This window comes from Pantoea sp. X-Soil-ISGK-355 (genome assembly GCF_059730805.1).
On the sequence record NZ_AP035971.1, the window covers coordinates 1 to 56,909 of the forward strand.

Sequence of the window (56,909 nt, forward strand, 5' to 3'; positions counted from 1 at the left end):
CCGGTAGTTATCCAAAGAATAACCGTAGAAAGATTTTTGAGCTGTGGATAACGTGCCATTTTGATCCCAGCTTATACGGATCAGGATCACCGATCACTCACAGCTAGTGATCCTCGTCATCCTGTTGTTTCTGTTCTGCTTCTGGCACATATCCACAGACAGGCGGGATCCTAATAAGAGATCTAACAGAAAGATCATATACAGATCTAAGATCCTTTCTTTTAAAACCGGACGATCCCGCGACTTTCACCCCAGACGGAATTTGAGTAGAATCCACGCCCCAGGACGACGATCCTGCAAGTTCATCAACCGAGGTACCACTTCATGTTTTATCAGGATCCTTTTGACGTCATCGTAATTGGTGGTGGTCATGCGGGCACCGAAGCCGCAATGGCGGCAGCCCGAATGGGTCAGCAAACCCTGTTACTCACCCATAACATTGATACGCTTGGACAAATGTCCTGTAACCCGGCGATTGGTGGGATTGGCAAAGGACATTTGGTGAAGGAAGTGGATGCCCTGGGTGGTCTGATGGCCAGTGCGATTGACCAGGCGGGTATCCAGTTCAGGATACTAAACGCCAGCAAAGGTCCGGCAGTACGGGCCACCCGTGCTCAGGCAGATCGCGTGCTTTATCGGCAGGCGGTGCGTACGGCACTGGAGAATCAGCCTAATCTGATGATCTTCCAGCAGGCGGTCGACGATCTTATCGTGGAAAACGATCGTGTGGTGGGTGCCGTCACCCAGATGGGACTGAAGTTCCGCGCGAAAACCGTCGTGCTTACCGTCGGCACTTTCCTTGACGGCAAAATTCATATCGGTCTGGATAATTACAGTGGCGGTCGCGCTGGCGATCCCCCGTCCATTCCGCTGGCAAAACGACTGCGTGCGCTGCCGCTGCGGGTAAACCGCCTCAAGACCGGTACGCCACCGCGTATCGATGCGCGCACCATCGATTTTTCAGTGCTTAGCCCGCAGCACGGTGATCACCCGATGCCGGTTTTCTCGTTTATGGGTAATGCGTCCCAGCATCCGCAGCAGGTACCGTGCTGGATCACGCATACCAACGAGAAAACCCATGAGGTGATCCGTAATAACCTGGATCGCAGCCCGATGTATGCCGGGATCATCGAGGGGATCGGTCCACGCTACTGCCCGTCGATCGAAGACAAAGTGATGCGCTTTGCCGATCGTAACTCGCATCAGATCTTCCTGGAGCCGGAAGGGCTGACCAGTAATGAGATCTACCCGAACGGTATCTCGACCAGTCTGCCATTTGACGTACAGATTCAGATCGTCCGTTCCATGCAGGGCATGGAGAATGCGAAGATCGTGCGTCCGGGCTATGCCATCGAGTATGATTTCTTCGATCCACGCGATCTCAAACCGACGCTGGAGAGCAAATTTATTCACGGCCTGTTCTTTGCCGGCCAGATCAACGGCACAACCGGCTACGAAGAAGCGGCTGCGCAGGGGATGCTGGCAGGGCTGAACGCCGCCCGTCAGTCTGCCGATAAAGAGGGCTGGGCACCGCGTCGTGACCAGGCTTATCTGGGCGTGCTGGTGGATGATCTCTGCACACTCGGTACCAAAGAGCCGTACCGGATGTTTACCTCCCGTGCTGAATACCGCCTGATGCTGCGCGAAGACAATGCCGACCTGCGTCTGACCGAAACTGGTCGTGAACTGGGTCTGGTGGATGATGCGCGCTGGGCGCGTTTCAATCAGAAGCTGGAAGCGATTGAACAGGAGCGTCAGCGCCTGCGCGATATCTGGGTTCATCCGAAGTCAGAGCATGTGACGGAAGTGAACACGGTACTCAGCGCACCGCTGACGAAAGAAGCGAGCGGCGAAGATTTGCTGCGCCGTCCTGAGCTGACCTATCTGAAGCTGATGACGCTGGATGCCTTTGGTCCGGCACTGGCTGATGAGCAGGCCGCTGAGCAGGTTGAGATTCAGGTTAAATATGAAGGTTATATCGCGCGTCAGCAGGAAGAGATCGATCGCCAGCTGCGTAACGAGAACACACTGTTACCGGTGGAGCTTGATTATCGCCAGGTGAACGGCCTCTCAAATGAGGTGATCGCCAAGCTGAACGATCACAAACCGAGTTCGATTGGTCAGGCGACGCGTATCTCCGGCATCACCCCGGCGGCCATCTCAATTCTGCTTATCTATCTGAAAAAACAGGGTCTGCTGCGTAAAAGCGCCTGATCTGAAATGGGGCGAGGTGACTTGCCCCCGCTGAATGGACTTATGCTGTGATTAACTCACTCACGTCGCTGCTAAAGGCAGCCGGTATTTCCCTCTCCGATCAACAAAAACAGCAGCTGGTTGCCTATGTCGGCCTGCTGGATAAGTGGAACAAAGCCTACAATCTGACATCCGTGCGCGATCCGCAGCAGATGCTGGTTCGCCATATCCTCGACAGCATCGTGGTGGCGCCGCATCTGAAAGGCTCGCGTTTCATTGATGTGGGAACCGGGCCAGGACTGCCTGGCATTCCGCTGGCTATCGTGATGCCCGACGCGCACTTTACGCTGCTCGACAGCCTGGGCAAGCGGGTACGTTTCCTGCGTCAGGTTCAGCATGAGTTAGGACTCACTAACATTGCTCCGGTCCAGAGCCGGGTTGAGGCGTTTCCGGCTGAGCCGCCGTTTGATGGTATCGTCAGCCGTGCATTTGCCTCGCTGACCGACATGGTGAACTGGTGTCACCATCTGCCTGGCGGGGAAGGGCGCTTTTATGCGCTCAAAGGTGTCCGCCCGGACGATGAAATAGCTGAGTTACCGGCCGGCTATGTCTCCGATGCAGTGATAAAGCTGCAGGTGCCTCAGCTGGAAGGTGACCGTCATCTGGTCATTATTCGTCATCAGTAGCCCTCTGGTTTGCAGGGATTTAACGTTTCTCTGCCAGGGTTTTAATCAGGGTGTAGATGAAAAAAGTGCAGATGATGCGTTATCAATAAAAGATTTTGATTAAGCCCAGGCTGAGCGAAGGTTAAAAACGGAGACGGAAATTATCCGAAAAGCTCTGTTACATTTAACGTTTAATTCACATTCGGTTATCAGAAATATCACTTGTATAGGCGGGTCGTGGAATAAAAGTAGTCACGCCGGAAAATATATCGTGGTAATAACTTTGCGTACGTAATATCAATTTCACGATTCTCATGCACAGTTCGATGTCAATAGCGTGTTTTCTGTGAAAATAGTCCTGCCTGCCCATTTTTGTAATTTTAATTTTATGATTTTAAAGGTTTAATTTGTTTTGCAGATTGTTCTTAAATAGGCCACAGATAAAACTCAATGTCGTGTGAGTGCTTATTATGTGATCTAAAGCACGCTTTAAAAGCAAGATGCGAGTGAATTTTCAGTCAGATTCGGGTGAATCTCTGCAGGGTAATCTTTGGAAAAATAGCCCTTCGGAAAGAAATTTAAATAATTGTTCACCTTTTCGCTACTTACCGATTGAAATCGCAGGTGCGGCCCGTATAATTTGCACGGCTTTTGCTGCTTGACTCAACTGCGCAAAGGCAGTCTTATACGACACGCGACATACCCCTAACGGGGCAGGAGAGTATCAGCGTCATGTCAGTGTCTCTTTACAGTGTAAAATTCGCCCGAACGGTGCTGATGATTCAGCTGGTGACGATAGTCATCATCGGCGGACTCTTTGCTGTTAAAGATGTCACCTGGGGTGTCTCTGCTCTTGCTGGCGGAGCGGCAGCCTGGCTGCCAAACGTATTGTTTTTGTTTTTAGCCTGGCGCCTGCAGGGGCAACCCCCCGCTTCGGGACGAGTCGCGTGGAGCTTCGCTTTAGGTGAAATTGCTAAAGTGTTTGCGACCATCATTTTGCTCATTGTGGCGTTGGGTCTGTTCGGGGCGGTCTTCTGGCCGGTCGGAATAACCTGGTTATCGGTGCTGGTGGTTCAAATGCTGGCACCGGCGGTAATTAACAACAAAGGGTAAGAGGCATCATGGCTGCAGGAGAAATCTCTACTCCGCAAGAGTACATTGGTCACCACCTGACTCATCTTCAGTTGGACCTTCGTACCTTCGAGTTAGTGAATCCGCACGACGTTCCCGCGACGTTCTGGGTATTAAATATCGATTCCATGTTTTTCTCTATGGTGCTGGGAATCATCTTCCTGGTGTTGTTCCGTAGCGTGGCGAAGTCTGCTACCAGCGGTGTACCAGGGAAAATGCAGGCGGCTATCGAACTGGTTGTCGGTTTCGTTGATAGTAACGTGCGCGACATGTATCACGGTAAGAGCAAACTTATCGCCCCGCTGGCTCTGACAATTTTTGTCTGGGTCTTCCTGATGAACTTCATGGATCTGCTGCCAATCGACCTGCTGCCATATATTGGTGAGCACGTATTGGGGTTACCGGCGCTGCGCGTCGTACCATCTGCAGACGTGAACATCACGCTATCTATGGCGTTGGGCGTATTTATTTTGATTCTGTTCTACAGCATCAAAATGAAAGGCATTGGCGGCTTCACGAAAGAGCTGACGCTGCAGCCTTTTAACCACCCGATCTTCATCCCGATCAACCTGATTCTGGAAGGTGTAAGCCTTCTGTCTAAGCCTGTGTCACTGGGTTTACGACTGTTCGGTAACATGTATGCGGGTGAACTGATCTTTATCCTTATTGCCGGTCTGTTGCCGTGGTGGTCGCAGTGGGTGCTGAATGTGCCGTGGGCCATTTTCCACATCCTGATCATTTCGCTACAGGCTTTCATTTTCATGGTCCTCACGATTGTCTATCTGTCGATGGCATCTGAAGAGCATTGATTTTTTTCTCAACACTACTTTCCCTCTTGATTCCGGGTTGCAGCGTACTCCGCTGAAGCCTGGAAGATGAAGGGAGCATTTAACTGAAACAAACTGGAGACTGTCATGGAAAACCTGAATATGGATCTGCTGTACATGGCTGCCGCTGTGATGATGGGCCTGGCGGCAATCGGTGCTGCGATCGGTATCGGCATCCTCGGAGGAAAATTCCTGGAAGGCGCTGCTCGTCAGCCTGACCTGATTCCTCTGCTGCGTACGCAGTTCTTTGTTGTAATGGGTCTGGTGGATGCAATCCCGATGATCGCTGTTGGTCTGGGTCTGTACGTGATGTTTGCTGTCGCCTAAAGCCCTGTGTTCACTCAGCGCACAATGTGCAGGGGTGAACGGATTCTGCCGCTTATCACAACGATAACGGCAGAAAAGTTAAATACTCAATCTAGAGGCATTGTGCTGTGAACATTAATGCAACAATCCTCGGCCAGGCTATCGCGTTCATCCTGTTTGTCGCGTTCTGCATGAAGTACGTATGGCCGCCGCTCATGGCTGCTATCGAAAAGCGCCAGAAAGAAATTGCTGAAGGCCTTGCTTCTGCTGAACGTGCAAAGAAAGATTTGGATCTCGCGCAGGCTAATGCGACCGACCAGCTGAAAAAAGCCAAAGAAGACGCTCAGGTCATTATCGAGCAAGCGAACAAGCGTCGCGCGCAGATTCTGGACGAAGCGAAAACCGAAGCTGAAAACGAACGTAATCGCATCGTGACACAAGCGCAGGCTGAAATTGACGCCGAACGCAAACGTGCGCGTGAAGAACTGCGTAAGCAGGTTGCGTTGCTGGCTATGGCTGGCGCCGAGAAGATCATCGAACGCTCCGTGGATGAAGCTGCTAACAGCGACATCGTTGATAAACTGGTCGCTGAACTGTAAGGAGGGAGGGGCTGATGTCTGATCTGATTACTGTAGCTCGCCCCTACGCCAAAGCAGCTTTTGACTTTGCTGTTGAGCATCAAAGTATAGAACGCTGGCAACAGATGCTGGCGTTTGCCGCAGAAGTGGCTCGCAATGAACAGATGGCTGATCTTCTCTCCGGTGCATTAGCACCTGAAGCGCTGGCAGCGTCGTTTAACGCAGTCTGTGGTGATCAACTGGATGAACCCGCGCAGAACCTGATTAAGGTGATGGCGGAAAACGGACGTTTGACAGCGCTTCCGGCTGTACTGGCCCAATACATCGAACTGCGTGACGCTCATGAAGCCACCGCTGAAGTTGATGTTATCTCCGCCAGTACGCTGAGTGACGACCAGCTGAATAAAATCAGCGCCGCGATGGAAAAACGTCTGTCACGCAAAGTTAAGCTGAATTGCAAAATTGATAAGTCTGTGATGGCAGGCGTGATCATCCGTTCGGGTGATCTGGTTATTGATGGCAGCGTACGCGGCCGTCTTGACCGTCTGGCTGACGTCTTGCAGTCTTAAGGGGACTGGAGCATATGCAACTGAATTCCACCGAAATCAGCGAACTGATCAAGCAGCGCATTGCTCAGTTCAATGTCGTGAGTGAAGCTCACAACGAAGGTACGATTGTTTCTGTAAGTGACGGTATCATCCGCGTACACGGCCTGGCCGATGTCATGCAGGGTGAGATGATTGCCCTGCCGGGTAACCGTTACGCTATCGCCCTGAACCTCGAGCGTGACTCGGTTGGTGCAGTGGTGATGGGTCCTTACGCTGACCTCGCCGAAGGCATGAAGGTTAAGTGTACTGGCCGCATTCTTGAAGTACCGGTAGGCCGCGGCCTGCTGGGCCGCGTTGTGAACACCCTGGGTGCGCCAATCGACGGTAAAGGCGCAATCGACAACGACGGTTTCTCACCAGTCGAAGTGATTGCACCTGGCGTTATCGATCGTCAGTCAGTCGACCAGCCGGTTCAGACCGGTTATAAGTCGGTCGATGCGATGATTCCAATCGGCCGTGGCCAGCGTGAGCTGATCATCGGTGACCGTCAGACCGGTAAAACCGCGATGGCGATCGATGCGATCATCAACCAGCGCGATTCAGGCATCAAGTGTGTCTACGTTGCGATTGGTCAGAAAGCCTCAACCATCTCTAACGTGGTTCGTAAGCTGGAAGAGCATGGCGCACTGCAGAACACCATCGTTGTTGTGGCGTCTGCTTCTGAATCAGCTGCACTGCAGTATCTCTCTCCGTACGCAGGTTGTGCGATGGGCGAATACTTCCGTGACCGTGGTGAAGATGCGCTGATCGTATACGATGACCTCTCCAAACAGGCTATCGCTTACCGTCAAATCTCTCTGCTGCTGCGCCGTCCACCAGGCCGTGAAGCGTTCCCTGGCGACGTGTTCTATCTCCACTCCCGTCTGCTGGAACGTGCATCACGCGTAAGCGCTGATTATGTAGAACGTTTCACTAATGGCGCAGTGACAGGTAAAACCGGTTCACTGACCGCGCTGCCGATCATCGAAACTCAGGCGGGCGACGTTTCTGCGTTCGTTCCGACCAACGTAATCTCGATTACTGATGGTCAGATCTTCCTGGAATCGAACCTGTTTAACTCCGGTATTCGTCCGGCCGTTAACCCAGGTATTTCGGTATCCCGCGTAGGTGGTGCTGCACAGACCAAGATCATCAAGAAACTGTCCGGTGGTATCCGTACCGCGCTGGCACAGTATCGTGAACTGGCGGCGTTCTCGCAGTTCGCCTCTGATCTGGATGATGCTACCCGCAAACAGCTGAGCCACGGTCAGAAAGTGACCGAGCTGCTGAAGCAGAAACAGTATGCGCCGATGTCTGTCGCGCAGCAGGGTCTGGTTCTGTTCGCTGCAGAGCGTGGCTACCTGAACGACGTTGAACTGGCAAAAATTGGCAGCTTCGAAGCTGCACTGCTGGCCTTCGCCGATCGCGACCACGCTGAGCTGATGGCTGAAATCAACCAGTCGGGTAACTTTAACAACGATATCGAAGCGAAGCTGAAAGGCCTGATCGATACGTTTAAAGCAACCCAGTCCTGGTAATGTCTGGCGGCTTGTCTGAAAAGGCAGGCCGCAAGGCTTTGAGGAGAAGCTAATGGCCGGCGCAAAAGAGATACGAAGCAAGATTGGAAGCGTGAAAAACACGCAGAAGATCACCAAAGCGATGGAAATGGTCGCCGCCTCCAAGATGCGTAAAACGCAGGAACGCATGGCGGCCAGCCGTCCGTATGCAGACACCATGCGCAAAGTGATTGGTCACCTTGCGTTGGGTAATCTGGAATACAAGCACCCTTACCTGGAACAGCGCGACGTCAAGCGCGTCGGCTACCTGGTCGTTTCTACAGACCGCGGGCTTTGTGGTGGTTTGAACATTAACCTGTTCAAAAAATTACTGGCGGATATGAAGTCCTGGTCCGATAAAGGCGTGCAGAGCGATCTGTCGATTATCGGTTCAAAAGGGGCGTCATTCTTCAGTGCTGTGGGTGGCAACATTGTGGCGCAAGTCAGCGGCATGGGCGATAAACCTGCCCTGTCTGATCTGATTGGCCCGGTAAAAGTGATGTTGCAGGCTTATGATGAAGGCCGCATCGACAAACTGATGATCGTCAGTAACAAATTCAATAACACCATGTCTCAGACTCCGACCATCACCCAACTGCTGCCGTTAGCGCCAGCGGAAGGTGAAGAAGAGATGAAGGCGAAGACCTGGGATTACCTGTACGAACCCGATCCGAAAGCGCTGCTGGATACTCTGCTGCGCCGTTATGTCGAATCGCAGGTTTATCAGGGTGTGGTGGAAAATCTGGCCAGTGAGCAGGCTGCACGTATGGTGGCGATGAAAGCCGCAACCGACAACGGCGGAAATCTGATCAAAGAGCTGCAGTTGGTATACAACAAAGCTCGTCAGGCCAGCATCACCCAGGAACTTACCGAGATCGTCTCGGGGGCCTCCGCGGTTTAACCAGGTTTGGAATTAGGTAGAGGATTCAAGATGGCAACTGGAAAGATTGTCCAGATTATCGGCGCCGTTGTTGACGTCGAATTCCCTCAGGACGCGGTACCGCAAGTGTACAGCGCCCTCGAGGTAATGAATGGTGATGCGCGTCTGGTGCTGGAAGTACAGCAGCAGCTCGGCGGCGGCGTAGTGCGTACCATCGCAATGGGTACGTCTGACGGCCTGAAGCGTGGTCTGAATGTCAACGACCTGCAGAAACCGATTCAGGTTCCGGTCGGTAAAGCGACCCTGGGCCGTATCATGAACGTTCTCGGCGAGCCTATCGACATGAAAGGCGAGCTGAAAGAAGAAGATGGCAGCGCAGTAGAGATCGCCTCTATTCACCGCGCAGCGCCTTCTTATGAAGATCAGTCTAACTCGCAGGAACTGCTGGAAACCGGTATCAAGGTTATCGACCTGATGTGTCCGTTTGCCAAAGGCGGTAAAGTGGGTCTGTTCGGTGGTGCGGGTGTCGGTAAAACCGTCAACATGATGGAACTGATCCGTAACATCGCAGCTGAACACTCAGGTTACTCTGTGTTTGCTGGTGTGGGTGAGCGTACTCGTGAGGGTAACGACTTCTACCACGAAATGACTGACTCAAACGTTATCGATAAAGTTGCTCTGGTCTATGGCCAGATGAACGAGCCGCCGGGTAACCGTCTGCGCGTCGCACTGACCGGTCTGACCATGGCGGAAAAATTCCGTGATGAAGGCCGCGACGTTCTGCTGTTCATCGATAACATCTACCGTTACACCCTGGCCGGTACAGAAGTTTCTGCACTGCTGGGTCGTATGCCATCTGCGGTAGGTTACCAGCCAACGCTGGCAGAAGAGATGGGTGTGTTGCAGGAGCGTATTACCTCCACCAAGACCGGTTCAATCACTTCCGTACAGGCCGTTTACGTCCCTGCGGATGACCTGACTGACCCGTCACCAGCAACCACCTTTGCGCACTTAGACTCAACGGTAACGCTGAGCCGTCAGATCGCCTCTCTGGGTATCTACCCGGCCGTTGACCCGCTGGACTCTACCAGCCGTCAGCTGGATCCGCTGGTTGTCGGTCAGGAGCACTATGATGTTGCACGTGGCGTTCAGTCACTGCTGCAGCGTTATCAGGAACTGAAAGACATCATCGCCATCCTCGGTATGGATGAGCTGTCTGAAGAAGACAAACTGCTGGTGGCACGTGCGCGTAAGATTCAGCGCTTCCTGTCTCAGCCGTTCTTCGTTGCGGAAGTATTCACCGGTTCACCGGGTAAATACGTTACGCTGAAAGACACTATCCGTGGCTTTAAAGGCATCATGGAAGGTGAGTTTGACCACCTGCCAGAGCAGGCCTTCTACATGGTTGGTGCCATCGAAGAAGCCGTGGAAAAAGCGAAGAAACTGTAATAACGGTTTCCCGGGAGGAAGATTATGGCTATGACTTATCACCTGGATGTGGTCAGCGCAGAGGAGCAGTTGTTCTCTGGTCTGGTACAGAAAATTCAGGTGTCAGGTAGCGAAGGTGAACTGGGGATTTTCCCTGGCCATGCGCCGCTGCTGACTGCCATTAAGCCTGGAATGATCCGTATCGTGAAACAGCACGGCGAAGAGGAGTATATCTACCTCTCTGGCGGCGTGCTGGAAGTGCAACCGGGCAGCAGCACCGTTCTGGCCGATACCGCGATTCGCGGTACCGATCTGGACGAAGCGCGTGCTCTGGAAGCAAAACGCAAAGCAGAAGAGCACATGAACAGCAGCCACGGCGACGTGGACTACGCTCAGGCCTCTGCCGAGCTGGCGAAAGCCATTGCTAAACTGCGCGTGATCGAACTGACCAAAAAAGCGATGTAATCCAGCTTTATGCGTCACGAAATGCCAGCCCTCGGGCTGGCATTTTTTTTGCCTGTGGCGGCCAATCTGTCCGTCCGCCTAATTTCGGCCTGAGAAAAATGTAGTAATCTCAACCCCAAACCGTTTTACTTTCACCCGTAAAAATTCACTCAGGATAGTTATGTCTAACAGTGCGATGAGTGTGGTGATTCTTGCTGCTGGCAAGGGCACCCGTATGTATTCCGATCTGCCTAAAGTTCTGCATACGCTGGCAGGCAAACCGATGGTTCAGCACGTCATTGATGCCGCCAAAGGGCTGGGCGCACAGCAGGTACATCTGGTTTATGGTCACGGTGGCGACCGCCTGAAAGCGACCCTTACCGACAGCACGCTTAACTGGGTGCTGCAGGCTGAGCAGCTCGGCACCGGCCATGCGATGCAGCAGGCCGCGCCTGCCTTCGCCGATGATGAAGATATCATGATGCTCTATGGCGACGTGCCGCTAATCACTCAGGCGACATTACAGCGTCTGCGTGAAGCAAAACCGCAGGGCGGCATTGGCTTACTCACCGTGGTACTGGATGACCCGACCGGCTATGGCCGCATTGTGCGCGAGAACGACACCATCACCGGCATTATCGAACAGAAAGATGCCACCCCGGCGCAGCTCACCATTAAAGAGATCAACACTGGTATTCTGATCGCCAACGGCGGCGATTTAAAACGCTGGCTGTCACAGCTCACCAACAACAATGCACAGGGTGAGTATTACATCACCGATATTATCGCGCTGGCGCATCAGGAAGGTCGGGTAATCAACGCAGTCCATCCGGCACGCATCAGCGAAACCGATGGCGTAAATAACCGTCTGCAGCTGGCGACATTAGAACGCACTTACCAGGCTGAACAGGCGGAAAAACTGCTGCTGGCCGGCGTGATGCTGCGCGATCCGGCACGGTTTGATTTACGCGGGACGCTGACGCATGGACGGGATGTCGAAATCGACACCAACGTCATTATTGAAGGCCAGGTCACGCTAGGCTCGCGCGTCAAAATCGGCGCGGGCTGCATTATCAGAAACAGCGTGATTGGCGATGACTGTGAAATCAGCCCCTATACGGTGATCGAGGATGCTCATCTCTCCACCGCCTGCACCGTCGGGCCCTTTGCCCGTCTGCGTCCTGGCAGCGAGCTGGCGCACGCCGCTCACGTGGGAAACTTCGTCGAAATGAAGAAAGCGCGTCTCGGCAAGGGATCGAAAGCGGGTCACCTCTCTTATCTGGGTGATGCGGAGATTGGCGACAACGTGAACATTGGTGCAGGCACGATTACCTGCAACTATGATGGCGCGAATAAATTCAAAACCGTGATTGGCGATGACGTATTTGTCGGCTCAGATACGCAGCTGGTGGCCCCGGTCAGCGTCGCGGCAGGCGCTACCATTGCGGCAGGCACCACCCTCATGAAAGATGTGACCGAAGCCGGTCTGGTCTATAACCGTAAAGAACAGAATCACAAAGCGGACTGGCAGCGTCCGGTGAAGAAAAAATAAATTTTTAACGGCCCGCTTTATGCGGGCCGATGCAGTGCAATGCCAAAACTATAATCCCCACTCTCTACAAGGCTCGGGGAACCGGCAAAGCCGGATATCAGGTCGCATGACAACAGAAGTGGCGAAAAGCCATGTAGTCAGGAAAACATCATTATGTGTGGAATTGTTGGTGCAGTAGCACAACGCGATATCGCAGAGATTCTGCTGGAAGGTCTGCGTCGTCTTGAATATCGCGGATATGATTCGGCCGGTCTGGCCGTGGTCGATCGTCAGGGGCACGTCACGCGCCTGCGGCGGTTAGGGAAAGTGCAGAAACTGGCGGAAGCTGCTGAACAGCAGCCGCTGATTGGTGGCACCGGTATCGCGCACACGCGCTGGGCAACCCATGGCGAGCCGTCGGAAGCGAATGCGCATCCGCACGTCTCAGAGCACATCATCATCGTGCACAACGGCATCATTGAAAACCATGAGCCGCTGCGCGCTGAGATGATTGAACGCGGCTACGTCTTTGTCTCTGAAACCGACACCGAAGTGGTGGCGCATCTGGTTCACTGGGAGCAGAAGCAGGGCGGTTCGCTGCGCGAAGTCGTATTGCGCGTAATCCCACAGCTGCGCGGTGCCTATGGCATGGTCATCATGGACAGCCGCGATCCGTCACTGCTGGTGGCCGCCCGTTCCGGCAGCCCGCTGGTGATTGGCCGTGGCATGGGTGAAAACTTTATCGCCTCAGATCAGCTGGCTCTGCTGCCGGTGACCCGCCGGTTCATCTATCTGGAAGAGGGTGATATCGCCGAGATCAGCCGTCGTGATGTCACGGTAATCGACCGTGAAGGCAACACCGTGACGCGTGCTGAAATCGAGTCGAACCTGCAATATGATGCCGGTGACAAAGGCATTTACCGTCATTACATGCAGAAAGAGATCTACGAACAGCCGATGGCGCTGAAAAGCACTCTGAGCGGTCGGTTCAGCCAGGGTCAGGTTGACCTCAGCGAGCTGGGCGCGGGCGCTGAAGCGATGCTGAGTCAGGTGGAGCATATCCAGATTATCGCCTGCGGCACCTCTTATAATTCCGGCATGGTGTCACGCTACTGGTTTGAGTCGCTGGCAAATATCCCCTGTGACGTGGAGATCGCCTCTGAGTTCCGCTATCGCAAGTCAGCGGTGCGCAAAAACAGCCTGCTGATCACCCTGTCGCAGTCGGGTGAAACGGCGGATACCCTGGCAGCACTGCGTCTCTCGAAAGAGCTGGGCTACCTGGGGTCGCTGGCCGTCTGTAACGTGGCGGGTTCGTCACTGGTGCGGGAATCTGACCTGGCACTGATGACCAAAGCGGGCACCGAAATCGGCGTCGCCTCTACCAAAGCGTTTACCACCCAGTTAGCGGTGCTGCTGATGCTGGTGGCGAAACTGGGTCGTCTGAAAGGGATGTCTGCGGAGACTGAGCATGAGATCGTTCATGCCCTGCAGGCGTTGCCGAACCGGATTGAGCAGATGCTGGCGCAGGATAAGCTGATTGAGAATCTGGCAGAAGGCTTCTCTGACAAGCATCACGCGCTGTTCCTGGGTCGTGGCGATCAATACCCGATTGCCATGGAAGGGGCGCTGAAGCTCAAGGAGATCTCCTACATTCATGCGGAGGCTTACGCCGCAGGCGAGCTGAAACATGGCCCGCTGGCGCTGATTGATGCGGACATGCCGGTGATCGTAGTGGCACCTAACAACGAACTGCTGGAGAAGCTCAAATCCAACATCGAAGAGGTGCGTGCACGCGGCGGTCTGCTCTATGTGTTCGCCGATCAGGATGCAGGCTTTAGCGACAGTGACGGGATGAAGATTATCCCGTTGCCGCATGTTGAAGAGGTGATTGCGCCGATCTTCTACACCGTGCCGTTGCAGTTACTCTCCTATCACGTTGCCCTAATTAAAGGCACCGACGTCGATCAGCCACGCAACCTGGCAAAATCGGTTACCGTGGAATAACCTGGTGGGCCCCGTCGCGGGCCCACTTCATTCTGGCCCTCTGTCATATAACTGTCACATTTCGTACATTTCACTGTCATCAAACTGTCCTATTTTCCCTCCTGCAGCAATCACAGACTCTTACTAAAACGGCCCCTAGCCTGACTTTTCTCCCCTGGAGGGAATATGACACTGATGCGTAGCACCGTAGCCCGAATCCTCGCCACCACCTTCGCTGTAAGCGCGGTATCTGCTTTTGCGGCCACCGATCTCACTGGTGCAGGCGGGACGTTCCCGGCGCCGGTTTATGCCAAGTGGGCAGCAGAATATCAGCAAGCCACCGGTAGCAAAATTAACTACCAGGGCATCGGTTCATCTGGCGGCGTAAAACAGATCATCGCCAAAACCGTTGATTTCGGTGCGTCCGATGCGCCAATGAAAGATGAAGATCTGCAGAAAAATGGCCTTTTCCAGTTCCCTACCGTGATCGGTGGTGTGGTGCTGGCGGTTAACCTGCCAGGCATCAAGTCAGGCCAGCTGACGCTGGATGGTAAAACCGTCGGTGATATCTACCTCGGCACCATCAAAAAGTGGAACGACCCGGCGATCGCCAGACTCAACCCGGGCGTAAAACTGCCAGAGACCAACATCAACGTGGTGCGTCGTGCTGATGGTTCAGGCACCTCATTCGTCTTCACCAGTTACCTGGCGAAAGTGAACCCGGACTGGAACAGCAAAATTGGTAAAGGTAATACCGTTAACTGGCCGGTGGGTCTGGGCGGTAAAGGCAACGACGGCGTCGCCGCGTTTGTTCAGCGTCTGCCGGGTTCTATCGGCTACGTGGAATATGCCTACGCCAAACAGAACAACCTGACCTACACCAAACTGATCGATGCCGATGGTAAAGCGGTTGCACCAAGCGAGACCAGCTTCAGTAATGCCGCGAAAGGCGCTGACTGGAGCAAGTCTTTTGCGCAGGATCTGACCTTCCAGAAGGGCGCGGATGCCTGGCCAATCTCCTCAACCACCTTCATTCTGATCTATAAAGATCAGGCGAATGCGGCTAAGGGCGCTGAAGTGCTGAAGTTCTTCGACTGGGCTTACAAAAGCGGCAGCAAAACCGCCACAGCGCTGGATTATGCTGCGCTGCCAGAGAGCGTGACCGAGCAGATTCGCGCCGCCTGGAAAGCCAATATCAAAGACAGTTCTGGTAAAGCGCTTTATCAGTAATTGACCGACCCTGGCCGGACAGCGGTCCGGTCAGACCCAGCGGGCGGCTCATGCCGCCCTGATAACTTCTGAAGACTGAGACTTCTATGGCTGCAACGAAGCCGGCATTCAAAGCCCCAGGCAAACAAGGTGACAGAATTTTTGGCGCGCTGGTCAGGCTGGCTGCGCTGATTGTGCTGTTACTGATGGGCGGCATTATTGTCTCCCTGATCATCTCCTCGTGGCCCAGCATCCAGAAGTTTGGTTTCGCCTTTTTGTGGACCAAAACCTGGGATGCGCCCAACGAACAATTTGGCGCACTGGTTCCGATTTACGGCACCCTTGTGACCTCCATCATCGCCCTGATTATCGCCGTGCCAGTGAGTTTTGGTATTGCGCTGTTCCTGACTGAACTCGCGCCAGGCTGGCTGCGTCGCCCGCTGGGCACCGCCATTGAGCTACTGGCAGCTATCCCGAGTATCGTTTACGGCATGTGGGGCCTGTTTGTCTTCGCGCCACTGTTTGCCGAATATTTCCAGACGCCGGTTAACGACGTGATGTCGGGTATTCCGATTGTTGGCGAACTCTTCTCCGGCCCCGCTTTCGGTATCGGTATCCTCGCGGCGGGAGTGATTCTGGCGATCATGATCATCCCGTACATTGCCTCGGTGATGCGCGACGTCTTTGAGCAGACCCCGGTGATGATGAAAGAGTCAGCCTACGGCATCGGCTGCACCACCTGGGAAGTGATCTGGCGCATCGTCCTGCCATTTACCAAAAATGGTGTGATTGGTGGCGTGATGCTGGGGCTGGGTCGTGCGCTGGGTGAGACCATGGCAGTGACCTTTATTATCGGCAACACCTATCAGCTCGACAGCCCATCGCTGTTTATGCCGGGTAACAGCATCACCTCGGCGCTGGCCAACGAGTTTGCGGAAGCGGAGTCGGGCGTGCATGTCGCCGCGCTGATGGAGCTGGGCCTGATCCTGTTTGTGATTACCTTTATCGTGCTGGCGATTTCAAAGCTGATGATTATGCGACTGCAGAAAAGTGAAGGAACGCGCTCATGACCACGATTGAAATTCAGGCGCGCGCCGAACTGGACGCATCACGTCGTAAAATGCAGTCCTGGCGCAGCACGAAAAATAAAATTGCGCTGACGCTGTCGCTGCTGACCATGGCGTTTGGTCTGTTCTGGCTGGTGTGGATACTGTTCACCACCGTCACGCGCGGTGTGGATGGACTCTCCTGGTCCCTGTTCACCGAATCAACGCCACCGCCAAATACCGCAGGCGGCGGTCTGGCGAACGCCCTGGCCGGCAGTGGATTGCTGATTTTCTGGTCGACCTTTTTCGGCACACCGCTGGGCATCATGGCTGGGATCTATCTGGCGGAATATGGGCGCAAGTCTGCCCTGTCAGAAGTGATCCGCTTTATTAACGACATTCTGCTTTCAGCCCCCTCCATTGTGGTCGGCCTGTTCGTCTACACCCTGGTGGTGTCGCAGATGCAGCACTTCTCCGGCTGGGCCGGGGTGATTGCGCTGGCACTGCTGCAGGTGCCGATTGTGATTCGTACCACCGAAAATATGCTGCGGCTGGTGCCAGATAGCATGCGTGAAGCGGCTTATGCGCTTGGCACACCGAAGTGGAAGATGATCTCGGCCATCACCCTGAAAGCCTCGGTCTCCGGCATCATCACCGGCGTGCTGCTGGCGATTGCCCGCATCGCAGGGGAAACGGCGCCGCTGCTGTTTACGGCGCTGTCGAACCAGTTCTGGAGCACCGACATGATGCAGCCGCTGGCAAACCTGCCGGTCACCATCTTTAAGTTTGCCATGAGCCCGTTCGCCGAATGGCAGAGCCTGGCCTGGGCAGGTGTGCTGATCATTACCCTCTGCGTGCTGCTGCTGAACATTGTGGCGCGGGTGATTTTCGCCAAAGGTAAACACGGTTAACTTCCGGCGCGGCCCTGAGCGGCGCCGTATAAGAGAGATGAATGATGAGTAACGCGACAGCAACAGCCGATAAAATTCAGGTTCGTAATCTGAACTTCTATTACGGTAAGTTTCATGCGCTAAAGAACATTAACCTGGATATCGCTAAGAATCAGGTCACCGCGTTTATCGGCCCGTCGGGCTGTGGTAAGTCGACCCTGCTGCGTACCTTCAATAAGATGTACTCGCTCTATCCAGAGCAGCGGGCCGAAGGGGACATTCTGCTGGATGGTGAAAACATTCTGGCGACACAGCAGGATATCGCGCTGCTGCGCGCGCGCGTCGGCATGGTATTCCAGAAGCCTACGCCGTTCCCGATGTCAATTTATGACAATATCGCCTTTGGCGTGCGCCTGTTTGAAAAGCTATCGCGTGCCGATATGGATGAGCGCGTACAGTGGGCGCTGACCAAAGCAGCGCTGTGGAATGAAACCAAAGACAAGCTGCATCAGAGCGGTTACAGTCTCTCCGGCGGCCAGCAGCAGCGTCTGTGCATTGCGCGTGGCATCGCGATTCGGCCGGAAGTCTTACTGCTGGATGAGCCCTGCTCCGCACTGGATCCCATTTCCACTGGCCGCATTGAGGAGCTGATCACCGAGCTGAAGCAGGACTATACCGTGGTGATCGTGACGCACAATATGCAGCAGGCGGCACGCTGCTCTGACCATACTGCTTTCATGTATCTGGGCGAACTGATTGAGTTCAGCGACACCGACACGCTGTTCACCAAGCCCGCGCAGAAGCAAACCGAAGACTACATTACTGGCCGCTACGGCTGATCTGACAGGAGATCGACATGGATAATCTGAATCTGAATAAGCACATCTCCGGTCAGTTCAATGCCGAACTGGAGCATATCCGAACCCAGGTAATGATCATGGGCGGCATGGTCGAGCAGCAGCTGACCGATGCGATTACCGCCATGCATAATCTGGATGGTGAACTGGCGCAGCGGGTGATCGACGGCGACCAGAAGGTCAATATGATGGAAGTGGAGATTGATGAAGCCTGCGTGCGCATCATCGCCAAACGTCAGCCAACCGCGATCGATTTGCGGCTGGTGATGGCGATTATCAAAACCATTTCCGAGCTGGAGCGCATTGGCGACGTGGCAGAGAAGATCAGCCGCACGGCGCTGGAGAAATTTGGTCAGCAGCATCTTCCGCTGCTGGTGAGCCTTGAGTCGCTGGGTCGTCACACCGTGCAGATGCTGCATGATGTGCTGGACGCTTTCGCGCGGATGGATCTCAATGAGGCGATCACCATCTACCGCGAAGACAAAAAGGTGGATAAAGAGTACGAAGGTATTGTGCGCCAGTTGATGACCTACATGATGGAAGATCCGCGCACCATTCCCAGCGTGCTGACAGCATTGTTCTGCGCCCGCGCGATTGAGCGTATTGGCGATCGCTGCCAGAACATCTGCGAAATTATCTTCTATTTCGTCAAAGGTCAGGATTTCCGTCACGTTGGTGGAGACCGGCTCGATGAATTATTGTCAGGTGACGATGGCAGCAACCGCCCTTCCTGAGTAATCTTATCCCTGTGCCTGAGTGGCGCAGGGATACGCCTTTTCAATTGGTCACATCCTGAACTCTCCTTATAATTGCGGCACTTTTCTTTATGAGGTGCGCAACGATGTCCCCTTCTCCCCAATCTAAGCCGGGCGTCACGCCGGGCAAAGCGATGCTGGCTGCGGTCAGCGGTTATGCCATGGATGGATTTGACCTGCTGATACTCGGCTTTATGCTGCCGGCGATCAGTGTTTCGCTGGCGCTCAATCCCTCACAGGCGGGATCGCTGGTGACCTGGACGCTGATTGGCGCGGTTATCGGTGGCATCGTATTTGGTCATCTCAGCGACCGCTATGGTCGCATCCGCATGCTCACCGTCACGATTCTGGTCTTCTCGGTCTTTACCGGGCTGTGCGCGGTGGCGCAGGGCTACTGGGACCTGCTCGCCTGGCGAACGCTGGCGGGTGTGGGCCTGGGTGGCGAATTCGGTATTGGCATGGCGCTGATTGCCGAAGCCTGGCCTGCTGAGAAGCGTAACCGCGCATCAGCGTGGGTCGGTATCGGCTGGCAGCTCGGCGTGCTGATGGCAGCCTTTATCACGCCGCCGCTGCTGAATATCATCGGCTGGCGCGGCATGTTCCTGGTCGGATTATTACCGGCGCTGGTCTCGTTTGCTATTCGTCGCGGAATGGGCGAACCAGAGGCGTTTCAACGGCAGGTTAAACATGTGCCGTCGCTCTCGTTTCCGGCGCGCCTGAAGCTGCTGGTGCGCGACCGCGCGACCGCCAAAGCCAGTCTCGGTATTTTTATCCTTTGTTCCGTGCAGAACTTTGGTTACTACGGGCTGATGATCTGGATGCCGAGCTACCTCTCCTCCAGCTTTGGCTTCAGTCTGACGAAATCCGGCCTCTGGACTGCGGTAACGGTGGTCGGGATGACCTTTGGCATCTGGCTGTTTGGCGTGCTGGCCGACCGCTTTGCGCGCTGGAAAATCTTCCTGCTCTATCAGTTTGGTGCCGTCGTGATGGTGGTGGTGTATGCGCAGCTGCGCGACCCGAACATCATGTTATTTACCGGTGCGATCATGGGAATGTTTGTTAACGGCATGATTGGCGGCTACGGCGCGCTGATTTCCGATACCTTCCCGCCGCAGGTGCGTGCCACCGCGCAAAATGTCCTGTTCAACCTTGGGCGTGGCGTGGGTGGCTTCGGCCCGGTAGTGATTGGTCTGCTGGCGAGCCAGTTCTCGTTTACGGCGGCGATTACCCTGCTGGCGCTGATTTATCTGCTGGATATTGCGGCGACGCTGTTCCTGCTGCCGAAGAAACAGGGTCAGGAAGATACGCTGGGCGCGATTGGCTGATGCTGCCTGGAAGGTATGGCTGAGTTAGTGTCATCCCGGCCACGCCGGGTCAGTAATACCGATCATCTTTTCTGCATTAATCAACCCCCTGGCTTTTAACACCAGGGATTGATTAACAGGCGCTTTAAATTCAGAACGCCCTCGTTGTTACTTCATCAATGGCTGAAGCTGCTGATACAGAGTCGCAAAGGTCGCCCGACGCGACTGGTAATGCGCCAGCCTGACCGGATCCGGCTGGTGTCGCTGCACCAGAACCGGGGTCGGCACGGTGACCTCTGCATCCAGCGCCTGCTGTGCCAGCCTGGCGGCCCCCAGCGCCGGACCCACTTCACCGCCGTGGCAGTAATCCAGCGTCTGGCCACTGATGTCTGCCAGCATCTGACGCCACAGTGCACTGCGTGCGCCACCGCCGATCAGCATAATGCTCTCTGGCTGCACGCCACAGTCGTGCAGCGCGTCCATGCCCTCCGCCAGCGCAAACCCTACGCCTTCCAGCACCGCTCGTGCCAGCTCGGGACGACCATGCTGGTGGGTAAAGCCAAAGAAAGCGCCCCGGGCACTGGGATTGTTATGCGGCGTGCGTTCTCCGGAAAGATAGGGCAGAAACCACAGCGCGGGCACGTCATCGCGCGCGCGCTCCGCTTCAGCCAGCAGCTCAGGAACATCTTTACATCCGGTCAGCGTGGCTGCCCAGTCGAGACAGGAAGCCGCACTGAGCATCACCGACATCAGATGCCAGCGCTGCGGTAACGCATGACAGAAGCTGTGAACCGCACGTTCCGGATTGCTGAGATAGCCATCGCTCACCACGAAATAGACGCCCGAGGTGCCCAGCGACAGCATACCCTGGCCCGGTTCGGTCATGCCGACCCCAACAGCGCCCGCGGCATTGTCACCTCCGCCAGCGGCCAGCGGCACCGCGTTCATCTTCCAGCGCGTCGCCAGATCGGCATGTAATGTGCCGGTCAGGGCATTGCCTTCATAGAGTTGCGGCATCTGATCGCGGCTGAGATCGCAGGCTTGCAGCATCACATCGCTCCAGTCACGCTGCGCTACATCCAGCCACATCGTCCCTGCGGCATCGGACATATCGGTGGCGAAGTCGCCACTCAATCGCCAGCGCAGATAATCCTTGGGCAGCAGCACATGAGCAACCCGACTGAAGATGGCCGGTTCATGCTGCTGCACCCACAGCAGCTTGGGAGCCGTGAAGCCGGGCATCATCAGGTTGCCGGTAATCAAACGCGAATCCGGCACCGTCTGCTCCAGCTCGCGGCACTGCGCCTCGCTGCGCCCGTCATTCCAGAGCATGGCCGGACGTAAAATCTGGTCAGCGCTGTCGAGCAGCGTTGCACCATGCATCTGTCCACTCAGCCCGATAGCCTGAACCCTATGCAGATCCTGCTGCGCGCTCAGGGCCTGCATGGCTGAATCCAGCGCCTGCCACCAGCTTTCAGGATCCTGCTCGCTCCATAAGGGCTGCGGACGCGAAACCTGCAGCGGCGATGTTTCTGTCGCCACCACGTTGCCCTGTGCATCCATCAGCACCACTTTGACGCCAGAGGTGCCTAAATCGATCCCGATAAACATGCGCTGCTCCTGAAGGGTTAGAAATCAAACAGGTAGTGATTCACCAGATTTTCCAGCTGCTCCTGACGTCCGCTCTGATGCTTCGGATTAAGCTGCTGCTGCTGAGCATGCGCCGCCAGTGCCTCGAGTGAAAACTCACCTTTCAAAATTTGCTGGCCGAACTCACCATTCCAGCCGCTGTAGCGCTGCGCCACACGCTTATCGAGTTCACCGTCACTGATCATGCGAGCCGCCACCTTCAGCGCCAGCGCCATGGTGTCCATCGCGCCAATATGACCGTAGAAGAGATCATATTTATCGGTGCTCTGACGACGCACTTTGGCATCAAAGTTTAAGCCGCCAGTGGTAAAGCCGCCCGCCTTAAGAATTTCGTACATCACCAGCGCGTTTTCTTCCACGCTGACCGGGAACTGATCGGTATCCCAGCCGCACTGCGGATCGCCGCGGTTGGCGTCCACGGAACCAAAAATGCCCAGCGCAATGGCGGTCGCGATTTCATGATGGAACGAGTGGCCAGCCAGCGTGGCATGGTTCGCCTCGACGTTAACCTTAATCTCTTTCTCCAGCCCGAACTGTTTCAGGAAGCCATAAACCGTGGCGACATCATAGTCATACTGATGTTTGGTCGGCTCCTGCGGTTTGGGTTCGATCAGCAGTGTTCCCTGGAAGCCAGTTTTGTGTTTGTGCTCAACCACCATCTGCATAAAGCGGCCAATCTGCTCGCGCTCCTGGCGCAGATCGGTATTCAACAGTGTTTCATAGCCTTCGCGTCCGCCCCACAACACATAGTTTTCGCCGCCCAGGGTTTTGGTCGCCTGCATTGCGCTACAGACCTGCGTCGCTGCCCAGGCAAAAACTTCAGGATCGGGATTGGTGGCTGCACCCGCACCGTAGCGTGGATGGGTGAAGCAGTTGGCTGTGCCCCAAAGCAGTTTCACGCCGGTTTCCTGCTGTTTCTCCAGCAGTTTATCGGTCATGGCGGCTAAGTTTTCTTTATAGCTGCGCAGCGAATCGCCTTCCGGTGAGACATCAACGTCATGGAAGCAGTACCACGGCACATTCAGCTTGTGGAAAAACTCAAAGGCGACATCCGCTTTCATTTTTGCCTGCTGCAGCGCATCCCCGTTTTTCTGCCACGGACGATCAAAGGCACCGACACCAAACATATCCGCGCCATTCCAGCAGAAGGTGTGCCAGTAACAGGCAGCAAAGCGCAGATGCCCGGCCATGGTCTTGCCGAGGATGACCTCATCGGGATTGTAGTGGCGGAAAGCGAGAGGATGCGTCGACTGGGTGCCTTCATAACGAACCCGATCGATCTGATCGAAATAAGCGTGCATGGTTTGCTCCTTAGCATCAGTACCCGGATGGTCTGCGTTGAAGCAATATTCAATATGGGCTGTAATCTCAGCTCAATTACGATATTTCATTACGGGTGTCAGATAATTGTTATTTGTGCGCTGGCTCGCAAAATATTGTTATTCACCTGCCTTTTTATCATTGTCACTCTTTTGTCCGAAAAAGATGAAACCTCGATCGCGCTCATAAAAAATGAAATAAACCAAAAAACGTAATAGCCGGATAAAAATCAGTAATTGCTGTGACCGGAAAATAAGGGCAACAATTCATCCGCCTGGTTTATCGGCCTGCGATAACAATAGCCTCCACCTACAGGATGATCACTATGAAGATGAAATATGCACTGTTTGCCGCCTGCGCGGCGCTGGCGCTCTTCAGCCAGACCAGCGTGGCAAAAGAAGTGAAGATCGGCATGGCAATTGACGATTTGCGCCTCGAGCGCTGGCAGAAAGACCGCGATATTTTCGTTAAACAGGCGGAGACGCTGGGCGCTAAGGTGTTTGTTCAGTCGGCGAACGGCAACGAGGAAACACAGATGTCGCAGATTGAAAATATGATCAATCGCGGTGTCGATGTGCTGGTGATTATTCCCTACAACGGTCAGGTGTTGAGTAATGTTGTCGCTGAAGCGAAACGTGAAGGCATTAAAGTGCTGGCCTATGACCGAATGATAAATAACGCCGATATCGATTTTTATATTTCGTTCGATAATGAAAAAGTGGGCGAGTTGCAGGCCGAAAGCATTGTGAAACAGGTGCCTAAGGGCAACTATTTTCTAATGGGCGGATCGCCGGTGGATAATAACGCCCGCCTGTTCCGCGCCGGACAGATGAAAGTGTTAAAACCTTATATCGATAACGGCAGCATTAAAATTGTCGGCGATCAATGGGTCGATGCCTGGCTGCCGGAAAACGCCCTGAAAATTATGGAAAATGCCCTGACTGCCAACGGCAACCATATTGATGCGGTGGTGGCCTCTAACGATGCCACTGCAGGCGGTGCGATTCAGGCCCTGAGTGCGCAGGGGCTGGCCGGAAAAGTGGCCATCTCCGGACAGGATGCCGATCTGGCCGCGATTAAGCGTATCAAAGCGGGCACCCAGACCATGACGGTGTACAAACCGATCACCGAGCTGGCCACTGAAGCGGCGAAAATTGCGGTCGAGCTGGGCGAGGGCAAAATGCCCGCCAGCAACAGCAAGCTGAATAATGGCCTGAAAGATGTACCGTCGCGACTGCTGAAGCCGATTCCGGTCAACAAAGACAATATCGAAAGCACCGTGGTGAAAGACGGTTTCCACAAACAGAGCGAACTCTGACCGCGCATAGCGTGAGGGAGAACAGTCGATGCTGCTGGAAATGAAAAACATCACCAAGCGTTTCGGTGCTGTGAAAGCGCTGAATGATGTCAGCCTGCAACTTGAGGCAGGTGAAGTGATGTCGCTGTGCGGTGAGAATGGATCGGGCAAATCGACGCTGATGAAAATCCTGTGCGGACTCTATCCGCACGGTGATTTTGAAGGGAAGATTCACTTCTCTGGCGACGAGATTCAGGCGCAGACCATTCGCGACACCGAACGTAAAGGCATTGTGATTATTCATCAGGAGCTGGCGCTGGTGCGGCAACTCACCGTGATGGAGAACATCTTCCTTGGTGCTGAACTGAGCCGTTTCGGCATGGTGGATGATGAAACCATGACCCTGCGCTGCCAGCAGCTGCTGGCGCGGGTCGGGCTGAACGTCTCTCCCGCGACCCGGGTCGGTGAGTTAGGCCTGGGCCAGCAGCAGCTGGTAGAGATCGCCCGCGCCCTCAACAAACAGGTCCGGCTATTGATTCTGGATGAGCCGACCTCATCGCTGACGGAGCAGGAGACGGATGTGCTGCTGGGTATCATCCGTAATCTGCGTGAACACGGCATCGCCTGCATCTACATCTCACACAAGCTGTATGAGGTAAAGGCGATCTCTGACACCATCTGCGTGATCCGTGACGGCCAGCATATCGCGACCCGTCCGGCGGCGGGTCTGAGCGAAGATGACATCATCACCATGATGGTCGGACGCGAGCTGACCGCGCTCTATCCTCACGCGCCGCATCAGGTTGGCGATGTGATACTGAAAGTCGATAACCTCACCGCCTGGCATCCGGTTAACCGCCACATCCGCCGCGTTAACAATGTCTCGTTCACGCTCAGACGCGGTGAGATTCTGGGTATCGCCGGGCTGGTGGGCGCAGGCAGGACCGAAACGGTGCAGTGTCTGTTTGGCGTCTGGCCAGGACGCTGGCAGGGTGATATCTGGATCAATGGCCAGCAGGTCAGCATCACCGATTGCCGCGCTGCCATTGCGCACGGTATCGCGATGGTGCCTGAAGATCGCAAAAAGGATGGCATCGTGCCGCTGATGGCGGTGGGCAAAAATATCACCCTGGCGGCGCTGGACCAGTTCAGCCACCGACTCTCAACGCTGGATGAAGCGCAGGAGCAGCAGGCGATCAACGACGCGATCACCCGCCTGCGGGTGAAAACCTCCTCATCAGAACTGCCGATTGGCCGGTTAAGCGGCGGCAACCAGCAGAAAGCCATTCTGGCGAAATGTCTGCTGCTCAATCCAAAAATCCTGATCCTCGATGAACCGACGCGCGGCATTGATGTGGGCGCACGTCAGGAGATCTACCTGCTGATCAATGCGCTGGTTCAGCAGGGTATCGCGGTGATTGTGATTTCCTCTGAGCTGCCGGAAGTGCTGGGCCTGAGCGATCGGGTGCTGGTGATGCATGAAGGGCAGATCAAAGCCGACTTGATTAACGATAACCTGACTCAGGAGCAGGTGATGGAAGCTGCCCTGCGGAGTGAACATTATGCTTAAAAGTGAACGTACCCAAAGCCGCCTCTCCGGCACGCCGGGCAAACCCTCACCGGGCAGGTTCACGCTGCCCAATCTGCAGGTTCTGGTGATGCTGGGCGCGATTGTGGTGATTGCGCTGTTCTTTACCTGGACCACCGACGGCGCGTGGCTCAGTGCGCGTAACGTTTCTAACCTGCTGCGTCAGACCGCCATTACCGGCATCCTGGCGGTGGGCATGGTGTTTGTGATTATCTCGGCGGAGATCGACCTGTCAGTCGGCTCCATGATGGGGTTACTGGGCGGCGCGGCGGCGATATTCGACGTCTGGCTCGGCTGGCCGTTGCCCCTGACCATCGTGGTGACGCTGGTGATGGGGCTATTGCTCGGTACCTGGAATGGCTGGTGGGTGGCCTACCGTAAAGTGCCGTCGTTTATCGTCACGCTGGCGGGAATGCTGGCGTTCCGCGGCATTCTGGTCGGAATTACCGACGGCACTACGGTTGCGCCCATCACGCCGGGCATGTCGCAGATTGGACAGAGTTATCTGCCGGGCGGCGTCGGTTTCGGTTTTGGCGTTGCCGGGCTGGCGCTGTTTATGCTGTGGCAGTGGCGTCTGCGTCTGCGTCGTCAGCAGCTCGGACTGCCGCAGGGCCCAGCCAGCAGCACCGTAGGGCGTCAGGCGATCACCGCCATCTTAGTGCTCGGTGCTATCTGGTTGCTCAACGACTATCGCGGCGTACCGACGCCGGTGTTACTGCTGGCCGTACTGTTGCTGGCGGGCATGTTCATGGCCACCCGCACCGCATTTGGCCGTCGTATCTACGCCATCGGGGGCAACATTGATGCTGCGCGGCTGTCAGGCATTAACGTAACGCGCACCAAACTGGCGGTGTTTGCCATCAACGGTGTGATGGTGGCGATTGCCGGGCTGATCCTGAGTTCAAGGCTGGGCGCCGGTTCGCCATCGGCGGGTAACATCGCAGAACTCGACGCGATTGCCGCCTGCGTGATCGGCGGCACCAGCCTGGCGGGTGGTGTGGGGTCGGTGGCGGGCGCGGTAATGGGTGCCTTTATCATGGCCTCGCTGGATAACGGCATGAGCATGATGGATGTGCCGACTTTCTGGCAGTACATCGTTAAAGGCGCGATTCTGCTGCTGGCGGTGTGGATGGATACCGCAACGCGGCGTCGGGTGTAATCGCGCGGGCGATCACATTGTGGCGCAAACAATTTTTTTGCCCCTTTCAGCCGTGTTATGCAATGCGCTGAGGATTTAAGGGAACGCGCCACCATGCATGATAAACGCTATCGCATTACACTGCTGTTTAACGCCAATAAAGTGTATGACCGCCAGGTTGTTGAGGGCGTCGGAGAGTATCTGCAGGCGTCGCAGACTGACTGGGATATCTTCATTGAAGAAGATTTCCGCTGTCGCATCGACAATATCCGTGAGTGGCTGGGCGATGGCGTGATCGCCGATTATGACGATCGCTCCATCGAAAGCCTGCTGTCGAATGTCTCTGTGCCGATTGTCGGCGTTGGCGGTTCTTACCATCGGCAGGAGGATTATCCACCCGTGCATTACATCGCCACGGATAACGCCGCACTGGTGGAGAAAGCCTTTCTGCATCTGAAAGAGAAGGGCATTAACCGCTTTGCCTTTTATGGTTTACCGGCCTCCAGTGGCAAGCGCTGGGCACAGGAGCGGGAACAGGCGTTCCGTCAGCTGGTGGGGCGCGAGCGTTATCAGGGCGTAGTCTATCAGGGCATGGAAACCGCGCCGGAAAACTGGCAGCACGCCCAGAACCGTCTCGCCGACTGGCTGCAGACGCTGCCGCCGCAAACCGGCATTATCGCCGTCACGGATTCACGGGCGCGACACCTGCTTCAGGCGTGCGAACATCTGAAAATACCGGTGCCGGAGAAGCTTACGGTGATCGGGATTGATAATGAGGAGCTGACCCGCTATCTGTCACGCGTGGCGCTCTCGTCCGTTGCACAGGGCTCACGACAGATGGGCTATCAGGCGGCCAAACTGCTGCATCGGCTGCTGGATAAGCAGCCCCTGCCACTACAGCGCATTCTGGTGCCGCCCGTAAAAGTCATCGCCCGGCGCTCGACTGACTTCCGTTCTCTGCGCGATCCGGCAGTGATTCAGGCGATGCACTACATCCGTTTCAACGCCTGTAAGGGGATTAAAGTGGAGCAGGTGCTGGATGCGGTCGGGCTGTCACGCTCTAATCTTGAAAAACGCTTCAGGGATGAGACCGGCGACACCCTTCATGCAATGATCCATCGCGAAAAGCTGGAAAAAGCCCGCGAACTGCTGGCTTCCTCGTCGCTCAACATCAACGAGATCTCGCAGATGTGCGGCTATCCTTCGTTGCAATACTTCTACTCAGTCTTCCGCAAAAGCTACGACACCACGCCGAAAGAATATCGGCAGCACTTTGGGGAAAACCTGCTTTAACGACAGACCGGAGTAAAGAACGCCCGGGTTTTCATGTAATGGGCAGGATGAAAATTATATTTCATCCTGATGCCTCGCTGTCAGTTCAGAGGCCATCTTCGCAGGCTTAATCTGCCAGCCGGAACGGCCCAGCCTCATTAGATTTAGAGCTTAAAAATCAGCATTTAAGGCAGAGGGCTGGCGGGATATTTTATCAGTCCCAGACGGACCGCTTCAGACGATATTTCTTCTGTCATCAGGTATTTACCCTTGATGGAAAAACCTCATCGCCCGGGTTATCTTTTACCTCATTGATTAATATGATCTTTATTAAGGATTATCACTCAGCAAGTTTATAATTTTTTCCAACCTGCCTCACACTTTCGAAAGAATTAATCCAAATTTACCCATTTAGAAAATATATTTCACGGGTGTCTGCTCGCTGAAATTTCTGAACCTCTGACCTGTCACGCCTCCTGTTACTGAACCGATGCGGTTCAGGCAGTAGAGAAAAGGAGCCTGTAAAAATGGAAACCCGGCAAAAACGTTACAACATGAAATATGTCATGCTCTGTTGCACCGTCGCCGCTTTTGGTGGCCTGCTGATGGGCTATGACTCGTCGATTATCTCTGGCGCTATTGAGCCGCTTAGTGACTATTTCCAGCTGACCCCGGCAGAAACCGGCTGGGCAGTGTCTAATATCCTGCTTGGCAGTCTGGTTGGCTGCTTTATTGCGCCAAAGCTGAGCGATAAATTTGGCCGCAAAAAATCGCTCGCTATCACGGCGCTATTGTTTACTGCCTCGGTGGTGGGGACTGCCATCGCCCATAACTTCTTCACCTTTGTCGCCTTTCGTATTCTTGGCGGATTAGCCATTGGGCTGGCCTCGGTGATCTCGCCAATCTATCTGGCGGAGCTTTCACCGTCGAAGTATCGCGGTCGCACCAGCGCGCTCTATGCGGTGTGCTGCGTCGGTGGGCAATCAGTGGTTCTGCTCACCAACTACTATATTAATAAATCGATGCTGCCAGAGATGATGGTCGATACAGGCTGGCGCTATATCCTGGCAACCGCGCTGGTGCCCTGTGCGCTGTTTATCTTTTTCATTGCTTTTATACCGGAATCACCGCGCTGGAACGTTCTGAAAGGCAAAGACAAAGAAGCACTGGATACGCTGAGCAAAATCTCTGACCCGGTCCATGCCCGCACCGTTTTCAATGAAATTAAACACTCTTTCTCTGATGAGGCGGCGACTCGCCATAAATCCCGATTCCGCCTGAACAAAACCACGGTGCCGTTGCTCATCATTGGTGTCGGACTGGCCGTCGGCAATCAGATTAGCGGCATCAATGTGATTCAGTATTTCGGGCCAACGTTGTTGAAAAATGTGTCCGGCAGCACGGATTCGGCGCTGCTCCAGACCTTCTGGCTTTCCGTATGTCAGTTTGCGGGTGTGCTGATGGGTATGGCGCTGATTGATAAAGTCGGGCGCCGTAAGCTGTTACTGCTGGGGGCGATTACCTCTGCCGTTTTCCTTGCCTATACCTTTATTGCTTTCTATTACCGTTTGCCCGGCTTGCTGGCGGTGGTGGGACTGTTTGCCTATATGGTTTTCTTTGGCATGACCTGGGGACAGATTGTCTGGACCGTATTGGGCGAGCTGTTTCCGACAGAAATCCGCTCAATCTGTGTCGGCATCTCCATTTGCGCCATGTCGATGGCCAATTTTGTCATCAGCACCACATTCCCGATTCTGAACAGTAATGCTTTTCTGCTTGAGATTTTCCACGGTGGCTTCCCGCTGTTACTGTTTGCGCTTTTTTCACTGGCTATGTACTTCTTCACTTTCCGCTATCTGCCGGAAACGGCTGGGATGCCGCTGGAGAAAATTCACGCGCGTGTGCTGGAGAAGTTTAATGTCGACCCGCGTGAGGCGGGCGAACGGACAGATGCACCGGTCAGTGAGACGCGATCATAAAGAAGAGGGCAGTCTGTGGGGGCTCGCTCACCCCACCCGCTGCTCACTCTGTTCCAGCACCGCCAGCGCCAGCCCGTTAGCCGGGTCAATACGGGTTTCCGGGAAGTGCAGCTGAGTGTGCGCGGCGGTGAAGGCCAGCGCGTTGCCGTGTGCAGTATCGCGCACCGCCTTGCAGAAGCGCTCACTGACGTTCCACGGACAATCAATGATGATGGTGGCGGGATTGAGCAGCAGCATAATCTGACTCAGCGCCGCGCCAAGATAGCCACCCGCCTGCGTCATCACCTCATCCACCACGCGCGGAGCGCTGTCGCGGTTCTGCCAGCTCAGGCCCGGCTGACGCTGCGCCAGCTGCTGATTCACCGTGGGCTTGCTGACCAGCGCTTCCAGACACCCCCGGCGGCCGCAGCTGCAGCGTGGCCCTTCAGGCTGGACAACCAGATGTCCTGCTTCGCCCGCCGTCCAGCTATGTCCGGTAAATACCTGCCCCTGTTGTACCAGAGCGCCGCCAATCCCCTCGGAAATACGCAGATAAAAATGACCGCTCTCCGGCGATAATCCACTTTGCTCGACAGCCAGTAGCGCAGCAGCTTTAACATTATTCATAATGAGGATGGGCAGACGGACGTGCTTGCGCAACGTGGTCAGCAGGTCAACATCCTGCCATTCCAGCGGCAATGAAATATGCATCCAGCCGCGCCGGGGATCGACGATGCCGGGGAAGCCAAGGCCAATACCGAGCAGGTCGGGATAACGTTCTGTGAGTTCCCGGCACAGCATAGCCAGTTCAGCCAGCAGGCGAGTCGGGTGACTGGTATCGGTGCGCAGCGTCGCTTCTGCCAGCACCTGTGAAAAGTAGTCGCAGACGCGCCAGTGGATTACGTTGCGTTCCACCATGACGCCTGCGCTCTTAAGCTTTTCCGGCCGCAGGGTGATCCCGATTTTAGGCCGTCCGGCTGCTGCGGCGCTGACCGGCCCCAGTTCCTCTATCAGACCCTGCTCCAGCAGGTCATCAATGATTAATGAGACCGTGTTTTTGCTGAGGGTCAGCGCCTCCGCAAGATCCTGACGGGACGTCACGCGCAGCTTACGCAGCTGAGCCATCACCCGTTTCTGGTTATTGAGTCGCAATAGTGCGGGGCCTTTGCCGTTCGTTTTCATCACGGATTCACCCAACAGAGGAGTTAGAATTGAGTGTATCAGCCCCGGCGTATTCTTCATGCCACACTTTTGCGGGCTGTTTCACACAACCCGATCGGATGTGGCTGAGATCGTGACGGCGATCAGATCGCCGGATTAACGCCGGGTTTTCTACTGTACCGGCGGCCTCATTAGCGCAATGACCCGGCGTAGCCTCTGTTTAATACTCGTCGCCGCGCACCCGACTGCGATAGCTTTCCCAGTCGAAACGCACCCACAGGCTGTTGCCCAGGCGCATACGGTCCATGACGCGCTCGCCCAGCAGCGCATTCATGCCTGCATGGTCGAGGTTGGATAACATGCCGGTCGGGCGTTTCGATGAAGAACGGCGATCGACAATCTGGTTGATAATCACTTTTTCGTAGCGTGACTCGCTCTGCATACCGATCTCATCAATCACCAGCAGATCAACACTGCTGAGATCCTGAATCAGTCGCTCTTCGGTAATGCCGCTGCTGCCACTGAAGGTGCCCTTCATGCTCGACATCAGATCGGCGACCGTCACGATCAGCACGCTTTTACCGCGCAGGATCAGGTCATTACCAATCGCAGCGGCCAGGTGGTTTTTACCGGTGCCAGGACGCCCGGAAAAGACAAAACTGGCGATGCTGCCATCAAACTCAGCGGCGTACTGACGTGCCAGCTCCAGCGCTTTGCGCTGTCCCTCGTTCTCGACCCGGTAATTATCAAACGAGCAGTTCATGTGCAGCTCGCGAATGCCGGAACGGCCCATCACGCGCTGCATCTTCATTGCGCGGTTCTCACGCACAATGGCCTCTGACCGCAGACGACCCTGCTCCTGATTCCACGCCAGCAGCTCTTCGCCATTGGCAAATTTAGGACGGGTGCCCGCAGGCATCATTCTTTTCAGACGGTTAAAGAGATCATCTGGCGTTTTCATCATTCACCTCGGAAACCATCGGGAATGGTACGGTCTGGATCAGGCAACTGCGTGATATCACGCTTCGGTTGCCCGCCGTTTGCGGCGCGGTTCATCTGAATGCTGCGCGCCAGCTTCTGTTGCCACTGCACATGATGGAACATCCGGCCTTCCGCCTGCCAGTAGGCCACAAAGGCCGCCAGCTCGCCGGGCGTCACCGGTTCACTCAGCGCCACGCCCCAGATGGCGGCCTGACGCGTAAAGTCGGCATCCGGCTGCCAGCCCGGATACATGACAAATTTACCTGCTGGCGTGTGGATTGCGGCGGGCGCATCGTCATAGAGGCTGTCATCCAGTGCGACATCATTCGGCTGACGGGCGGCGGCTTCCAGCGCCAGCAGTTCAGCCAGACGCGCCGGCGTGATGGCGTACATCACCGGCGCATAATTATCTAACACCGCCAGCGTGCCCTTTTCCGCCTGCTGCAGGGCAGTCAGCGGATCCTGTCGGAAGGCATCCAGGCCAATGAGCGTTGAAGTTAAGATTTTAGCTGACATGAAAAGACCTGAGGTTAACGAACACCTTGCGCCGGGAACCCGTCGCCGACGCAGAAGTGTTTATTGTACCTTTTTTAATGATGCGGATCGCTTAAAAAGGGCCGTAAGCAAAGAGCCAGATAGCGATGTGATGATGACTACCACCAATAACCTGATTATCAACCGGATGACCGGGTTGTCGCACAAGAAATGGCTGAAGTGCTGCCAGTGTCAAATCAGGGAATTTAACGGAGATACAGGCTGGGAAGGTAACAGAGCAAAAGGTCGATCATTAAGTGCATCAGAGAATCCTGTACGTCCTCCAGCTCAGGATTCTGGTGCACGGCAAACGGCGGATAAGATTGCTGCCTGAGCATGCTTTAGTGGCAGACAGGAGCCTGATATTTGGGTTAAGTCATGAATGAGGTATGATGCGCTTACTTTATAGCCACAAAGTTCATGAGGGATTATGACTGAAGGATTTTTTTTGTATCACCTGGATAAAACCACTTGCGGCGGACGGATTCTAAGCGGTGCATCTGATGACACCTACATCATCGGCGGCATTGAGCGTCAGCAAGTACGGACGGGCGATCCGGTGACATGCGGTAAGCATGAAGGACGCTTTCGCGTCTGTGGCGGTATGGGGGACACCTATGAGGTGAACGGTGTCCTGAAGGAGTGGGCGGGTTCACTTCACAGTTACAGCTCCTGTCCCTGTCGTGCCCGGTTTATTCCCTCTGTCAGCACACACACTTACGAGATCGACAGCAATGCCGGCCGTGCGGCCGAACGGGCTGAAGCTGCGGAGAGAAAAGCACAGCAGTCTGAGCCTGAACAGCGTGCACAGGCAGCGAAGAAGAAACGGGAAATCACGCTCACCATCGGTGTGTTTTTCGATGGGACGGGCAACAATGCGAATAACAGCGGCGACCGGCAGGCCGCTTGTTCCGGTGAACATTTTGGGATGAATGATGCGGAGGCTACGTCTGGATTAGAGCAGTGCCTGAGACTGAATCGTGGAGTCAGCGGTACTGCAGCTGGAAGCTATCTGGGATATTACAGCAACATATACTGGCTTAATACGCTGTATAGCCCGGATGTGAGGCCCGATACGGGAACCGGTCAGTATGCCATTTATATCGAAGGTATCGGTACGGAGGACGGCACGGGCGACAGCACTTACGGGATGGGTACCGGCCGGGGCGATACCGGTGTAGTGAGAAAAACAGATAAAGCTGTTGCCATACTGGCTGCCGCTATTCAAGGGTATTTCAACAGACACGCCGCTGCGCGAACCTGTGTCATCAAAGAGCTGCAGTTTGATATTTTTGGCTTCAGCCGTGGAGCCGCAGCGGCGCGGCATTTTGCCAACCGGATATTCAGCCAGGACAGCACCATTGTCTCGGCAATTAAGATCGGGCTGGGTGATGTTGAGTTCTCTGGCACGCCCGGCGGTAAAACCCGATTTCTGGGAATATTTGATACCGTAGCTGCCATCGGAACGCCAGTCAATGGCCTAAACCCGCACAGTGCAGATACGGGTGAGGTTAACCTGGTGCTGCGTCCGGGCGTGGCGGAAAAGGTATTTCATATCACCGCGCAACACGAATGCCGGTTTAACTTTGCGCTAAACAGCCTCAAACCGGCATGGCCGGAGCTGGCTCTGCCGGGTGCGCACTCAGACATTGGCGGAGGTTACAACCCGGAGGAACGCGAAGCCTGTTTCCTTACCCGGCCGGAGTTTGAAACCGTACCACTCTCTACTCCCGATACAGAAACGCGGATTTATCAGCAGACCTGCGCGCAGCTTAAAACGATGGATGGCTATCCAGCGATAGCGCCGCTGCTGAATGCAGTGAAGGTAAGTGCAGATGTCTGGCATGACGACAGAATGCCAGCCGATCGCTACGGAATACTACAAAAGCGCAGTGGTGCGGCGCTGGTTATTGACAGGCTAACACGTAACGACTGGTCGAAGGTGGTGCTACGGGTGATGCTTGATGCGGCACAGGATGCCGGTGTGGTGTTTGAGCCTGTCGATGAGACTAATCCTGATTTCGCGCTGGGGGCAGAAATGAACGCATTGAGTGAAAAAGCAATTGTCATGGGACGTGCAGTCCGGAATAGTCAATCTGTACAGGGCTTTACAACTTCCGAAATCCTGATGCTGGCCGAAAAATATATTCACTGTTCAGCCAACTGGAACGGTGTGGTGAGGAATAATCAGGGAATGATCAGTGGTGCAGTCAGACCGGCAAAGCTTGTGACCTTTACTAACCGGCCAGACGAGCGCTGGCAGCGTACGGTTTACGATATGGAAGGAAATAAAATATGGAAATAAAAGGCATGGCAGGGCTTTTTACCATTCTCGCATTGACTGGTTGTCAGGGAGAAGCACACACAACTGGTGCTCCTCAGAACGATGAGCCGACAGAATGGACCTTTGATTTTTTCACCCCAAAAGCACTACCGGCATTGGTGACGTACGCAGTAGTTCAGGACGCCGATGATAAAGTTTATGAATTTAATACCCTGAACCGTACATCTGCTCTGCCAGGGGTTATCGGACAGTGGAATGACAATGATCGTGCTTCTGGTGGCTACTGGAATCACGTTGAGCATCCGCCAAGGCATATTATTTTCTGCTGGGACTCGATTATCGATAAAAAGGTGTACCAGACCACTCTGACTATACCTAAACCCGTACTGGATAAAATGATCAGGCCGGCTGAGCAGAAAGACTATTGGGGGAGAACGGCATATTACAACAGAGTACAGATTGGTCTGGCTCCCGAGGGAAAGGTAGCTGTCTGGCTGCAGGGGATCAATGCGGAGCCTAACTATCGCATCACGCCGTCAGTCCTGAAAACTTTATCGGGGGATAAACTGGATATCTGTAAAGGGATAACCAAACATCCAAATGGATATAAATACTATGGAGACACGCCTGCCTTTATCAAGGGAAAAAAATACCCTTACGGTAAATGGTAATCATAACGTTAAGCTCTAAAGGATTTCCTCAGAATTCTTTAGAGCATACCTGTGAATTAAAAAGCATCAATACAAGAACGGTTTATAATCAGGAATTGCCAAAATCTCCTTTCCCTGGTCGGATCGCCAAAAAAAGCACGACCGCGGTCAGTGAGAGGTTATCGGAGACGTAGTATGACGGGCAGCGGCGGGTTGGGTCGCACTGACAGCGGCGATCGGACGGGTCTGCCATAAATAGCGCACCGAGGCGAGCCAGCAGAGGCTGTATCCCAGAAGCTCGGTCCCCTCTTCGGCCATGTTTTTCACCACGCGGTTGTAATCGCCCAGCATCAGGTGCTGCCACAACGCATGAATACCAAACAGTCGTGAGAAGACCAGCACCACTAAAAAGCCGGAGGCCATCACCGGCCAGCTGCGGTGTTGCAGCAGCCTGGCCAGCGCATGCAGGGTTTTTTTCGGCGTCCGCAGCGCGACGGCCAGGCAACCGGCCGTCACCGCCAGGGCGAACCAGATCCAGCTGCCATGCTGGATGGCATCAAACACAAAGTCGAGCTCACGGATCAGCATACAGCTATAGAAGCCCGCCACTAAGGTCAGCGCGCCGCGCTGAGCCGGACGGCGCTGGGCCGCAATAAAGAACAGGGCGGCAATCACCGCCAGCATGATTTCCTGGGTGGTTTCAGTAAAAGAAGTTTCGTGCAGCGCATCATTCATCCAGGCCACATCAATATAGATGGGCAATATCATCAGAGCGAGGAAGAGTGCTGCCAGTATGAAGACCGTCATTTCACGGCCAATAATAGTCAAATCGTTGCGCATTTTGTTACCAGTATAATGATTAGCGGACTCATTATATTTTAAACGCCCGATTCTCTTTCTCTTTTCATGCCCCGCTAGAAGCTGGCGCTAAAGCCAAAGGTGTAAAGTTGCTGCTCGTCGTTGTTCAGCGCTTCGCTTTGTGAAAATGACGCGAAAGCCGCCAGTTTATCGTTCAGTGGCATTTGTGCACCGATGCTTAAATCAATACCGTCAGACTGATCCGAGCCATTCGCCGCCTCGCGCCGGGGGGTCTGCGGCGTATCCGCCATCAGATAGTGGTAACTCAGTTGCGCCCAGGGCGATATCCATCCCTGCTGCGAATCAATGCGCCATCCGACGCTGGCGCTCTGCTCACGGCTCTGCTGATCGCTGTAGTCACATTGCAGACAGTTCATCTGCTGGGGATCGACCGCATACTGCGCCACCGGACCGGTGGTGAATGACGGCGCAATCGGCAGGTTAACGCCCGCCCGATAGCGTTTACCCAGCGGCGTAGTGCCTACGCTACCGGTTTCACTGTGCAGAGCGATGGGGGAAGCAGTGGGAGAATTAATCGCAGCTTCAAACAGGGCGCGGCTCTCATCGCTGAAAGCAAGTGGCGTCAGGGCGATCTTCTCCGCCAGAATTGTGTCGTAGTCGGGCAGAAAGTCAGCATGCTGAGGCGCAGAAATGCCGCCGCGGGCAAACGTCGGTTGCGTTAACATTAACAGCCCTACAGCACAGCAGGTCCGCAGACCTTTCCAACCGCTTCTCGGCAACATCGCATCTCCAGGCCAGGCTGAAGTTATTATCCGGCGTCTTAATGAATTTTTCGGGCCGTCTCTGTTATTTAACCGGTGATCGTTTAACTATCAACCGATTAATTCTAAGATCAAGCGGACCGCTAAAATATTCTCGTTATAAAGGAACAAAACGATGCAACGATGTGGCTGGGTAACGCAGGATCCCCTCTATCTGGCGTATCACGACAGGGAATGGGGTGTGGCGCAGAGAGACACGCGTGCACTGTTTGAGATGCTCTGTCTGGAAGGACAGCAGGCGGGATTATCATGGATTACCGTGCTGAAAAAGCGTGAAAATTATCGGGCAGCGTTTCATCAGTTTGATCCGCAGGCTATTGCGCAGATGGATGCTGCCGACATCGACGCGCTGATGCTCAACAGCGGCATTATCCGCCACCCTGGCAAAATCGCCGCCATTATCGCTAACGCTCGCGCTTTTATTGAGATGAAAGCGAAAGGCGAGCATTTCAGCGACTTCGTCTGGCAGTTTGTCGATAACGTGCAAATTGTTCACCATTATCCTGATTACAGTCAGGCACCCACCACGTCAGAGCAGGCTATTGCGCTCTCGAAGGCGCTGAAGCAGCGTGGTTTCAAATTCATCGGCCCTACAATTTGCTACTCCTTTATGCAGGCCTGTGGGCTGATAAACGATCATCAGAGCAACTGTTTTTGCCATCCTGCCAATCAAAAGGCGTGATTCCCGGTAAATCAGGATTTTTCCGCACTACATTCTCTGTCACCAGACGGCATAATCGTGCCACTTATGGGAAAGGTTTTCCCCTGTGTGTCAAATGTAAGGGAACAAAAATGCAGAAGAAATTAATCGCCATCACCTTGTTATTAAGCGGCAGTCTGGCCCTGCCAGGTTGTACCACCAATCCTTACACTGGCGAATCTCAGGCGGGTAAGTCAGGCGTGGGCGCGGGCCTTGGCGCATTAGTCGGTGCCGGTGTTGGCGTGCTCTCATCGTCGAAGAAAGATCGTCGTAAAGGTGCGCTGATTGGTGCCGCAGGCGGCGCGGCCCTGGGCGGTGGCGTGGGTTACTACATGGACGTGCAGGAAGCGAAACTGCGTGACAAGATGCGCGGGACCGGCGTCAGCGTGACCCGCAACGGCGATAACATCGTCCTGAATATGCCAAACAATGTCACCTTCGACTCCAGCAGCAGTAATCTGAAACCTGCCGGTGCCAACACTCTGACCGGTGTTTCAATGGTGCTGAAAGAGTATCCGAAAACCGCGGTAAACGTCGTGGGTTACACCGACAGTACTGGCAGTCGCGCGCTGAACATGCGTCTGTCACAGCAGCGTGCTGAAAGTGTTGCCAGTGCGTTAATCGGACAGGGTGTTGCCAGCGATCGCCTGCGCACACAGGGTGCAGGCCCGGATAACCCGGTTGCCACCAACAGCACCGAAGCAGGCAAAGCACAAAACCGTCGCGTTGAAATCACGCTCACCCCGCTGGGATAGTCGCGGTCGCCCCCGACCGGGGGCGCACCTTTTCTGTAAAGCATCACGTTAAAAGCACCAGTAATGTGTCTGCGGATAGAGCCAGCAGAGGCCTTATGGTAGTCTGATCAAAAATTGATCAGTGGATTTGCCCCATGTCTCTTAAAGCCATCGCTGCAGTTTTAGGTCTTTCCGTTACGACTGTCAGCCGCGCCCTTAATGGTTATCAGGATGTCGCTCAGGAGACGCGTAAACGCATTGAAGAGGAAGCGCAGCGGCGCGGCTACCGACCTAATGCGGCGGCCCGGCGGCTGAAAACCGGCCGTGCTAATGCAGTAGGGCTCGTTTATCCGGTCATTGAATCTTCGCTGAGTGGTAGCGACTTCAGCGATATGCTGCTGGCACTGGATCATCATCTTGCCCGGCATGAAATTAACCTGCTGTTGCTGGCGGATAAACAGCAGCAGAGTCACTCAACCCTGACGCGCCTGCTGCGCAGTGGGGCCGCCGATGCCCTGATCGTCGGCCATACCACGCCAGATGACAGCCGACTGAATGCGCTAATGCAGACCAGTTTTCGCTTTCTGGCGCTGGGCCGCAGCGATCTGCCAGCCACCTATGCCTGGTTTGATGTTGATCACCTTGCCGGTTCACAACTGGCGGTGGGCTGGTCGCTGGCGCAGGGACGGCAGCGGATAGCCTGGCTCGGCAGCAATGAAAACAGCACGCGGGTACGTGACCGGCGTCAGGGTTATCTGACGGCGCTGGGTGACGTTGCGCCTTATGCGATGGCGGCAGTCGCACCGTCGCGCCGTGCAGGTTATCACCAGACGCGTGAGTGGCTGGCAGAGGACCCCGCGCCGGAAGTGATTATCACCGACTGCGCTGCGCTGGCTGAAGGCGCAGCCCTGGCGCTGCAGCAGGCTGGTCGGGCGGCGGGCGAGGACGCCATTCTGCTCGCAGGCTGGGAAGGATTACCGCGTGATGCGATTCTCGATCATCCCATTGCTGCGATTCGGCAGGCAACGCCGCATCAGGCCGGCAAACAGGTGGCTGACATGGTTATCAGGCTGATCAATGGCGCTCCGCCGGAAACGTTACAGACCCTGTGGCAACCCTGGCTGCAATTACCGGCCTAGCACTTTTTGCGCCGGGCTTCGCTTGTGCTAGTCTCTGCCGGGTTTCTTATTTCGCAGGATATCTCATGAAAATCAGGCCGCCTCGCGCCACCATCAGCGATGTTGCTCACGCGGCACGAACCGGTAAAACCAGCGTTTCACGCTATCTCAATGGCGAGCTGCATCTGCTCTCTGCCGACTTAAAAGCGCGGATTGAACAGGCCATTGCGGATCTCAGCTACCGTCCGAGTCAGATGGCGCGCGGCCTGAAGCGCGGACGTACCCGCCTGATCGGGCTGATTATCGCCGACATTACTAATCCTTATTCCGTCGATGTGATGAGCGGCATTGAAGCTGCGTGCCGGGAGCAGGGCTTCACGCTGTTGATGTGTAACACCAACAACGAAGTGGATCTGGAGCAGCACTATCTGCAACTGCTGAGCAGCTATCAGGTTGAGGGCATCGTGGTTAATGCGGTCGGCATGCGTGAAGAGGTGCTCAGCCATCTGCAACAATCCCTGCTGCCGATGGTGCTGATTGATCGCAAAATCCCCGACTTTCCCTGCGATGTGGTGGGCCTGAACAATGCCGAAGCGGCCGAGACGGCCACACGCCATCTGGTCGACAATGGCTATGACGCGCTGCTGTTTCTCAGCGAGCCCCTGGGCAGCGTGAATACACGACGCGAGCGTCTGCAGGCTTTCCGCCAGCTGCTGGCGGCGCATCCGCAGGTTGAGCATGAAAATGCGGAAGTGCCGCTGCACCAGCCCGCCGCACTGGACCAGGCGCTTCAGGCCTTTCAGCAGCGTCACACCGGCAAACGCTGCGCGGTGATGGTGGCCAACGGCGCGCTGACGCTGCAGGTGGCGCGATCGCTGCAGCGGCTCAATCTGCACTGGGGCCGTGATATCGGCCTGCTCGGTTTTGACGAACTTGAGTGGGCGGCGCTGGCGGGTGTCGGCATTACCACGCTGAAACAGCCGACCTGGCAGATTGGTTTCAGTGCGCTGGAGCGATTGATTGCGCGCATCGAGGGCAGTGAACTGCCTGTTGCGGAGCAGGTCTTCTCGGGTGAATTGATTGTTCGTGGCTCCAGCCAGCCTCTTGGCTGAATTTCAGATTTAACCTTCTGTTTACATGCTCGCTTCGTGAGCACGATCATAATTTCACAGTTTGCTGCTTTGCTTTGGAACCGGTTCCATTTAGGGTTTTTCTATTCGTTATGGGCAGACCTCTGCCATGGAGTAGAACATGAAACCTGACATTATCGTGGTGACCGCCGCTTATGGCCACACGCAGATCGCCGCACTCGGCGGTCAGGCTGCGCTGCTGCCAGTCATCCGGCAGGCGGGTGCTGACGGGGTCGAAATCCGCCGCGAACTGCTTGATGATGCGGCGCTGGCCGATCTGCCGGCGCTGGCCAGGGCGATAGCGGAGCATCAGCTGCATGCCAGCTATTCAGTGCCGGATACGCTGTTTTGTGACGGCGGCGAAATCAATCCACGCATAACCCACTACGTTGAAGAGGCACGCCAGCTAAACGCTCAGCGGCTGAAAGTGGCGCTGGGAGACTTTACGGGTGCGCTGCCTCGCGAAACGTTGCAGGCGCTGCTGGCGGATCTGCCGTTTCAACTGACCGTGGAAAACGACCAGACCGAACATGGCCGACTGGCACCGTCCGTCGCGTTTTTCACGGCGGTGCGCGAAGCCGATCTGCCAATTAGCATGACCTTTGATATGGGTAACTGGTGCTGGACCGGCGAGGATGCCGATCAGGCAGCGACGCAGCTGGCCGCGCAGGTGGGCTATGTGCATGTTAAAGCCGCCGTGCCGCATCAGGATAGCTTCCGGGCGATTGCGCTGGATGAGGCTGATGACCACTGGCGCACGCTGCTGCAACAGCTGCCCGCCCGCGCGCCGCGCGGTATTGAATTTCCGCTGGAAGGCGACGATCTGACTGCGGTGACGCGCCACTACGTGTCGCTGCTGCGTAACGTGTAAGGAACAGATATGACGCACACTAATCATCACAACGGTCCACTCGATGTTGTCACCATCGGCGAGGCGATGGCAATGTTTATCGCCCGCGAGACCGGCGATCTGGCCGCAGCAGAGACCTTTGTTAAACGCGCGGCGGGTGCAGAACTCAATGTGGCGACCGGCCTGGCACGTCTTGGCCTGAAAGTGGGCTGGGTCAGTCGTATCGGCGATGACGCTTTTGGCCGGTTTATCTGCCAGCAACTGGAAAAAGAGGGTATCGATTACACCCGGGTGACGGTCGATAAGCGCTATCCCACCGGATTTCAGCTCAAATCCAAAGTCGATGACGGTTCCGATCCGCTGGTGGAATATTTCCGTAAAGGCTCGGCTGCCAGCCATCTGTCGGTCGATGATTTTGACGCGGACTATTTCGGCGCGGCGCGCCATCTGCACCTCAGCGGTGTGGCGGCAGCGCTGTCAGAAAGCTCATTAGACCTGCTGAAGCACACCGCCAAAGAGATGCGGGCACGCGGCAAAACCATCTCGTTTGATCCGAACCTGCGGCCGGTGCTGTGGCGCAGCGAAGAGGAGATGCGTAAGCAGCTCAATCTGCTGGCGGAATATGCCGACTGGGTGCTGCCGGGCGAAAAAGAGGGGCTGATTCTGACCGGTTATCGTCAGCCGGAAGCGATCGCAGATTTCTATCTCGACAGGGGGGTGAAAGCCGTCGTGATTAAAACCGGTTGTGACGGTGCCTGGTATAAAACCGCGCAGGGCGAACAGGGCCAGGTTGCGGCGGTCAAGGTCGATAACGTGGTGGATACCGTGGGTGCCGGTGATGGCTTTGCCGTTGGCGTCATCAGCTCGCTGCTGGAAGGTCAGTCGCTGCCGCAGGCGATTCGCCGCGGTAACAAGATTGGTTCGATGGCAATTCAGGTCATTGGTGACAGCGAAGGTCTGCCGACGCGTCAGCAACTGGGCGACGTGTAGTTCGCGCCCCTCTACAGTCACAGGAGTTCCCGATGAAAAAGCAGACAATCGCGCCAAAACGCTGGTGGTTCATCATGCCCATCGTGTTTATCACCTACAGCCTGGCGTATCTCGATCGTGCAAATTTTAGCTTCGCTTCTGCTGCCGGGATTAACGACGATCTCGGCATCACCAAAGGCATGTCCTCGCTGCTCGGCGCGCTGTTCTTCCTGGGTTACTTCTTCTTCCAGATCCCCGGGGCCATTTACGCCGAACGCCGCAGCGTTAAGAAACTGATTTTCGTTTGTCTCATCCTGTGGGGCGGCTGTGCCTCGCTGACCGGCGTGGTCAGCAACATTCCGATGCTGGCCGCGATTCGCTTTGTTCTGGGCGTCGTGGAGGCCGCCGTGATGCCCGCGATGCTGATCTATATCAGCAACTGGTTCACCAAATCGGAACGTTCGCGCGCCAACACCTTCCTCATCCTGGGTAATCCGGTCACGGTACTGTGGATGTCGGTGGTGTCGGGCTATCTGATTGAATCCTTTGGCTGGCGCGAGATGTTTATCTTCGAAGGCATTCCGGCGGTGGTCTGGGCGATTGCCTGGTGGTTCCTTGTGCAGGATAAACCGGCACAGGCGCGCTGGATGAGTGATGCCGAAAAAGCGGCATTGCAGGCTGAATTGCAGAAAGAGCAGGAAAATATCAAAGCGGTGCGTAACTACGGCGAAGCGTTCCGTAACCGCAACGTCATCCTTCTCTGCCTGCAGTACTTTGCCTGGAGCATCGGCGTGTATGGCTTTGTACTGTGGCTGCCGTCGATTCTGCGCAACGGTACGCAGATGGGCATGGTAGAAGCAGGCTGGCTCTCAGCGGTGCCGTATCTGGCGGCGACCATTGCGATGGTGGTGGTCTCCTGGGCGTCGGACAAAACCCAGAATCGTAAGCTGTTCGTCTGGCCGCTGCTACTGATTGGCGCGCTGGCATTCCTTGGCTCGTATCTGGTGGGATCGACGAATTTCTGGATGTCCTACACCCTGTTAGTGATTGCCGGTGCCGCGATGTATGCGCCTTACGGACCGTTCTTCGCCATTATTCCTGAGATGCTGCCACGTAATGTCGCCGGGGGCGCGATGGCGCTGATCAACAGTATGGGTGCGCTGGGGTCGTTCATCGGTTCATGGATTGTCGGCTATCTTAATGGAGCCACCGGCAGCCCGTCCGCGTCCTACATCTTTATGGGATCGGCCCTGCTGGTTTCGGTGTGGCTGACGCTGATTGTGAAACCGGCACAGAATAAAGCCCCGCCGCTGCAGGGTGCCAAACCGGCCTGAAAGCGTAAACGCTAGAGAGTGCTGATTCATAAGCGCCCAGGGCTTAGTCAGCACATTAAAAGCGTAATCGTTAATCTCTGTTTCTCCGGGCGGCCTGCAAGCCGCCCGCTACTTATTGAACGGGAGCCACCGAATGAAACCCGCTGTAATTCTTTATAAAAAACTACCTGACGATCTCTATGCACGCCTGTCTGAACAGTGTGACGTGACGGAAATCAGCGATCTCTCGCCGGAAAGCCAGCAGCAGCATGCTGCGGTGTTTCAGCAGGCAGAAGGGCTGCTGGGATCGGGGGGTAAGGTGAATGGCGAGCTGCTGGCGAAAATGCCCAATCTGCGCGTCTGCTCCAGTGTTTCTGTGGGCTATGACAATTTCGATGTTGATGCACTGAATCAGCGTCACGTGGTGCTGATGCACACGCCAACCGTGCTGACCGAAACCGTGGCGGACACCATGATGGCGCTGGTGCTGAGCACGGCGCGCCGGGTGCCGGAACTGGATACCTGGGTTAAAGCGGGCAACTGGCAGAAGAGCATCGGACCGGCGCAGTTCGGCATCGACGTGCACCATAAAACGCTGGGTATTCTCGGCATGGGACGTATCGGGATGGCGCTGGCGCAGCGCGCCCACTTTGGCTTCGGCATGAAAATCCTCTACAACGCCCGCCGCGAACATGAAGAGGCGCAGTCGCGCTTTGGCGCGCAGCGCTGTGAACTGGAAGCATTGCTGAAGCAGAGTGATTTCGTCTGCATCAGCCTGCCGCTGACCGAAGAGACGCATCATCTGATCGGCGCCGCCGAACTGGAACTGATGAAGCCGGATGCGGTGCTGATCAACGCCGGTCGCGGGCCGGTGGTGGATGAGCAGGCGCTCATCGCCGCATTGCAGGCGGGCAGGCTGTACGCTGCCGGGCTGGATGTGTTTGAGCAGGAACCGGTCTCAGCCGACTCTCCGCTGCTGTCGCTGCCCAACGTGGTGACGCTGCCGCACATCGGTTCCGCCACGCACGAAACCCGTTACGGCATGATGCAGGATGCGGTAGAAAATCTCATTGCCGCACTCGGCGGCAGCGTTGAGAAAAACTGCGTGAACCCGCAGGCACTGAAGTAATCCCTCGCCTTTCCATTGCGCCCGCCATCGGCGGGCGTTATGGTGAACCCCCGATTCGCTATCACAAATATTTAACCGTTATGTCCTTTTCTCAGTTCGGCGACAAATTTACCCAACATTCCGGCATCTCACGTCTGATGGAAGATATGGGCGCGGGCCTGCGCACGCCTGGCACCATCATGCTGGGTGGCGGCAATCCGGCGCAAATTCCGGCCATGAACGACTATTTTCAGCAACTGCTGCAGCAGATGCATGAGGAGGGCAAACTCAGCGAGGCGCTGTGCAATTATGACGGTCCGCGTGGCAAAGCGACGCTGCTGGCGTCACTGGCGGGACTGCTGAGTGAACAGCTCGGCTGGCCGATTACCGCAGAGAACATCGCGCTGACTAACGGCAGCCAGAGCGCCTTCTTCTATCTGTTTAATCTGTACGCTGGTCGCCGGGCCGATGGCAGCAAAAAGCGGGTACTGTTCCCACTGGCGCCTGAGTATCTTGGCTATGCGGATGCCGGTCTGGAAGAGGATCTGTTTGTCTCGGCGAAGCCGAACATTGAGCTGCTGCCGGAAGGTCAGTTTAAATATCATGTCGATTTCGAGCATCTGCCGATGAACGATGATGTCGGGTTAATCTGCGTCTCGCGCCCGACCAACCCCACCGGCAATGTGATCACTGATGATGAGCTGATGCAGCTCGATGCGCTGGCACAGCAGCATGACGTTCCGCTGTTGATCGACAACGCCTATGGCGTGCCGTTTCCCGGCATCATCTTCAGTGAGGTGCGCCCGCTGTGGAATCCCAACATCATTCTCTGCATGAGCCTGTCGAAGCTCGGCCTGCCGGGTGCACGTTGCGGCATTATTATCGCGGATGAGAAGACCATTACTGCGCTGAGCAACATGAACGGCATCATCAGCCTGGCGCCAGGCAGCATCGGTCCGGCCATCGCCAATGAGATGATCCGTCGCGGCGATCTGTTGCGGCTCTCCGAAGAGGTGATTAAGCCGTTCTATCAGCAGAAGGTGCAGCAGACCATCGCGATCCTGCGGCGCTATCTGCCGGAAGAGCGCTGCCTGATCCACAAGCCGGAAGGGGCGATTTTCCTCTGGCTCTGGTTCCGCGATCTACCGATCACCACTGAATTGCTTTATCAGCGGCTTAAAGCGCGTGGCGTACTGATGGTGCCGGGCCACTTCTTCTTCCCGGGACTGGAACAGGCATGGCCGCATACCCATCAATGTATGCGGATGAACTACGTGCCGGATGCAGAGAACATCGAGCGGGCAGTGCAGATTCTGGCGGAAGAGGTTGAGATCGCCTGGCGCGACAGTTAATCCTGCTCTTCCTGTGAATCGGTTAACGACAGCTGGCACCACTGTGCCAGCTGCTGAATCGCCTGTTCCACCTCCGCATTCCAGCCGAAACCGGCATTCAGCCGGAAACAGTGATCGTAACGCTGATCGGTGGCAAAAATGTGGCCCGGCGCAATCCCGATGCCCGCATTGCGCGCTTTCAGAAACAGCTCGCGCACGTTCAGCGCCGCTCGTGGCATTTCCACCCACAGCACATAGCCTCCTTCCGGATCGGACACCCGCGTGCCTGCCGGAAATTCCCGTAGCACCGACTGACGCATTTCGCGGATTTGCCGCGCCAGTTCGCGCCGCAGCTTGCGCAGGTGAGCATCGTAGCCGCCGTTACGTAGCAGCTCCGCTACTGCCGCCTGTGACAGCACTGAGGTGCCCATCGTAGAGGTATATTTCAGTGAGGCGATTTTGCGCATGTAATTGACGCTGTGAACCCAGCCAATGCGAATGCCCGGAGCCACGGTTTTAGAGAAGCCGCTGCAGAGAATGGCGTTGGGGCTGAAGGCGCGCATCGGGAAGGGACGACGCTCACCAAAGGCGGTATCGCCAAAAATATCATCCTCGATGATCACCACATCGTTTTCATCCGCCTGCCGCGCAATATAGGCTTTATGCTCGTTGGGAATGCTCTTGCCCAGCGGATTATTGACGTTGCACAGGGTGAGAAAGACCCGCACCGCCTTGCGCTTAAACAGGCCGGTCAGCTTCGCCACATTCACATACCCTTCTGGCCCGGCTTCCACTTCAATCACCCGTAAATTGAGGTTATGCAGCATCTGCAGCAGCACGAAATAGCAGGGTGACTCTACTGCGACCACATCCCCCGGCTGGGTGGTGGCGCGCAGCGACAGCGAGATTGCCTCGATGCAGCCGTTGGTGATCAGGATATCGTCGGCGCTGATATTGCAGCCGTAATCGACCGCGCGGCGGGCAATCTCCGTTTTCAGCGGCGCATAGCCGGTGCCCTTGACCGTATTGCCGAGCAGGGCTGGTTTGCTGTAACCCATCTGGCGCATCAGCAGGCCGATGCGTTTGACCGGATAGAGCGCGCTGTCACCGTTAGCCAGATCGAGGCGCACCCGGCAGTCTGAGCCGAGCATCGCCAGATGCAGTTCTGTCTGCTCATCCAGCGGCGCGATGGCGCGCGGCTGTTCGCTGACAGCGGGCAACTGACGCGAAGCGGGGCGTTGCGAGGCAACAAAAAAGCCCGATTTAGGGCGGGCGACGGCGTAACGCTCATCTTCCAGCGTGCGCAGTGTTTTCAGGGCGGTGGTGAGGCTGACATTGTACTGCGTCGCCAGCGTCCGCACCGACGGCAGACGGCTGTCGGGAGCCAGCGAACCGGCGTGAATGGCCTGCTTGATCTGTTCTGCTATCTGGCGGTAACGACTGCTCTGACTCTCCTGTTCCCCGACAACATCGGCCATCTGTTCCACCCCATATCGCGCTGATCTGTGCATATTCAACAGAGTACATTCAAAGTACTTTAGGCTGCATCTCTTAATTATTCATGATGCTGAACGGCACGGCGACCCCGCCAGCCACCGGGCTTCAGGCCATAAAGCGATTCTGTTCACCTGAGGGAAATGCGAGAAATGAATAATCTGCCCACCATGATGAAGGAGATTGAAGCCTATCTGTCGCCCGCGATCATGGAGTCGGCTCAGCGCTGCTCCGCCCGCCTGCTTGCGGTGTTACCGGATAAGCTGCAACTGCAGAACAACCGTGTGCTGCTCGCCTATGGCGGCGGAAAAGACAGCAGCTACATGGTGGCTTACGTGCGATACATTCAGGGCCTGATCTGGCAGCAGCAGGGCAGCACGTTCTCTCTTCGGGTCAGTACCAACCGCCACGCGGCGATGAATCAGAGCGTGATGGAGAATATCCACCGCGTTTATCAGGCGCTGGCGATGCACGACGATGAACGGGCGGAATGTCTGGTGGTGGATGGCATGCTGATCCGGCCGTTTGCCCGCGACCTGCCGATGCCGGAGAGCGTGCGGCAGCAGAACCGCCATGATGTGCTGATGAATGGACACCGCTTTCGCGCTGATGGGCGCTCGACCTTCTGCAACGCCTGTAATCTCAGCATGGTGAACTCCTTTGGCCTGGCGGCTGACTACAATGGCGGCGTGGATCTGATTATCACCGGCGACTCGCCGCAGGAGCAGGCTGCCTACGTTGCCTGGGCGCGGCACCTTTCACGGCTGTTTGATGCGCACGTCGCCAATAAAAGTCGCGGCTTCAGTGGCTTTCTCCAGACGCTGGACGGCGTGGCTGAGCGCTACTTCTCTGACGTTTACGGTGCCGATCAACTGACACCCGCACACCGCATTACCCACCAGCTGGCGCGCGATCCGCTATTTTTCAACATCTATCAGGACACCGCCTATGAAGCGGGCGCGCACTGGGCGCTGCTCAGCGAATTTATGCGTTTCCGTTTTGATGAACTGATGTTCAGCTTTTCTGAGTCCGACTGCGGTAATCCGACGCTGATGGCTCACCTGCGCGGACTGCGGGCGGAAACGCTGTTGCAGCGTAACTATGCCGAAGGGATCCGTGAATATGTGCGCTTTGCGCTGGGGCTGATGGTGAAGAAAGATTTTCCGCCACAGCTGATTGATGAGATGGCGGCACGTTATCAGGATGACGACGCCATCCACCAGCAGCGGCAGCGTGCGGCGGACTTCGCCCTGCAGGCGTTTGATCTTAGTGAAGATCAGCTGATCTGCATGATCTGCTCACCCTTCCTGGCGCAGGGAGAGCAGCTCGGACAGTGGCTGTCGCAGCAGCAGATTGCGCTGGATGAAACAGCCATTCGCGACCTGCTTGAGCAGCGCAGTGAGGATCTCGCGCTGGCACAGCAGTTAACGCAGCTCTCCGGCCTGACGCTGAAGCAGATGCGGCACTGCTGGCAGAGTAAGCCGGTCAGTTCGCTGCTTGAGGGCAAAAGCCGCGATCCGCTGTCGCGCGTACTGCGTTTCGATCCCCATAAAGCGGTGATTCAGGTCAATAACGGTGTACTGAATGACATCGTGACAGAAATCATTTCCGGGCGTTAACCCGGTAAGGCGAGGCGATGAAAAAGATTTTTCTGCAAATTGGTGCCACCCGCGATGGCCAGAACCCCTACTGTGAGGTGGCAAAACGCGATGGCTATTTCACCGTACTGGCGGAAATGGGCGATTTTGTCGATTACCAGTCGTTAAGCCTGGCGCTGCCGTTTGATCTGATCATCCGCCTTGACCGTCCTGAGAATCCGTGGGAGGTCATGCAGGCTTATCTGCACGCCGGTTTGCTGGCGCATCCGCTGGTGGTGCTGGCGGGCTTTGAAGCCTACAACGCCAGCGCCGGACGGCTGCGCGAGATGCTGGCCGGACCTGACGCACCCGCTGCCTTTATTCCGCTGGATAAATATGCGCAGCGCATGGCGCTGAAAAAAGCCTGGCCGCGCTTCCCGCAGCCGGAGTTCCGCTTTTTTGCCTCGCCGCTCAGCATTCTGGATGCGGCACAGGCGCTGATCTATCCCTGCGTCGTGAAGCCGGTGGATGGCGGCGGCGGGCTGGGTATCTGGCTGATTGAGCGCGCCGATCAGCTGTACAGCGTGGTAACACAGCTGATACAGACCATGAACTATGGCGGGCGCGGCTTCAGCGGCTTCATTGTGGAAAGTGCGCTGATCGGCGAGGAGTTTTCATTGCAGGGCGTGGTGCATCAGGGGCATCCCCTGGCGCTGACCTGCTGCCAGAAGGTGATAGAGCAGCACCGCGATAGCGAAGGTTGCGTCAGCTTTTATGAGTCGGGGCATGTGGCGGTGGCGGCAGCGGCCTTGCCAGCCTCGTTCAGCAGCCTGATGACCTTCTGCTGCGAAACCTTTGGCTATCGTCAGGGCGCGTTTCACATCGATTTCATTGTGGTGAATGGCGTGCCGCATTTCCTGGAGATGGGATTCCGGCTCTCCGGCATGGGCGTGGCGACGCTGGTGCAGGCGACGACAGGCATCAACTGGGCGGAGGTCACCTTCCGGCTGGAAGCGGGCGGCGCACTGCCTGCCTTTACCTTCACCACACCCGGTGCGGTCGGCCAGCTGCGGTTACGGCAACCGGCGCAGTTGCAGGCGGCTGAACGCTGGATCGATCAGCATCAGCAGGGTGCGCTGTTGCCACCACTCAGATTGCCAGCATTACAGGTTTCACCCCGATCCTCGCTCTATGCCGATCTGACCCGCCACGCAGGCATTCTGGCAACGTTCAGCCTGACGGCCTCTGCGCGCGAACCCATTATGACTACGTTTCAGCAGGTGATTGCCGCGCAATCCGTCATCGCAGGGAGAGACAAAGTATGTGCAGGATGATTCTGGCGCATGGCCAGTTCGACAGCGCACAGATTTTAGAGGCAGCGCGTGCCATGAGCTGCGGTGAAGGCGCCGAACACGATGGCCCGATCAAATCACATCCCAACGGCTGGGGCTGTCTGTGGCTGGAAGAGGGCGAGATTCGAACCCTGCACGGTACCGGCCCGTTCGCCGATGCTCTGCCAGGTATTGATGTGGATCGCCTGCGCAGCCGCTTTCTGGCGGTGCATGTGCGTCACGCCACGCTGAATAAAAATCAGGGGATCGAATTTTCGCATCCGCTGTGGCGTCACAGCGCCGGACATCAGTGGTACATGATGCATAACGGCTTTCTGCCAACAATTTACCGCCAGCTTGGCCTGGCGGAGTCACGTTTCGATTCCGAAGAATATCTGCGCTACCTGGTGGATCAGACTACGCCCGCCGATTTTACCCGCGACTATCTGCGCGCAAAGATGGCTCAGGTTGAGCCAGGCGGCAGCGCAGGCAATGCCATCTTCGTCACCCGCGACAAAGCCTGGGCGTGGCAGTGGTACCCGCACGACACCCCTTTCCCTGACTATTTTACGATGCATTTTCGGCAACAGGACGGTTGCACGCTGATCGCCTCTGAACCCGTGGCAATACCAGGCAGCGCCGGTAACTGGCGGCGAATGAACAATCATGAACTCTATGAAATATCGTTTAGGGAGTGATAAACATGGCTATTTTCAATCAGTTCCGCGTGATTAATCCCAACATGTTTGTGGAATCGACCTGGCTGGATGACATTGTTACCGCACGGGTACCGCTGCTGGTGCTGCGCAATTTCCTGACGCCAGAGGTGCGGGAAACGGTAGTGGCTGACCTGCAACACTGCCGGGAAAAGATCCGTGTCTCTCACTATCCGAATGGCGCACTGACCACGCTGGGCCCTTATCTGGCGCGCCATACGGCGTATCCCGATAACTATTTTACCGAGCTGCGTGATATCCAGCCGGCGTTGCCGCCCTCGCTTAACCAGCTGCGCGAACAGATTTACGGGTGGGTGCAGCATGCGCTGCGGCTGGACAGTCTAAACATCGCCCACGAACCGGGTTGTGGTGACTACGCCGGTTCTATCGTGCGCTTTCACGCCGATGGCGTCGCGAACCCGCTGCATAACGACAATATCGTGCGCGACGCCGCAAAGACCTCGCTGGTGGTGACGCAAATCCTGCATCAGCTCAGCTGCGTGGTCTGCCTGCAGGAGTGCAACGCGGGTGGCGCGCTGCGTATCTACAACAAAAAGTGGACACCGGAGGATGAGCAGTTCAAAACCGCCGGTGAGCTGGGCTACCGCAGTGGCGTGATTGAAAACAGCGAGATCTGTGAATTTTCACCACGCAGTGGTGATATCTATCTGTTTAATCCCGCTTTTTATCATGAGATCGACCGGGTTGAAGGTGATACCCGCATCACCATGGGGTTCTTTTTCGGGCTGACCGATAAAAAGATGAAACACGCTATCGCCTGGAGCTAAGCCGGGTTATGCCAGAAGTTGTGCCAGAAGAGGAGAAGGGAATGACAACGTTTGAAAAAATTACTGCGCTGCTGGATCAGCATCAGGCCAGCTACCGTGTGGTGGAGCATGAGGCGGTAGGGCAGACCGATCAGATCAGCCAGATCCGCGGCAACGCGCTGGGTCAGGCGGCCAAAGCGATGGTGCTGGAGGTGAGCATGCCGGACGGTGCGCCCTCGCGACAGCTGCTGGCGATTGTGCCGGGCGACTGCCGCATCAATTTCAAAAGCGCGGCGCGCGCCATCGGCGGCAAAAAATCCTCGTTCGCCGCGCCTGACCTGGCGCAGGCACTGACCGACTGTGTGATGGGTGCAGTGTCGCCGTTTAGTTTTGATGACCGGCTGGCGCTGCGGGTTGATACCCGGCTGCAACAGGTCGGCACATTATGGTTTAACGCGGGTGAGCTGGATAAATCGATCGCGCTGGCTGCAGACGATTATTTTCGCATCGTGGGTGAAGACTGTTGTGCTGATATCGCTTCCCCGATTGCGATCACCGCCTGACGGTGGCTCAAGGAGTTTCAGATGTCGGTAAAAGATATGCTGTTAGCGCTGTGCGTAGTGGTGGCATGGGGCGTGAATTTTGTGGTGATTAAGCTCGGGTTGCAGGGCATGCCGCCTTTTTTGCTGGCCGGACTGCGTTTCGCCCTGGTCGCCTTTCCCGCTATTTTCTTTGTGCGTCGCCCGCCGATCCCGCTACGCTGGCTGGTGGTTTACGGTATGACCATCAGTTTTGGTCAGTTTGCGTTTCTGTTTCTGGCGATCAAGCTCGGCATGCCGGCCGGTCTGGCGTCGCTGGTGCTGCAGGCGCAGGCGTTCTTTACCCTGTTGCTGGGTGCGCTGCTGCTGGCGGAGAAGCTGCGCTGGAATCATATCGTCGGGATTATCATCGCCACGCTGGGGATGTTTTTGCTGGCGACGGCGGGGATGGAAGGGCAGACCAGCGCCGGGATTACGCTGACCACCATGATGCTGACGCTGTCGGCGGCGCTGTCATGGGGGCTGGGGAATATCACCAATAAGATTATTATGCGGAACCGCAGTGTGCCGATTATGTCGCTGGTCGTCTGGAGTGCGCTGGTGCCGGTCATTCCGTTCTTTGCCTGTTCGCTGCTGTTTGAGGGGCAGGCCGCCATCGTTAATAGCCTGCTGCACATCGGCCTGCAGACCATGCTGGCGCTGTTCTACCTGGCGTTTGTCGCCACCATTGTCGGTTACGCTATCTGGGGGAATTTACTGAGTCGCTATGAAACCTGGCGCGTCGCGCCGCTGTCGCTGCTGGTACCGGTGGTGGGGATTATTACCGCCGCGCTGGTGCTGGATGAGCACCTCTCTGGTCAGCAGATGCTGGGTGCGGTGGTGATTATTCTGGGACTGCTGGTGAATGTGTTTGGGGGCGTACTGGGTCAGCGTCTGGCGATGCGAACGCAGCCGTAAGTTAAAAATCTTCGCTGACGCGGCCTTTGTAAGCGTTATAGCTCAGGGCGCAAAACAGCGCTGGTGCTGCTCTTTTTTTCAGGCAGCTCATAAATTCCAGGCGATGGGAGCATACGCCTGTAGCAAAGCATCGCGGGCCAGGGACAAAAACGCCGGGAGCGTTTTTGAACAACGCAAAGCGTTGGCCCGTTTACGGGCGCACCTTAGGGATGAGGTGCGTAATCGACCGCGCTGAGCCGCCATGGATGGCGCTTTTGCGTCTTTGTGAAAGGCGTATGCTCCCTGAGCCTGTGCACCCACTGACATCAAAAACGAAAAACGCCGCTAATGCGGCGTTTTTCATGGTTACTTCAGAATCTCAATACGGCGTGGTTTCGCCTCTTCCGGCACCAGTCGTTCAAGATCGATGCTCAGCAGACCATTTTCGAGACGGGCATCGCGCACCACAATGTGGTCGGCGAGCTGGAATTTACGCTCAAAGTTACGCTCGGCGATACCCTGATAGAGGTATTTACGCTCGGTCTGCTCTTCAGGATGGGCACCCCGCACGATCAGCACGTTATCGTGCGCCGTGATATCCAGTTCGCTCTGAGCAAAACCGGCCACCGCAATGGTTATGCGATAGTGATTTTCATCGACCAGTTCAACGTTATAAGGAGGATAGCCGCCATTGCTCTGATTCTGATTAGATTCGAGCAGGTTAAACAGGCGATCAAAACCGATAGCAGAGCGATAAAGTGGGGTGAGATCAAAATTACGCATATTAAGACTCCTGAAATTCAGCAAGTTTTGGCAACCTTCCACTACTGGACAGGCTGGATACGGCACCCCACTGTCCCTTGCGGCGACGGTGAGTGCGTCCGTAAACTAAAAATGGGTGTCACAAAACGATTTTCAAGAGGGCGATATGCAATTTTTTTCGCCAAATTGCGGAAATGACATACACTCAGAACTACTTTTGCCAGACGCAGACGGACTTCGCCCCAGAGTGTTGACGTTGTCTGGCAAGCCAACTCAGCCAGGCTTATGCCATGGCTGAAGGGATGATGATGATGAAATTGATGAAGACCTTACCTCTGGCTGGAATGGTGTGCTGCGCTATGGCAACAACAGGCTGTTCCAGTGTGATGTCTCATACTGGTGCGAGTCAGGGCTATTATCCCGGTACCCGTGCCAGCGCCGACATGCTGACTGATGGTGATACCAGCTGGGCGCTGAAGCCACTCGCGTTAATCGATCTTCCTTTCTCTGCCGTGCTGGATACGCTGCTGCTGCCGTGGGACTACTACCGTAGCGATAAAGACAAATCTCTCGACTCCCCACGTGAACGCATCCTGCAGAGCGAAAGGCTGGCGCATACTAACGAAAGCCTGGCGCAGGCACAGCCTATGCCACCTATGCGGTCACAGCCGCAACCGCAACTGTAAAGAGCTGCCGCCAGCCATTCACCTCACGCATAAAAGCAATCTGTGACCCGTCAGGTGACCAGACCACCGCGTCACCTGATGGCGCGTCTTCCGTTCTGTGCGTCAGACGCTGACATGCGCCGCTCTCAACGTCACATCGCATCACACTGTTATCGCAGATAAAGGCGATTGACTGGCCGTCAGGATGCCAGCTAAAGGCGGACTGAATGCTATGGCTGAGTCGGGTGAGCTGACGTGGCTCGCCGCCGTTGGGAGAGACCGACCAGAGCTGGATCACCGCGTCCGCATCCGCCATCAGAAACGCAATCTGGCTGCCATCGGGCGCACTACGCAGCCAGTGGCGCGGTTGCAGCGCCACGCCACGACTGTGCGTCAGGCGACGCTGCTGCACGCCAGCCGGTGGCGCCGGTAACTGTGTGCTGGTGCCCTCCAGCGGCCTCTCTCCGGCGCGAGCGTAATCTTCCAGTTCGTCAGGCAGATCAACAATGAAGACTTCAGGACACTTCTCGCCCTGCGCCGTCAGCGTGTCGCCAATAAAAGCGATGGCCCAGCGCTGCCAGCGGCCGTCCGGTTTCTGATAGCCACGCTCACCGACCCAGCACTCCTCATAAGCACGATTGATCTGGTCACTGCCCGGCTCGGGTTCCGCATGCGTCTGGCTCACCAGCAGGCAGAAAAAGGTACCGTCATATTCACGCGGATGCTGCTTTTCAGGCTTCACAGCACGCAGCGGCACCGCGATACCGACATTGCGCAGATCGAGACGGCTGTCCCGCTCGTGCATCACGTGGTCATTATAGGTAAAACTGAGGCGTGAACCGTCGGGGCTGAAGACATGCACATGCGAGCCGCCGCGCAGCGCGCCAGGGGTAAAGGGCGGCGTGATATCGCAGGCATCCAGATTCACCGCCGCGCCGTTCTCAACAATCACACCGCGCCGGTGGTGGAAGTCATACTGCCAGCTGGCATCGGGATGTTCCGGGCCATGAATGCAGACGTAGCGCGGGGGCAGATCGGGACTGACCGTCACGACCCCGACATGCGCTCCGTCCCGGGCCTGATAGAGCACCTCAACGTCACCGGTCAGCACATTGACCCGCTCAATGGTCTGGCTGGTAAAGGACGCGCCCGAGGGCCGGACGTCAAACGCCAGCCACTGGCTGTCGGCCGTCCAGACATTGATATTGGTGAGCTGGTGCTGACGG

53 protein-coding genes (1 of these 53 running past the window's edge) are annotated in these 56,909 nt (G+C 55.8%); 43 read left to right on the forward strand and 10 right to left on the reverse strand.

Annotation, left to right across the window (positions count from 1 at the left end; translation table 11 throughout):
• The first annotated feature begins 324 nt into the window (after positions 1-324).
• The 19 genes from mnmG to AC6I8J_RS00095 all read left to right on the forward strand — a co-directional run bounded on the left by mnmG (position 325) and on the right by AC6I8J_RS00095 (position 20,191).
• Positions 325-2,214 (forward strand): tRNA uridine-5-carboxymethylaminomethyl(34) synthesis enzyme MnmG, encoded by a 1,890-nt coding sequence (gene mnmG / locus AC6I8J_RS00005; protein ID WP_161733306.1) that lies wholly within the window; start codon positions 325-327, stop codon positions 2,212-2,214.
• A 47-nt stretch (positions 2,215-2,261) separates the two neighbouring features.
• Positions 2,262-2,879, forward strand: a complete 618-nt coding sequence (rsmG, locus tag AC6I8J_RS00010; RefSeq protein ID WP_285086935.1) for a 16S rRNA (guanine(527)-N(7))-methyltransferase RsmG — start codon at positions 2,262-2,264, stop codon at positions 2,877-2,879.
• 711 nt (positions 2,880-3,590) lie between these two features.
• Positions 3,591-3,971 (forward strand): F0F1 ATP synthase subunit I, encoded by a 381-nt coding sequence (gene atpI, locus AC6I8J_RS00015; RefSeq protein ID WP_013359561.1) that lies wholly within the window; start codon positions 3,591-3,593, stop codon positions 3,969-3,971.
• Between the two features lie 8 nt (positions 3,972-3,979).
• A complete protein-coding gene (gene atpB, locus AC6I8J_RS00020; protein ID WP_161733302.1) occupies positions 3,980-4,798 on the forward strand; it encodes a F0F1 ATP synthase subunit A in 819 nt (272 codons plus the stop codon).
• A gap of 105 nt (positions 4,799-4,903) precedes the next feature.
• Positions 4,904-5,143 (forward strand): F0F1 ATP synthase subunit C, encoded by a 240-nt coding sequence (gene atpE, locus AC6I8J_RS00025; protein ID WP_003849523.1) that lies wholly within the window; start codon positions 4,904-4,906, stop codon positions 5,141-5,143.
• A 107-nt stretch (positions 5,144-5,250) separates the two neighbouring features.
• Positions 5,251-5,721, forward strand: coding sequence for a F0F1 ATP synthase subunit B (gene atpF / locus AC6I8J_RS00030; RefSeq protein ID WP_003849528.1), 471 nt, complete (start codon positions 5,251-5,253; stop codon positions 5,719-5,721).
• Between the two features lie 14 nt (positions 5,722-5,735).
• A complete protein-coding gene (gene atpH / locus AC6I8J_RS00035; protein ID WP_003849530.1) occupies positions 5,736-6,269 on the forward strand; it encodes a F0F1 ATP synthase subunit delta in 534 nt (177 codons plus the stop codon).
• Positions 6,270-6,283: 14 nt separating this feature from the next.
• Complete coding sequence (gene atpA / locus AC6I8J_RS00040) at positions 6,284-7,825, forward strand: F0F1 ATP synthase subunit alpha (RefSeq protein ID WP_003849532.1); 1,542 nt, start codon at positions 6,284-6,286, stop codon at positions 7,823-7,825.
• Positions 7,826-7,877: 52 nt separating this feature from the next.
• Positions 7,878-8,744, forward strand: a complete 867-nt coding sequence (gene atpG / locus AC6I8J_RS00045) for a F0F1 ATP synthase subunit gamma (RefSeq protein ID WP_003849534.1) — start codon at positions 7,878-7,880, stop codon at positions 8,742-8,744.
• A gap of 30 nt (positions 8,745-8,774) precedes the next feature.
• Positions 8,775-10,172, forward strand: coding sequence for a F0F1 ATP synthase subunit beta (atpD, locus tag AC6I8J_RS00050; RefSeq protein WP_008926373.1), 1,398 nt, complete (start codon positions 8,775-8,777; stop codon positions 10,170-10,172).
• A gap of 24 nt (positions 10,173-10,196) precedes the next feature.
• Positions 10,197-10,616 (forward strand): F0F1 ATP synthase subunit epsilon, encoded by a 420-nt coding sequence (locus AC6I8J_RS00055; RefSeq protein ID WP_008926374.1) that lies wholly within the window; start codon positions 10,197-10,199, stop codon positions 10,614-10,616.
• Positions 10,617-10,776: 160 nt separating this feature from the next.
• Positions 10,777-12,147, forward strand: a complete 1,371-nt coding sequence (gene glmU / locus AC6I8J_RS00060; RefSeq protein ID WP_161733299.1) for a bifunctional UDP-N-acetylglucosamine diphosphorylase/glucosamine-1-phosphate N-acetyltransferase GlmU — start codon at positions 10,777-10,779, stop codon at positions 12,145-12,147.
• 153 nt (positions 12,148-12,300) lie between these two features.
• The gene (glmS, locus tag AC6I8J_RS00065; protein WP_497824976.1) at positions 12,301-14,130 is read left to right on the forward strand and encodes a glutamine--fructose-6-phosphate transaminase (isomerizing); all 1,830 of its coding nucleotides are present in this window, start codon (positions 12,301-12,303) and stop codon (positions 14,128-14,130) included.
• Between the two features lie 165 nt (positions 14,131-14,295).
• A complete protein-coding gene (gene pstS, locus AC6I8J_RS00070) occupies positions 14,296-15,339 on the forward strand; it encodes a phosphate ABC transporter substrate-binding protein PstS (protein WP_161733295.1) in 1,044 nt (347 codons plus the stop codon).
• A gap of 86 nt (positions 15,340-15,425) precedes the next feature.
• Positions 15,426-16,388 (forward strand): phosphate ABC transporter permease PstC, encoded by a 963-nt coding sequence (gene pstC / locus AC6I8J_RS00075; RefSeq protein WP_222924810.1) that lies wholly within the window; start codon positions 15,426-15,428, stop codon positions 16,386-16,388.
• Positions 16,385-17,275 (forward strand): phosphate ABC transporter permease PstA, encoded by an 891-nt coding sequence (gene pstA / locus AC6I8J_RS00080; RefSeq protein ID WP_161733293.1) that lies wholly within the window; start codon positions 16,385-16,387, stop codon positions 17,273-17,275. The genes pstC and pstA overlap by 4 nt, the downstream gene beginning before the upstream one ends.
• Positions 17,276-17,319: 44 nt before the next feature.
• The gene (gene pstB, locus AC6I8J_RS00085) at positions 17,320-18,093 is read left to right on the forward strand and encodes a phosphate ABC transporter ATP-binding protein PstB (protein WP_222925443.1); all 774 of its coding nucleotides are present in this window, start codon (positions 17,320-17,322) and stop codon (positions 18,091-18,093) included.
• Positions 18,094-18,110: 17 nt separating this feature from the next.
• On the forward strand, positions 18,111-18,845 hold the full coding sequence (phoU, locus tag AC6I8J_RS00090) for a phosphate signaling complex protein PhoU (protein WP_009088225.1): 735 nt from the start codon (positions 18,111-18,113) through the stop codon (positions 18,843-18,845).
• Positions 18,846-18,952: 107 nt separating this feature from the next.
• Positions 18,953-20,191: an MFS transporter gene (locus tag AC6I8J_RS00095; RefSeq protein ID WP_161733291.1), complete on the forward strand. Its 1,239-nt coding sequence runs from the start codon at positions 18,953-18,955 to the stop codon at positions 20,189-20,191.
• Between the two features lie 147 nt (positions 20,192-20,338).
• Here the strand turns inward: AC6I8J_RS00095 and xylB are convergent, their stop codons facing one another.
• Together xylB and xylA are read right to left on the reverse strand one after the other, a co-directional pair.
• On the reverse strand, positions 20,339-21,781 hold the full coding sequence (gene xylB / locus AC6I8J_RS00100) for a xylulokinase (protein ID WP_253420568.1): 1,443 nt from the start codon (positions 21,779-21,781) through the stop codon (positions 20,339-20,341).
• 17 nt (positions 21,782-21,798) lie between these two features.
• Positions 21,799-23,121 (reverse strand): xylose isomerase, encoded by a 1,323-nt coding sequence (gene xylA, locus AC6I8J_RS00105; protein ID WP_161733287.1) that lies wholly within the window; start codon positions 23,119-23,121, stop codon positions 21,799-21,801.
• Positions 23,122-23,465: 344 nt separating this feature from the next.
• Here xylA and xylF point away from each other — a divergent pair, with 344 nt between their 5' ends.
• The 5 genes from xylF to AC6I8J_RS00130 all read left to right on the forward strand — a co-directional run bounded on the left by xylF (position 23,466) and on the right by AC6I8J_RS00130 (position 30,414).
• Positions 23,466-24,458, forward strand: coding sequence for a D-xylose ABC transporter substrate-binding protein (gene xylF / locus AC6I8J_RS00110; protein ID WP_161733285.1), 993 nt, complete (start codon positions 23,466-23,468; stop codon positions 24,456-24,458).
• Between the two features lie 28 nt (positions 24,459-24,486).
• The gene (locus tag AC6I8J_RS00115) at positions 24,487-26,007 is read left to right on the forward strand and encodes a xylose ABC transporter ATP-binding protein (RefSeq protein ID WP_497824977.1); all 1,521 of its coding nucleotides are present in this window, start codon (positions 24,487-24,489) and stop codon (positions 26,005-26,007) included.
• On the forward strand, positions 26,000-27,184 hold the full coding sequence (xylH, locus tag AC6I8J_RS00120) for a xylose ABC transporter permease XylH (RefSeq protein ID WP_497824978.1): 1,185 nt from the start codon (positions 26,000-26,002) through the stop codon (positions 27,182-27,184). The genes AC6I8J_RS00115 and xylH overlap by 8 nt, the downstream gene beginning before the upstream one ends.
• A gap of 93 nt (positions 27,185-27,277) precedes the next feature.
• Entirely contained in the window at positions 27,278-28,456 is a 1,179-nt protein-coding gene (gene xylR / locus AC6I8J_RS00125) for a D-xylose utilization transcriptional activator XylR (protein ID WP_161733279.1), read from the forward strand.
• A gap of 506 nt (positions 28,457-28,962) precedes the next feature.
• Positions 28,963-30,414, forward strand: coding sequence for a sugar porter family MFS transporter (locus AC6I8J_RS00130; protein ID WP_497824979.1), 1,452 nt, complete (start codon positions 28,963-28,965; stop codon positions 30,412-30,414).
• A gap of 27 nt (positions 30,415-30,441) precedes the next feature.
• Here AC6I8J_RS00130 and AC6I8J_RS00135 read toward each other — a convergent pair whose 3' ends face one another.
• From AC6I8J_RS00135 to dnaT, 3 genes are all read right to left on the reverse strand, one after another.
• Positions 30,442-31,575: an ROK family transcriptional regulator gene (locus tag AC6I8J_RS00135; protein WP_161733277.1), complete on the reverse strand. Its 1,134-nt coding sequence runs from the start codon at positions 31,573-31,575 to the stop codon at positions 30,442-30,444.
• A 199-nt stretch (positions 31,576-31,774) separates the two neighbouring features.
• Positions 31,775-32,515: a replicative helicase loader DnaC gene (gene dnaC / locus AC6I8J_RS00140; protein WP_033734618.1), complete on the reverse strand. Its 741-nt coding sequence runs from the start codon at positions 32,513-32,515 to the stop codon at positions 31,775-31,777.
• Entirely contained in the window at positions 32,515-33,051 is a 537-nt protein-coding gene (dnaT, locus tag AC6I8J_RS00145; protein ID WP_135907382.1) for a primosomal protein DnaT, read from the reverse strand. The genes dnaC and dnaT overlap by 1 nt, the downstream gene beginning before the upstream one ends.
• Here dnaT and AC6I8J_RS00150 point away from each other — a divergent pair.
• The 3 genes from AC6I8J_RS00150 (at position 33,020) to AC6I8J_RS00160 (ending at position 36,024) form a co-directional block, all read left to right on the forward strand.
• Positions 33,020-33,403, forward strand: a complete 384-nt coding sequence (locus tag AC6I8J_RS00150; RefSeq protein WP_253420573.1) for a hypothetical protein — start codon at positions 33,020-33,022, stop codon at positions 33,401-33,403. The two genes, dnaT and AC6I8J_RS00150, sit on opposite strands and share 32 nt — an antisense overlap.
• Before the next feature lie 96 nt (positions 33,404-33,499).
• Positions 33,500-35,374: a type VI secretion system family protein gene (locus tag AC6I8J_RS00155; RefSeq protein WP_222924804.1), complete on the forward strand. Its 1,875-nt coding sequence runs from the start codon at positions 33,500-33,502 to the stop codon at positions 35,372-35,374.
• Positions 35,365-36,024, forward strand: coding sequence for a DUF2931 family protein (locus tag AC6I8J_RS00160; protein ID WP_222924803.1), 660 nt, complete (start codon positions 35,365-35,367; stop codon positions 36,022-36,024). Before AC6I8J_RS00155 ends, AC6I8J_RS00160 begins: the two co-directional genes overlap by 10 nt.
• 147 nt (positions 36,025-36,171) lie before the next feature.
• Here the strand turns inward: AC6I8J_RS00160 and AC6I8J_RS00165 are convergent, their stop codons facing one another.
• Positions 36,172-36,843, reverse strand: a complete 672-nt coding sequence (locus AC6I8J_RS00165) for a hypothetical protein (RefSeq protein WP_222924802.1) — start codon at positions 36,841-36,843, stop codon at positions 36,172-36,174.
• Positions 36,844-36,917: 74 nt separating this feature from the next.
• Positions 36,918-37,547, reverse strand: coding sequence for an autotransporter (locus AC6I8J_RS00170; protein ID WP_237566694.1), 630 nt, complete (start codon positions 37,545-37,547; stop codon positions 36,918-36,920).
• 211 nt (positions 37,548-37,758) lie between these two features.
• Here AC6I8J_RS00170 and AC6I8J_RS00175 point away from each other — a divergent pair, with 211 nt between their 5' ends.
• The 9 genes from AC6I8J_RS00175 to AC6I8J_RS00215 all read left to right on the forward strand — a co-directional run bounded on the left by AC6I8J_RS00175 (position 37,759) and on the right by AC6I8J_RS00215 (position 46,917).
• On the forward strand, positions 37,759-38,325 hold the full coding sequence (locus AC6I8J_RS00175; RefSeq protein ID WP_285086902.1) for a DNA-3-methyladenine glycosylase I: 567 nt from the start codon (positions 37,759-37,761) through the stop codon (positions 38,323-38,325).
• A gap of 110 nt (positions 38,326-38,435) precedes the next feature.
• Positions 38,436-39,098 carry an OmpA family lipoprotein gene (locus AC6I8J_RS00180; RefSeq protein WP_161733267.1) on the forward strand — a complete coding sequence of 221 codons (663 nt, stop codon included), beginning with the start codon at positions 38,436-38,438 and terminating at the stop codon, positions 39,096-39,098.
• Positions 39,099-39,232: 134 nt separating this feature from the next.
• Entirely contained in the window at positions 39,233-40,216 is a 984-nt protein-coding gene (locus AC6I8J_RS00185; RefSeq protein WP_497824980.1) for a LacI family DNA-binding transcriptional regulator, read from the forward strand.
• A gap of 65 nt (positions 40,217-40,281) precedes the next feature.
• The gene (locus AC6I8J_RS00190; protein ID WP_161733263.1) at positions 40,282-41,307 is read left to right on the forward strand and encodes a LacI family DNA-binding transcriptional regulator; all 1,026 of its coding nucleotides are present in this window, start codon (positions 40,282-40,284) and stop codon (positions 41,305-41,307) included.
• Positions 41,308-41,446: 139 nt separating this feature from the next.
• On the forward strand, positions 41,447-42,196 hold the full coding sequence (locus tag AC6I8J_RS00195) for a sugar phosphate isomerase/epimerase family protein (RefSeq protein ID WP_161733257.1): 750 nt from the start codon (positions 41,447-41,449) through the stop codon (positions 42,194-42,196).
• Positions 42,197-42,205: 9 nt separating this feature from the next.
• Positions 42,206-43,165: a sugar kinase gene (locus AC6I8J_RS00200; RefSeq protein WP_497824981.1), complete on the forward strand. Its 960-nt coding sequence runs from the start codon at positions 42,206-42,208 to the stop codon at positions 43,163-43,165.
• 32 nt (positions 43,166-43,197) lie between these two features.
• Positions 43,198-44,478 carry an MFS transporter gene (locus AC6I8J_RS00205; protein ID WP_150014500.1) on the forward strand — a complete coding sequence of 427 codons (1,281 nt, stop codon included), beginning with the start codon at positions 43,198-43,200 and terminating at the stop codon, positions 44,476-44,478.
• Positions 44,479-44,611: 133 nt separating this feature from the next.
• Complete coding sequence (gene ghrB, locus AC6I8J_RS00210; RefSeq protein ID WP_260059638.1) at positions 44,612-45,586, forward strand: glyoxylate/hydroxypyruvate reductase GhrB; 975 nt, start codon at positions 44,612-44,614, stop codon at positions 45,584-45,586.
• An 80-nt stretch (positions 45,587-45,666) separates the two neighbouring features.
• Complete coding sequence (locus tag AC6I8J_RS00215; protein WP_161733250.1) at positions 45,667-46,917, forward strand: valine--pyruvate transaminase; 1,251 nt, start codon at positions 45,667-45,669, stop codon at positions 46,915-46,917.
• Here the strand turns inward: AC6I8J_RS00215 and AC6I8J_RS00220 are convergent.
• Positions 46,914-48,374, reverse strand: a complete 1,461-nt coding sequence (locus AC6I8J_RS00220; RefSeq protein WP_161733248.1) for an aminotransferase-like domain-containing protein — start codon at positions 48,372-48,374, stop codon at positions 46,914-46,916. The two genes, AC6I8J_RS00215 and AC6I8J_RS00220, sit on opposite strands and share 4 nt — an antisense overlap.
• A gap of 168 nt (positions 48,375-48,542) precedes the next feature.
• Here AC6I8J_RS00220 and AC6I8J_RS00225 point away from each other — a divergent pair, with 168 nt between their 5' ends.
• From AC6I8J_RS00225 to AC6I8J_RS00250, 6 genes are read left to right on the forward strand one after another with little or no spacing between them, the layout of a single operon-like run.
• Positions 48,543-50,009 (forward strand): hypothetical protein, encoded by a 1,467-nt coding sequence (locus AC6I8J_RS00225; RefSeq protein ID WP_285086894.1) that lies wholly within the window; start codon positions 48,543-48,545, stop codon positions 50,007-50,009.
• Positions 50,010-50,026: 17 nt separating this feature from the next.
• A complete protein-coding gene (locus AC6I8J_RS00230; RefSeq protein ID WP_161733244.1) occupies positions 50,027-51,301 on the forward strand; it encodes an ATP-grasp domain-containing protein in 1,275 nt (424 codons plus the stop codon).
• Positions 51,289-51,996 (forward strand): class II glutamine amidotransferase, encoded by a 708-nt coding sequence (locus AC6I8J_RS00235; protein WP_161733242.1) that lies wholly within the window; start codon positions 51,289-51,291, stop codon positions 51,994-51,996. Before AC6I8J_RS00230 ends, AC6I8J_RS00235 begins: the two co-directional genes overlap by 13 nt.
• A 5-nt stretch (positions 51,997-52,001) precedes the next feature.
• Positions 52,002-52,802 carry a 2OG-Fe(II)-dependent halogenase WelO5 family protein gene (locus tag AC6I8J_RS00240; protein WP_161733240.1) on the forward strand — a complete coding sequence of 267 codons (801 nt, stop codon included), beginning with the start codon at positions 52,002-52,004 and terminating at the stop codon, positions 52,800-52,802.
• A 41-nt stretch (positions 52,803-52,843) separates the two neighbouring features.
• Positions 52,844-53,344: a YbaK/EbsC family protein gene (locus AC6I8J_RS00245; RefSeq protein ID WP_161733238.1), complete on the forward strand. Its 501-nt coding sequence runs from the start codon at positions 52,844-52,846 to the stop codon at positions 53,342-53,344.
• Positions 53,345-53,365: 21 nt separating this feature from the next.
• Entirely contained in the window at positions 53,366-54,277 is a 912-nt protein-coding gene (locus AC6I8J_RS00250; RefSeq protein WP_161733236.1) for an EamA family transporter, read from the forward strand.
• Between the two features lie 345 nt (positions 54,278-54,622).
• Here AC6I8J_RS00250 and ibpA read toward each other — a convergent pair whose 3' ends face one another.
• Positions 54,623-55,039, reverse strand: a complete 417-nt coding sequence (gene ibpA, locus AC6I8J_RS00255) for a small heat shock chaperone IbpA (protein ID WP_010258920.1) — start codon at positions 55,037-55,039, stop codon at positions 54,623-54,625.
• Positions 55,040-55,329: 290 nt separating this feature from the next.
• On the opposite strand from ibpA, the gene AC6I8J_RS00260 reads away from it, so the two are divergent.
• Positions 55,330-55,704, forward strand: a complete 375-nt coding sequence (locus AC6I8J_RS00260) for a YceK/YidQ family lipoprotein (RefSeq protein WP_285088450.1) — start codon at positions 55,330-55,332, stop codon at positions 55,702-55,704.
• Here the strand turns inward: AC6I8J_RS00260 and AC6I8J_RS00265 are convergent.
• Positions 55,673-56,909 carry the 3' portion of a YidR family protein gene (locus AC6I8J_RS00265; protein ID WP_161733232.1) on the reverse strand. 29 nt of this gene lie beyond the right edge of the window, so the window shows 1,237 of its 1,266 coding nt (coding positions 30-1,266); its start codon lies off the right edge, out of view; its stop codon occupies positions 55,673-55,675. The genes AC6I8J_RS00260 and AC6I8J_RS00265 overlap by 32 nt on opposite strands.

Excerpts from the sequence above, each read along its gene's own strand:
- mnmG (WP_161733306.1), top strand. The coding sequence starts at position 325 with ATGTTTTATCAGGATCCTTTTGACGTCATCGTAATTGGTGGTGGTCAT.
- atpI (WP_013359561.1), top strand. The coding sequence starts at position 3,591 with ATGTCAGTGTCTCTTTACAGTGTAAAATTCGCCCGAACGGTGCTGATG.
- atpB (WP_161733302.1), top strand. The coding sequence starts at position 3,980 with ATGGCTGCAGGAGAAATCTCTACTCCGCAAGAGTACATTGGTCACCAC.
- atpE (WP_003849523.1), top strand. The coding sequence starts at position 4,904 with ATGGAAAACCTGAATATGGATCTGCTGTACATGGCTGCCGCTGTGATG.
- atpH (WP_003849530.1), top strand. The coding sequence starts at position 5,736 with ATGTCTGATCTGATTACTGTAGCTCGCCCCTACGCCAAAGCAGCTTTT.
- atpA (WP_003849532.1), top strand. The coding sequence starts at position 6,284 with ATGCAACTGAATTCCACCGAAATCAGCGAACTGATCAAGCAGCGCATT.
- atpG (WP_003849534.1), top strand. The coding sequence starts at position 7,878 with ATGGCCGGCGCAAAAGAGATACGAAGCAAGATTGGAAGCGTGAAAAAC.
- atpD (WP_008926373.1), top strand. The coding sequence starts at position 8,775 with ATGGCAACTGGAAAGATTGTCCAGATTATCGGCGCCGTTGTTGACGTC.
- AC6I8J_RS00055 (WP_008926374.1), top strand. The coding sequence starts at position 10,197 with ATGGCTATGACTTATCACCTGGATGTGGTCAGCGCAGAGGAGCAGTTG.
- glmU (WP_161733299.1), top strand. The coding sequence starts at position 10,777 with ATGTCTAACAGTGCGATGAGTGTGGTGATTCTTGCTGCTGGCAAGGGC.
- glmS (WP_497824976.1), top strand. The coding sequence starts at position 12,301 with ATGTGTGGAATTGTTGGTGCAGTAGCACAACGCGATATCGCAGAGATT.
- pstS (WP_161733295.1), top strand. The coding sequence starts at position 14,296 with ATGACACTGATGCGTAGCACCGTAGCCCGAATCCTCGCCACCACCTTC.
- pstC (WP_222924810.1), top strand. The coding sequence starts at position 15,426 with ATGGCTGCAACGAAGCCGGCATTCAAAGCCCCAGGCAAACAAGGTGAC.
- pstA (WP_161733293.1), top strand. The coding sequence starts at position 16,385 with ATGACCACGATTGAAATTCAGGCGCGCGCCGAACTGGACGCATCACGT.
- pstB (WP_222925443.1), top strand. The coding sequence starts at position 17,320 with ATGAGTAACGCGACAGCAACAGCCGATAAAATTCAGGTTCGTAATCTG.
- phoU (WP_009088225.1), top strand. The coding sequence starts at position 18,111 with ATGGATAATCTGAATCTGAATAAGCACATCTCCGGTCAGTTCAATGCC.
- AC6I8J_RS00095 (WP_161733291.1), top strand. The coding sequence starts at position 18,953 with ATGTCCCCTTCTCCCCAATCTAAGCCGGGCGTCACGCCGGGCAAAGCG.
- xylB (WP_253420568.1), bottom strand. The coding sequence starts at position 21,781 with ATGTTTATCGGGATCGATTTAGGCACCTCTGGCGTCAAAGTGGTGCTG.
- xylA (WP_161733287.1), bottom strand. The coding sequence starts at position 23,121 with ATGCACGCTTATTTCGATCAGATCGATCGGGTTCGTTATGAAGGCACC.
- xylF (WP_161733285.1), top strand. The coding sequence starts at position 23,466 with ATGAAGATGAAATATGCACTGTTTGCCGCCTGCGCGGCGCTGGCGCTC.
- AC6I8J_RS00115 (WP_497824977.1), top strand. The coding sequence starts at position 24,487 with ATGCTGCTGGAAATGAAAAACATCACCAAGCGTTTCGGTGCTGTGAAA.
- xylH (WP_497824978.1), top strand. The coding sequence starts at position 26,000 with ATGCTTAAAAGTGAACGTACCCAAAGCCGCCTCTCCGGCACGCCGGGC.
- xylR (WP_161733279.1), top strand. The coding sequence starts at position 27,278 with ATGCATGATAAACGCTATCGCATTACACTGCTGTTTAACGCCAATAAA.
- AC6I8J_RS00130 (WP_497824979.1), top strand. The coding sequence starts at position 28,963 with ATGGAAACCCGGCAAAAACGTTACAACATGAAATATGTCATGCTCTGT.
- AC6I8J_RS00135 (WP_161733277.1), bottom strand. The coding sequence starts at position 31,575 with ATGAAAACGAACGGCAAAGGCCCCGCACTATTGCGACTCAATAACCAG.
- dnaC (WP_033734618.1), bottom strand. The coding sequence starts at position 32,515 with ATGAAAACGCCAGATGATCTCTTTAACCGTCTGAAAAGAATGATGCCT.
- AC6I8J_RS00150 (WP_253420573.1), top strand. The coding sequence starts at position 33,020 with ATGAGCGTTGAAGTTAAGATTTTAGCTGACATGAAAAGACCTGAGGTT.
- dnaT (WP_135907382.1), bottom strand. The coding sequence starts at position 33,051 with ATGTCAGCTAAAATCTTAACTTCAACGCTCATTGGCCTGGATGCCTTC.
- AC6I8J_RS00155 (WP_222924804.1), top strand. The coding sequence starts at position 33,500 with ATGACTGAAGGATTTTTTTTGTATCACCTGGATAAAACCACTTGCGGC.
- AC6I8J_RS00160 (WP_222924803.1), top strand. The coding sequence starts at position 35,365 with ATGGAAATAAAAGGCATGGCAGGGCTTTTTACCATTCTCGCATTGACT.
- AC6I8J_RS00165 (WP_222924802.1), bottom strand. The coding sequence starts at position 36,843 with ATGCGCAACGATTTGACTATTATTGGCCGTGAAATGACGGTCTTCATA.
- AC6I8J_RS00170 (WP_237566694.1), bottom strand. The coding sequence starts at position 37,547 with ATGTTAACGCAACCGACGTTTGCCCGCGGCGGCATTTCTGCGCCTCAG.
- AC6I8J_RS00175 (WP_285086902.1), top strand. The coding sequence starts at position 37,759 with ATGCAACGATGTGGCTGGGTAACGCAGGATCCCCTCTATCTGGCGTAT.
- AC6I8J_RS00180 (WP_161733267.1), top strand. The coding sequence starts at position 38,436 with ATGCAGAAGAAATTAATCGCCATCACCTTGTTATTAAGCGGCAGTCTG.
- AC6I8J_RS00185 (WP_497824980.1), top strand. The coding sequence starts at position 39,233 with ATGTCTCTTAAAGCCATCGCTGCAGTTTTAGGTCTTTCCGTTACGACT.
- AC6I8J_RS00190 (WP_161733263.1), top strand. The coding sequence starts at position 40,282 with ATGAAAATCAGGCCGCCTCGCGCCACCATCAGCGATGTTGCTCACGCG.
- AC6I8J_RS00195 (WP_161733257.1), top strand. The coding sequence starts at position 41,447 with ATGAAACCTGACATTATCGTGGTGACCGCCGCTTATGGCCACACGCAG.
- AC6I8J_RS00200 (WP_497824981.1), top strand. The coding sequence starts at position 42,206 with ATGACGCACACTAATCATCACAACGGTCCACTCGATGTTGTCACCATC.
- AC6I8J_RS00205 (WP_150014500.1), top strand. The coding sequence starts at position 43,198 with ATGAAAAAGCAGACAATCGCGCCAAAACGCTGGTGGTTCATCATGCCC.
- ghrB (WP_260059638.1), top strand. The coding sequence starts at position 44,612 with ATGAAACCCGCTGTAATTCTTTATAAAAAACTACCTGACGATCTCTAT.
- AC6I8J_RS00215 (WP_161733250.1), top strand. The coding sequence starts at position 45,667 with ATGTCCTTTTCTCAGTTCGGCGACAAATTTACCCAACATTCCGGCATC.
- AC6I8J_RS00220 (WP_161733248.1), bottom strand. The coding sequence starts at position 48,374 with ATGGCCGATGTTGTCGGGGAACAGGAGAGTCAGAGCAGTCGTTACCGC.
- AC6I8J_RS00225 (WP_285086894.1), top strand. The coding sequence starts at position 48,543 with ATGAATAATCTGCCCACCATGATGAAGGAGATTGAAGCCTATCTGTCG.
- AC6I8J_RS00230 (WP_161733244.1), top strand. The coding sequence starts at position 50,027 with ATGAAAAAGATTTTTCTGCAAATTGGTGCCACCCGCGATGGCCAGAAC.
- AC6I8J_RS00235 (WP_161733242.1), top strand. The coding sequence starts at position 51,289 with ATGTGCAGGATGATTCTGGCGCATGGCCAGTTCGACAGCGCACAGATT.
- AC6I8J_RS00240 (WP_161733240.1), top strand. The coding sequence starts at position 52,002 with ATGGCTATTTTCAATCAGTTCCGCGTGATTAATCCCAACATGTTTGTG.
- AC6I8J_RS00245 (WP_161733238.1), top strand. The coding sequence starts at position 52,844 with ATGACAACGTTTGAAAAAATTACTGCGCTGCTGGATCAGCATCAGGCC.
- AC6I8J_RS00250 (WP_161733236.1), top strand. The coding sequence starts at position 53,366 with ATGTCGGTAAAAGATATGCTGTTAGCGCTGTGCGTAGTGGTGGCATGG.
- ibpA (WP_010258920.1), bottom strand. The coding sequence starts at position 55,039 with ATGCGTAATTTTGATCTCACCCCACTTTATCGCTCTGCTATCGGTTTT.
- AC6I8J_RS00260 (WP_285088450.1), top strand. The coding sequence starts at position 55,330 with ATGAAATTGATGAAGACCTTACCTCTGGCTGGAATGGTGTGCTGCGCT.